At 57.5% G+C, this 57,671-nt stretch carries 51 protein-coding genes and 1 other RNA gene (2 of these 52 cut by a window edge); 32 read left to right on the forward strand and 20 right to left on the reverse strand.

Going from position 1 to position 57,671, the window contains the following annotated elements:
* Both fumC and EMQ_RS03945 read left to right on the forward strand, forming a co-directional pair.
* Positions 1–335 carry the 3' portion of a class II fumarate hydratase gene (fumC, locus tag EMQ_RS03940; protein WP_018308424.1) on the forward strand. The gene continues 1,111 nt to the left of window position 1, outside the view, so the window shows 335 of its 1,446 coding nt (coding positions 1,112–1,446); the start codon falls outside the window, past its left edge; its stop codon occupies positions 333–335.
* A 377-nt stretch (positions 336–712) separates the two neighbouring features.
* Positions 713–1,984 carry a hypothetical protein gene (locus EMQ_RS03945; RefSeq protein ID WP_010667953.1) on the forward strand — a complete coding sequence of 424 codons (1,272 nt, stop codon included), beginning with the start codon at positions 713–715 and terminating at the stop codon, positions 1,982–1,984.
* A 127-nt stretch (positions 1,985–2,111) separates the two neighbouring features.
* Here the strand turns inward: EMQ_RS03945 and EMQ_RS03950 are convergent, their stop codons facing one another.
* Positions 2,112–4,493, reverse strand: a complete 2,382-nt coding sequence (locus EMQ_RS03950; RefSeq protein WP_026200222.1) for a glucose/quinate/shikimate family membrane-bound PQQ-dependent dehydrogenase — start codon at positions 4,491–4,493, stop codon at positions 2,112–2,114.
* Between the two features lie 191 nt (positions 4,494–4,684).
* Here EMQ_RS03950 and EMQ_RS03955 point away from each other — a divergent pair, with 191 nt between their 5' ends.
* From EMQ_RS03955 to EMQ_RS03965, 3 genes are all read left to right on the forward strand, one after another.
* Positions 4,685–6,013: an MFS transporter gene (locus tag EMQ_RS03955; protein WP_048874218.1), complete on the forward strand. Its 1,329-nt coding sequence runs from the start codon at positions 4,685–4,687 to the stop codon at positions 6,011–6,013.
* 152 nt (positions 6,014–6,165) lie between these two features.
* Complete coding sequence (locus EMQ_RS03960) at positions 6,166–8,229, forward strand: AsmA family protein (protein ID WP_010667062.1); 2,064 nt, start codon at positions 6,166–6,168, stop codon at positions 8,227–8,229.
* Positions 8,230–8,319: 90 nt separating this feature from the next.
* A complete protein-coding gene (locus EMQ_RS03965; RefSeq protein ID WP_010667063.1) occupies positions 8,320–9,726 on the forward strand; it encodes a sugar porter family MFS transporter in 1,407 nt (468 codons plus the stop codon).
* A 107-nt stretch (positions 9,727–9,833) separates the two neighbouring features.
* Here EMQ_RS03965 and EMQ_RS03970 read toward each other — a convergent pair whose 3' ends face one another.
* The gene (locus tag EMQ_RS03970; RefSeq protein WP_010667064.1) at positions 9,834–10,163 is read right to left on the reverse strand and encodes a DMT family transporter; all 330 of its coding nucleotides are present in this window, start codon (positions 10,161–10,163) and stop codon (positions 9,834–9,836) included.
* 149 nt (positions 10,164–10,312) lie between these two features.
* Here EMQ_RS03970 and EMQ_RS03975 point away from each other — a divergent pair, with 149 nt between their 5' ends.
* The 7 genes from EMQ_RS03975 to EMQ_RS04005 all read left to right on the forward strand — a co-directional run bounded on the left by EMQ_RS03975 (position 10,313) and on the right by EMQ_RS04005 (position 17,919).
* Positions 10,313–11,701 carry a replication-associated recombination protein A gene (locus tag EMQ_RS03975; RefSeq protein ID WP_010667065.1) on the forward strand — a complete coding sequence of 463 codons (1,389 nt, stop codon included), beginning with the start codon at positions 10,313–10,315 and terminating at the stop codon, positions 11,699–11,701.
* Between the two features lie 13 nt (positions 11,702–11,714).
* Positions 11,715–12,689, forward strand: coding sequence for an RluA family pseudouridine synthase (locus tag EMQ_RS03980; protein WP_010667066.1), 975 nt, complete (start codon positions 11,715–11,717; stop codon positions 12,687–12,689).
* Between the two features lie 2 nt (positions 12,690–12,691).
* Positions 12,692–14,860 carry an AsmA family protein gene (locus tag EMQ_RS03985; protein WP_231368003.1) on the forward strand — a complete coding sequence of 723 codons (2,169 nt, stop codon included), beginning with the start codon at positions 12,692–12,694 and terminating at the stop codon, positions 14,858–14,860.
* The gene (locus EMQ_RS03990; protein WP_010667068.1) at positions 14,857–15,612 is read left to right on the forward strand and encodes an ATP12 family chaperone protein; all 756 of its coding nucleotides are present in this window, start codon (positions 14,857–14,859) and stop codon (positions 15,610–15,612) included. The genes EMQ_RS03985 and EMQ_RS03990 overlap by 4 nt, the downstream gene beginning before the upstream one ends.
* 241 nt (positions 15,613–15,853) lie before the next feature.
* Complete coding sequence (locus EMQ_RS03995) at positions 15,854–16,063, forward strand: MerR family transcriptional regulator (protein WP_132012003.1); 210 nt, start codon at positions 15,854–15,856, stop codon at positions 16,061–16,063.
* A gap of 13 nt (positions 16,064–16,076) precedes the next feature.
* Complete coding sequence (locus EMQ_RS04000) at positions 16,077–17,498, forward strand: glycine-rich domain-containing protein (RefSeq protein ID WP_018308422.1); 1,422 nt, start codon at positions 16,077–16,079, stop codon at positions 17,496–17,498.
* 10 nt (positions 17,499–17,508) lie between these two features.
* Positions 17,509–17,919, forward strand: coding sequence for a hypothetical protein (locus EMQ_RS04005; RefSeq protein ID WP_010665997.1), 411 nt, complete (start codon positions 17,509–17,511; stop codon positions 17,917–17,919).
* 115 nt (positions 17,920–18,034) lie between these two features.
* On the opposite strand, the gene EMQ_RS04010 is transcribed toward EMQ_RS04005, so the two are convergent.
* On the reverse strand, positions 18,035–19,330 hold the full coding sequence (locus EMQ_RS04010; protein ID WP_010665998.1) for a DEAD/DEAH box helicase: 1,296 nt from the start codon (positions 19,328–19,330) through the stop codon (positions 18,035–18,037).
* Between the two features lie 519 nt (positions 19,331–19,849).
* Here EMQ_RS04010 and EMQ_RS04015 point away from each other — a divergent pair.
* Positions 19,850–20,365 carry a hypothetical protein gene (locus EMQ_RS04015; RefSeq protein WP_132012002.1) on the forward strand — a complete coding sequence of 172 codons (516 nt, stop codon included), beginning with the start codon at positions 19,850–19,852 and terminating at the stop codon, positions 20,363–20,365.
* 68 nt (positions 20,366–20,433) lie between these two features.
* Here the strand turns inward: EMQ_RS04015 and folB are convergent, their stop codons facing one another.
* From folB to ffs, 6 genes are all read right to left on the reverse strand, one after another.
* Positions 20,434–20,832 (reverse strand): dihydroneopterin aldolase, encoded by a 399-nt coding sequence (folB, locus tag EMQ_RS04020; RefSeq protein WP_010666240.1) that lies wholly within the window; start codon positions 20,830–20,832, stop codon positions 20,434–20,436.
* 4 nt (positions 20,833–20,836) lie between these two features.
* A complete protein-coding gene (locus EMQ_RS04025) occupies positions 20,837–21,652 on the reverse strand; it encodes an SDR family oxidoreductase (protein WP_010666241.1) in 816 nt (271 codons plus the stop codon).
* A gap of 28 nt (positions 21,653–21,680) precedes the next feature.
* Positions 21,681–22,274: a recombination mediator RecR gene (gene recR, locus EMQ_RS04030; protein ID WP_010666242.1), complete on the reverse strand. Its 594-nt coding sequence runs from the start codon at positions 22,272–22,274 to the stop codon at positions 21,681–21,683.
* 24 nt (positions 22,275–22,298) lie between these two features.
* The gene (locus EMQ_RS04035) at positions 22,299–22,622 is read right to left on the reverse strand and encodes a YbaB/EbfC family nucleoid-associated protein (RefSeq protein ID WP_010666243.1); all 324 of its coding nucleotides are present in this window, start codon (positions 22,620–22,622) and stop codon (positions 22,299–22,301) included.
* A gap of 65 nt (positions 22,623–22,687) precedes the next feature.
* Positions 22,688–24,700, reverse strand: a complete 2,013-nt coding sequence (locus tag EMQ_RS04040; protein WP_026200221.1) for a DNA polymerase III subunit gamma/tau — start codon at positions 24,698–24,700, stop codon at positions 22,688–22,690.
* An 89-nt stretch (positions 24,701–24,789) separates the two neighbouring features.
* Positions 24,790–24,884: signal recognition particle sRNA small type (gene ffs / locus EMQ_RS04045), an RNA gene on the reverse strand.
* A 304-nt stretch (positions 24,885–25,188) separates the two neighbouring features.
* Between ffs and clpA the strand changes: the two genes are divergently transcribed.
* The 5 genes from clpA (at position 25,189) to EMQ_RS17125 (ending at position 32,524) form a co-directional block, all read left to right on the forward strand.
* Positions 25,189–27,546, forward strand: coding sequence for an ATP-dependent Clp protease ATP-binding subunit ClpA (clpA, locus tag EMQ_RS04050; protein ID WP_018308419.1), 2,358 nt, complete (start codon positions 25,189–25,191; stop codon positions 27,544–27,546).
* 103 nt (positions 27,547–27,649) lie between these two features.
* The gene (gene map, locus EMQ_RS04055; RefSeq protein ID WP_010669128.1) at positions 27,650–28,453 is read left to right on the forward strand and encodes a type I methionyl aminopeptidase; all 804 of its coding nucleotides are present in this window, start codon (positions 27,650–27,652) and stop codon (positions 28,451–28,453) included.
* A gap of 340 nt (positions 28,454–28,793) precedes the next feature.
* Positions 28,794–30,581 (forward strand): gamma-glutamyltransferase, encoded by a 1,788-nt coding sequence (ggt, locus tag EMQ_RS04060; protein ID WP_048874222.1) that lies wholly within the window; start codon positions 28,794–28,796, stop codon positions 30,579–30,581.
* Positions 30,582–30,729: 148 nt separating this feature from the next.
* Complete coding sequence (locus tag EMQ_RS04065; protein ID WP_026200219.1) at positions 30,730–31,971, forward strand: argininosuccinate synthase; 1,242 nt, start codon at positions 30,730–30,732, stop codon at positions 31,969–31,971.
* A 91-nt stretch (positions 31,972–32,062) separates the two neighbouring features.
* Positions 32,063–32,524 (forward strand): FKBP-type peptidyl-prolyl cis-trans isomerase, encoded by a 462-nt coding sequence (locus tag EMQ_RS17125; RefSeq protein ID WP_373278077.1) that lies wholly within the window; start codon positions 32,063–32,065, stop codon positions 32,522–32,524.
* Between the two features lie 44 nt (positions 32,525–32,568).
* Here the strand turns inward: EMQ_RS17125 and EMQ_RS17305 are convergent, their stop codons facing one another.
* The gene (locus tag EMQ_RS17305) at positions 32,569–32,700 is read right to left on the reverse strand and encodes a hypothetical protein (protein ID WP_269208700.1); all 132 of its coding nucleotides are present in this window, start codon (positions 32,698–32,700) and stop codon (positions 32,569–32,571) included.
* A gap of 221 nt (positions 32,701–32,921) precedes the next feature.
* On the opposite strand from EMQ_RS17305, the gene EMQ_RS04080 reads away from it, so the two are divergent.
* Genes EMQ_RS04080 through EMQ_RS04090 form a run of 3 tightly spaced genes read left to right on the forward strand, consistent with a single transcriptional unit; the run spans position 32,922 to position 34,958 of the window.
* On the forward strand, positions 32,922–33,404 hold the full coding sequence (locus EMQ_RS04080; protein WP_031941508.1) for a c-type cytochrome: 483 nt from the start codon (positions 32,922–32,924) through the stop codon (positions 33,402–33,404).
* A 43-nt stretch (positions 33,405–33,447) separates the two neighbouring features.
* Positions 33,448–34,443 carry a tryptophan--tRNA ligase gene (trpS, locus tag EMQ_RS04085; protein WP_010667096.1) on the forward strand — a complete coding sequence of 332 codons (996 nt, stop codon included), beginning with the start codon at positions 33,448–33,450 and terminating at the stop codon, positions 34,441–34,443.
* A 17-nt stretch (positions 34,444–34,460) separates the two neighbouring features.
* Positions 34,461–34,958, forward strand: coding sequence for a CinA family protein (locus EMQ_RS04090; RefSeq protein ID WP_010667097.1), 498 nt, complete (start codon positions 34,461–34,463; stop codon positions 34,956–34,958).
* Positions 34,959–35,064: 106 nt separating this feature from the next.
* Here the strand turns inward: EMQ_RS04090 and EMQ_RS04095 are convergent, their stop codons facing one another.
* Positions 35,065–35,877 carry a mechanosensitive ion channel family protein gene (locus tag EMQ_RS04095; protein WP_010667098.1) on the reverse strand — a complete coding sequence of 271 codons (813 nt, stop codon included), beginning with the start codon at positions 35,875–35,877 and terminating at the stop codon, positions 35,065–35,067.
* Positions 35,878–36,228: 351 nt separating this feature from the next.
* On the opposite strand from EMQ_RS04095, the gene hslV reads away from it, so the two are divergent.
* From hslV to EMQ_RS04110, 3 genes are read left to right on the forward strand one after another with little or no spacing between them, the layout of a single operon-like run.
* Positions 36,229–36,819, forward strand: coding sequence for an ATP-dependent protease subunit HslV (gene hslV / locus EMQ_RS04100; RefSeq protein ID WP_010667099.1), 591 nt, complete (start codon positions 36,229–36,231; stop codon positions 36,817–36,819).
* A gap of 2 nt (positions 36,820–36,821) precedes the next feature.
* Entirely contained in the window at positions 36,822–38,135 is a 1,314-nt protein-coding gene (hslU, locus tag EMQ_RS04105) for an ATP-dependent protease ATPase subunit HslU (protein WP_010667100.1), read from the forward strand.
* A complete protein-coding gene (locus EMQ_RS04110; protein ID WP_010667101.1) occupies positions 38,135–38,596 on the forward strand; it encodes a SufE family protein in 462 nt (153 codons plus the stop codon). The genes hslU and EMQ_RS04110 overlap by 1 nt, the downstream gene beginning before the upstream one ends.
* Positions 38,597–38,788: 192 nt before the next feature.
* On the opposite strand, the gene EMQ_RS04115 is transcribed toward EMQ_RS04110, so the two are convergent.
* Positions 38,789–40,141 carry a lipase/acyltransferase domain-containing protein gene (locus EMQ_RS04115; RefSeq protein WP_010667102.1) on the reverse strand — a complete coding sequence of 451 codons (1,353 nt, stop codon included), beginning with the start codon at positions 40,139–40,141 and terminating at the stop codon, positions 38,789–38,791.
* An 83-nt stretch (positions 40,142–40,224) separates the two neighbouring features.
* Here EMQ_RS04115 and EMQ_RS04120 point away from each other — a divergent pair, with 83 nt between their 5' ends.
* Positions 40,225–41,538 (forward strand): S8 family serine peptidase, encoded by a 1,314-nt coding sequence (locus EMQ_RS04120; protein WP_018308414.1) that lies wholly within the window; start codon positions 40,225–40,227, stop codon positions 41,536–41,538.
* Positions 41,539–41,647: 109 nt separating this feature from the next.
* On the opposite strand, the gene EMQ_RS04125 is transcribed toward EMQ_RS04120, so the two are convergent.
* From EMQ_RS04125 to speB, 5 genes are all read right to left on the reverse strand, one after another.
* Positions 41,648–43,594, reverse strand: coding sequence for a response regulator (locus tag EMQ_RS04125; RefSeq protein ID WP_010666958.1), 1,947 nt, complete (start codon positions 43,592–43,594; stop codon positions 41,648–41,650).
* Positions 43,591–45,384: an ATP-binding protein gene (locus tag EMQ_RS04130; protein ID WP_010666959.1), complete on the reverse strand. Its 1,794-nt coding sequence runs from the start codon at positions 45,382–45,384 to the stop codon at positions 43,591–43,593. Before EMQ_RS04130 ends, EMQ_RS04125 begins: the two co-directional genes overlap by 4 nt.
* A 2-nt stretch (positions 45,385–45,386) precedes the next feature.
* Positions 45,387–46,508, reverse strand: a complete 1,122-nt coding sequence (locus EMQ_RS04135) for a response regulator (RefSeq protein WP_010666960.1) — start codon at positions 46,506–46,508, stop codon at positions 45,387–45,389.
* A 278-nt stretch (positions 46,509–46,786) separates the two neighbouring features.
* Positions 46,787–48,277 (reverse strand): Ppx/GppA family phosphatase, encoded by a 1,491-nt coding sequence (locus tag EMQ_RS04140; protein ID WP_010666961.1) that lies wholly within the window; start codon positions 48,275–48,277, stop codon positions 46,787–46,789.
* A gap of 548 nt (positions 48,278–48,825) precedes the next feature.
* The gene (gene speB, locus EMQ_RS04145) at positions 48,826–49,869 is read right to left on the reverse strand and encodes an agmatinase (protein WP_010666825.1); all 1,044 of its coding nucleotides are present in this window, start codon (positions 49,867–49,869) and stop codon (positions 48,826–48,828) included.
* 289 nt (positions 49,870–50,158) lie between these two features.
* Here speB and EMQ_RS04150 point away from each other — a divergent pair, with 289 nt between their 5' ends.
* The 7 genes from EMQ_RS04150 to ureG all read left to right on the forward strand — a co-directional run bounded on the left by EMQ_RS04150 (position 50,159) and on the right by ureG (position 55,214).
* Positions 50,159–50,989 carry an urease accessory protein UreD gene (locus EMQ_RS04150; protein WP_010666823.1) on the forward strand — a complete coding sequence of 277 codons (831 nt, stop codon included), beginning with the start codon at positions 50,159–50,161 and terminating at the stop codon, positions 50,987–50,989.
* Between the two features lie 67 nt (positions 50,990–51,056).
* The gene (locus tag EMQ_RS04155) at positions 51,057–51,359 is read left to right on the forward strand and encodes an urease subunit gamma (RefSeq protein ID WP_010666822.1); all 303 of its coding nucleotides are present in this window, start codon (positions 51,057–51,059) and stop codon (positions 51,357–51,359) included.
* Entirely contained in the window at positions 51,343–51,684 is a 342-nt protein-coding gene (locus tag EMQ_RS04160) for an urease subunit beta (RefSeq protein ID WP_010666821.1), read from the forward strand. Before EMQ_RS04155 ends, EMQ_RS04160 begins: the two co-directional genes overlap by 17 nt.
* A complete protein-coding gene (gene ureC, locus EMQ_RS04165) occupies positions 51,684–53,390 on the forward strand; it encodes an urease subunit alpha (protein WP_010666820.1) in 1,707 nt (568 codons plus the stop codon). The genes EMQ_RS04160 and ureC overlap by 1 nt, the downstream gene beginning before the upstream one ends.
* Before the next feature lies 1 nt (position 53,391).
* Positions 53,392–53,901, forward strand: a complete 510-nt coding sequence (locus tag EMQ_RS04170) for an urease accessory protein UreE (RefSeq protein WP_010666819.1) — start codon at positions 53,392–53,394, stop codon at positions 53,899–53,901.
* 15 nt (positions 53,902–53,916) lie between these two features.
* Positions 53,917–54,582, forward strand: coding sequence for an urease accessory protein UreF (locus tag EMQ_RS04175; protein WP_010666818.1), 666 nt, complete (start codon positions 53,917–53,919; stop codon positions 54,580–54,582).
* Complete coding sequence (gene ureG / locus EMQ_RS04180) at positions 54,579–55,214, forward strand: urease accessory protein UreG (protein WP_010666817.1); 636 nt, start codon at positions 54,579–54,581, stop codon at positions 55,212–55,214. The genes EMQ_RS04175 and ureG overlap by 4 nt, the downstream gene beginning before the upstream one ends.
* A gap of 274 nt (positions 55,215–55,488) precedes the next feature.
* Here ureG and EMQ_RS04185 read toward each other — a convergent pair whose 3' ends face one another.
* The 3 genes from EMQ_RS04185 to EMQ_RS04195 form a co-directional block, all read right to left on the reverse strand.
* Complete coding sequence (locus tag EMQ_RS04185) at positions 55,489–55,929, reverse strand: hypothetical protein (RefSeq protein WP_132012001.1); 441 nt, start codon at positions 55,927–55,929, stop codon at positions 55,489–55,491.
* A 67-nt stretch (positions 55,930–55,996) separates the two neighbouring features.
* Complete coding sequence (locus tag EMQ_RS04190) at positions 55,997–57,106, reverse strand: hypothetical protein (RefSeq protein WP_010666900.1); 1,110 nt, start codon at positions 57,104–57,106, stop codon at positions 55,997–55,999.
* 431 nt (positions 57,107–57,537) lie between these two features.
* On the reverse strand, positions 57,538–57,671 hold the 3' end of the coding sequence (locus EMQ_RS04195) for a LysR family transcriptional regulator (RefSeq protein ID WP_018308411.1). 766 nt of this gene lie beyond the right edge of the window; only the last 134 of its 900 coding nucleotides appear in the window; its start codon lies off the right edge, out of view; its stop codon occupies positions 57,538–57,540.

Here is a 57,671-nt window from a genome sequence, read left to right on the forward strand (position 1 = left end):
TCGAACTCAATGTCATGAGACCGGTCATTGTTGCTAATGTGCTCCATGCCATTCGCATTCTGGCGGATGGATGCCACAATTTCCGTGTCTTCTCTGTTGAAGGTACCACGCTCGACAAGAAGAATCTCCAGAAATACATCGAAGACTCAGTCATGCTGGTGACGGCCCTCAGTCCTGCTGTCGGTTACGACAAGGCCGCCGCCATCGCCCACCGCGCCATGGAAAAAGGTGAGACCTTACGTGAGGCGGCGCTTGCCTCTGGTGTCGATGAAGAGACCTTCAACAAATACGTCGATCCGAAGAAGATGGTCGGCAAGGGACTGGCCGGAGCCTGAACGGCCTCCCCTCCCACACCGCAGAAACAATCTCAAAAATTAATATTTTTCCAATTCAGTCTATAAATTAATATTTATTGACTGAATTGGTGTTTGTTTTTTTAATTGATACGTATAAAATATGATATTTAGTATTTAAATTTATAAAAAATTTTTCCATATCAGATTTTTAATTCTCATTAACTCTTATATTCACTATAAAATTTCAAATTCTACGCGAATTTTAAATTTCTATATTCATACTCATTTCAAAAATTACAAATCCGTAATATCTCATTAGCAAACTAAATGTTGTATTGGTTTTACTAGATTACTGAAGGAAAAATTTCTTCGGGCAATCCAAGGGTAACAAAACAAGCAAAAGGCTGAGAGTTATCATGGTGCAAAATGCCACTGACTACTTCACGGGACAGACATCAACTGATTTTCTGGACCCGACAAACTGGGCCTCAGGCGAATTGCCGACGGATTATCATGAAATCAACATAACAGGGACAGAATCTGCTCCTGTTACGGCAGTCATTGGAAGCACTTACACCACTGAAGTTCCCAGCCTCACTATCGGCGATTACGGAACACTCAAGATCACCGCCTGCGACACCTCCTCTGCTACAGCAGCTCCTGTCTTTACAGCGACCGCCCTGCAGATTTTCGATACAGGCAGCCTTATTGTTGACACATCCTCTCCTGTTCAGCTGGGAATCAACGAGATTTCCGGAACCCTGACGATTGATGACAGCTCCAATGTCACGATCACGTCCGGTGGCCTTTCCGGCGACGGCACGGTCAATCTGAATCATTCCACGCTGGGTGCAGAAAGCGCTGGTGTCGTTCTCGACAATCTCATGACCGTCAACCTGACGGGGGGCAGCACTGTCTATACCCAGGGGAACGGAACAGGCGGTGTTATCAATTTCGACCCGTCAACGCAGAACATGGTTGTTCTGGATCAGAGCTATTCAACCGTAGACACTGTTTTCAACAATGTTTCCGAGAACTCTGAATTCGCCATCAACGGTACCAGTGGCATTGTTCCTGTGTCCGCCAGCTATTCCGCCAACAGCAACGGCAGCTATACGCTGACAATCGAGACCAGCAACGACCAGACCATCACCCTTGGCAACATCAACGTGGAAAACGGTTACACACCCGGATCTCTGACCGTGACGGAGGACAAGGCCGGTGATTATGTGATCGCCGACAGCAACCTGTCTTCCTCGATTGTCAGCGGATGGCCGCCGGGGCACGACCACAGCAGTTCCTGCGATGACAACACCGGCAGTGGTGGCAGCTGCAACAATGGTGGGACCGACCACCACCATGACGGCTGCACAATACCGACATGGTGGGATCACGGCTCCTGCTCCAACCCATCACCACTTCCCTGGAATGGTCAGGGCGACTGCTCCGGTCATACTTCTTCCTGTGATACGCACACAGACAACAACTTCTGGGACTGTGTTGCGAAGGATCATTACAGCGACTGCAAAACAGACTGGAGCAACTGGACCAACACCACCACTTCCACGGGTGGTTGCGGAAGTCAGATCGAGGATTGGCATGCTGGTAGCTGCACCGTAGCGGCTCATACATCGGACTGCACTCAGCAGACGCAATGGGCCGGCATATTCCCCCACTCCTGTGGCTGATAAAAAAGGGCGAAGAATAATCCCCGCCCCCATCTGACGCCTGCCTGAATTGAAAAAAGCGTCATGCCGCAAGGCATGGCGCTTCTTCAGGACTGGTCGTCTTTCTCAATCGGAAAGACGACCTTTTTTATTTCGCGTCAGACGCCTTGCCTTCCTCCGGCAGGGCATAAGCGATGACATAATCGCCAAGTTTCGTGCCGAACGAGCCATGTCCGCCTGCAGCCGTCACAATGAACTGACGGCCATTCTGCTCGTAGGTCATTGGTGTTGACTGCCCGCCAGCCGGCAGACGATCCTCCCAGAGCTGCTGTCCAGTCGTCATGTCGTAGGCGCGGATATAATAATCCGCCGTTGACGTCAGGAACGCCACGCCGCCTGCAGTCGCGATCGGTCCACCAAGCGACGGGATACCGACCTTGAAGCCGAACGGCAGAGGCGAACTGTCACGCGTGGTGCCGTTGCGGTGCATCCAGACAATCTTGTTCGTCTTGAGATCAATGCCTGCGACATACCCCCAGCCCGGCTGTTTGCAGGGCACGCCGAATGGCGACAGGAACGGGTTCAGCTCAACACCAAACGGTGTGCCATATTGTGGCTGAATACCGGTTTCCGTACCCGAAGGACCACCGCCCGTCGCCGGACTAGCCGGGTTACCGGGGCCGCGAGGCACCAGCTTCGAGACAAACGGAATGGCGATCGGGTTGGCGAAAGCGACCTGCCGGACAGGATCGACCGCAAGGCCACCCCACTCGAACATGCCGAGATTCCCCGGAAACACGAGCGTTCCCTGCGTGGAAGGCGGCGTAAACGGCCCCTCATAACGCAGCGATTTGAACAGGATGCGACAGACAAGCTGATCCACCATGGTGGCACCCCACATGTCCGCATCCGTCAGGTTATTCTTCGGACGGAATGTAAGTTCGGAGTAAGGCTGCGTGGGAGAAACATGATCACCCGGAGCAGCACCCTGCGGAACTTTCGTCTCTGGCGCAGGCACCACCGGCACCCCCGTGCGACGGTCCAGCACGAAGATGTTGCCGGTCTTGGCCGGAGCATAGATCGCCGGGACAACCGTGCCGTCGGCCTGATGAATATCGACAAGGCTCGGCTGGGACGGAATGTCCATGTCCCACAGATCGTGATGCACGGTCTGGTAGAACCAAGCTTTCTCGCCGGTATCGGCGTTCAGGGCCAGAAGACCGGAGGCGTAACGCTCCTGATCCGCCGAACGATGGCCACCCCATATGTCCGGCGTTGCGACGCCAGTCGGAATGTAGATCAGGTTCAGCTTCGCATCGTAGGACGAGGTGATCCACGAATTGGGAGAGTTGGCGACGTACTTATGCGTGTCGGAAGGCAGCTCGTTCGGGTTGGGATTACCCGTATCAAAGGCCCAGACCAGCTGACCCGAGCGCAGATCGAAACCACGCGTCACTCCGGACGGCTCATGCGTGGAATAATTATCCGTCACGGCCCCTGAAATGATGACAACCTTGCCGGTCACAACCGGCGGCGATGTCGGCTCATAGAAACCGAGTTCCTTCATCGGCATGCCATCGGTCAGATCAATCTCACCGTTCCTGCCAAACGCCGGGCAGCGCGCGCCGGACTTTGCGTTGATGGCAAACAGACGGCCATCATTGGTCGGCAGGAAGATGCGGCTGGCGCAGTCATCCGTCGCATCCGCCGTTTCGGCGTAGGACACGCCACGGCAGGTCATGTGCTGGAAGCTGGGATTGTATTTGAGCTGCGGATCGAAGACCCATTTCTGCTTGCCTGTCGCGGCATCCAGCGCGAACAGCTTCTGGTGGGGAGAGCAGAGATACACCGTGTCGTTGATCTTGATCGGTGTGACCTCGTCCGTGATCTCGCCCGGATCGTTTGGCCCCTTCAGATCGTGCGTACGGAAGGTCCACGCCACTTTCAGGTTTCTGACGTTCTGCGGATTCACCTGCTTCAGCGGTGAGTAGCGGTCACCGAACTGGGTGCGTCCGTAAGCACCCCAGTCAGCGTCCGCAACCTGCCCGGTATCACCCGGCACAACATCCGCTGCTGCCTGAGGCAGGCTGCCCGCGATATCCTGCGGGTCCTGAGTCAGGGCATAACCGAAAATCACGACACCGGTGACAATACCCGCAGCCAGAGGCGCACGCGCTGCCTGTGCGTTCCGTCCCAATTGACGGGTGACAAACGGCAGCAGCAGCCAGATACCCAGAGGAAGGATCAGGTCGCCGCGCGGCGCGAGCGTCCAGAAATCAAAACCGGCTTCGACCACAGCCCAGATGAGCGTGGCGAAAACGATAAGAGTATAAAGCCACAGCGCCGCAGCATTGCGCTTCCATAAAAGATAGGCGGTAAGAAGAACCGCCACACCACACGGCGCATAAAACAGTGATCCGCCCAGAGTGGCCAGCCACAGTCCGCCACCGGCAAGAACCAGCCCAAGCAGGGCGGTCACGAGTACAGTGACGACGAGTAACCCTCCGGGCCTGTCAGCACGCGTTGTCATAAATTCAGGGCCTTTTCGACGTCAATCGCACATTGCATTCATACACAAACAGATGAGATGCCCCCGGGTTGTCAACGGGAAGTTGAAAAAACCGCTACAAGTGGGATTTGTCGGAATTTTCCCCTATAAGCGCCGCCTCACCCATTCAGCGCTGCCTTTCCTGCCGCCTGTCCTCTCTCGGATTTCGGTTCATGTCCTCGTCTTCAGTCCCCTCTCCAGTGGCAACAGCATCGTCCAAAGTTCTGTCCTTTTCCCAGATTCGCATTCTGGTTCTGGCATCACTGGGCGGCGCGCTAGAGTTTTATGACTTCGTGATCTTCGCGTTTCTGGCCAAGCTCATCGCTCTCCACTTCTTTCCGGCCAGTCAGGCGGCGTGGCTGAGACAGACAGAGGCATTCGGATTGTTCGGTGCGGGCTATCTGGCGCGTCCCCTCGGCGGCATCATCATGGCGCATTTCGGCGATATTGCCGGGCGCAAAAAGGTCTTCACTTTCAGTGTGCTGCTGATGGCGCTCCCCACGCTGATGATGGGTCTTCTGCCCGGCTATGAAACGCTCGGACCGGGCGCGCCTCTGATCCTGCTGCTTCTGCGCATGGCGCAGGGCGCGGCCATCGGTGGCGAAGCGCCGGGCGGTTGGGTCTTCGTTGCCGAACATGCTCCACCGGGTCGTGTGGGGCTGGCGACGGGTCTCCTTACCGGCGGCCTGACGGGCGGAATCCTGCTCGGATCACTGGTGATTCTGGCGCTGAACACGGCGCTGGCTCCGAGTGCCGTGAACGACTGGGGCTGGCGTCTTCCTTTCATTATCGGAGGAGTTTTCGGGATTGGCGCGATGATCCTGAGGCGCTGGCTGGACGAGACACCCGTGTTTCGTGAGATGCACCAGCGCGCCGAGACCGCCTCCTCCCTGCCCGCCGCCATTCTGCTGCGGGATCACCGCTTTTCCATCCTGTGTTCAGTGCTGACGACATGGACCCTGACGGCGGCGATTGTCGTGCTGATCCTGATGATGCCGCCCCTGATGCAGTCCCTGCACCACATCCCGCCTTCGGAAACCATGCTGGCAAGCCTTGTCGCGACCCTCTGTCTCACGGTTTCGGTCGTGTCAGTGAGCGCCCTGACCGACAGCATTTCGTTGAGCGTAATGAGTCTCGTCTGCGGACCGCTGCTCGTTGCCGGCGCTTTCGCACTGTACAGTCTGCCTGCCCAGCTTCCGCATCTCCTGCCTGTCTGGGCCGGGTTGGCCGGGCTTTGTTGCGGTTTTGTAGGACTGGTGCCCGTTGGCATGCTGCGGGCCTTCCCTCCAATGGTGCGGTTTTCCGGCGTTTCCCTTGCCTACAACATTGCTTATGCGATTTTCGGTGGACTGACCCCCGCCATCATTTCCTCGCTCACGCCCTACACGCCGCTGGCTCCAGCGATTTACGTCACCATTGCCGCCATCGCGGGAAGTGCGGGACTGTGGTTGATGGACAGTCGGAATCTGCGGTGCATTCAGCCCCAGACTGCGCCTGCGTAACTGTTGTCTTATCGGTTTGAACCTTTCAGGCGAGGATCTTTCAGTTTCCTGCCTTTTCAGGACGAACCTGGACACAGAATGTGCGTTAACCTGACACAAACATTGTGTTTTGTTGTGCCCGATAGCCCTGTTCACAGCCTTGACGGACCCCCATGACCAGTCATTCCCTGTCCAGCCGTCACAGAAAACTGTTCATTGGCCTCGGTACCCCGGTCGTACTGATCCTTCTGCTTATCGCGCTCTGGTCGTGGGACTGGTTCGTGCCTCTGGTCAATCGTGAGACGACGGCGCTCCTTGGACGCAAGACAACGATTGAACATCTGCATGTCAGCGTCGGTTTCGTGCCGAAAGTGCGGGTTGATGGCGTCAGGATCGAGCAGCCTGACACTTTCAAATCTGACACCACGCCGTTTTTCACGGCAGATCACCTGCTTGTCAGAATCCGTCTGCTGGCGCTTCTGCACGGCAGAACGGAACTGCCCCGCATTGCGGTCGATACCCCCCGCGCAGACATCCAGCGACGTCAGGACGAAAGCAACAACTACACGTTCGCTTCTGACAGCAAGAAGACAGAAAACGACAGGAAAAACGGTTCGGTCACTCTTCCCGACATCGAAGAATTTGCCATCCGGGACGGCCATCTGCGTCTGCGTGACCAGAAGCTGCGGGCGGATATGACCTCACAACTGCATACGACGCCGCCGACCTCCGCCACGGATCGCGGTACGATCGTCATGGACACGACCGGGCGATATGCTGGCCAGCCTATTATCAGTCATTTCGTCGGTGGAGCGCTTCTGTCCCTGCAGAACGTCAAGACACCTTATCCCATCAATCTGGAGGTGAAAAACGGCGGCACCCGCGTGACTCTCAAGGGCACCGTGAACAATCCGCTGGCCTTTGAGGGAACGCAGCTCGTCCTGCATCTGTCCGGACCGGACATGTCCCTGCTCTATCCTCTGACGGGCGTGCCTATTCCGCAGACGCCGTCCTATGATATTCGCGGCAAGCTGGATTACGACCAGCAGCATATCGCTTTCAAAAGCTTTACCGGCCACATGGGATCCAGCGACCTGAGCGGCACCATCACGGTCGATCCGCACCAGACTGTGCCGTTTGTCGAGGCGTCGCTCCGCTCACGACGTGTGGATATTCAGGATCTTGGTGGCTTTATCGGCGCAAAGCCGGAAGAAAAGACCGCTTCCGAGAAAAAGGTTGACGCCAGGGACCCGAATGTCCTGCCGGATACACCGATCAACGTGCCAAAGCTCCGCTCCATCAACGCCCATGTCACCTATAAGGGTGAGCACATCCAGAACAAGCAGCTTCCTCTGGACGATATCGACGCCGAATTCTCGGTTCAGGACGGCGCTATTGACGTGAAGAAGCTGAACTTCGGCGTCGGCACAGGCACACTGGCCAGCAGCGCGACATTGAAGCCGGTGAATGACAAGAACTTTGCCGTCAACGCGAAGGTGGACTTCTCCCGCATTGATCTGGCGCATATCATGCGCACCGCGACAGGGACCACCGCGCAGGGTGGTGTCATCGGCGGCCGCTTCAGCCTGAATTCCACCGGCAACTCGATTGCGTCTCTCATGGCGAACGGCAATGGCGGTCTTACCCTCGTTCTTGTGAAAGGCGGCGAAATCTCGGCGCTCATTCCGGCAGCACTCGGGCTGGAGCTGGGTGACGCCGTGCTGTCGGCGCTTGGTCTGCCGTCCCACTCTCAGGTGGAGTGCTTCGTGACCGACATGCCGCTGAACAACGGTGTCGCCAGCACCCGCTCCATGCTGCTCCGCACAAACGACACCCGCACACTTGGTCGCGGCGACATCAACTTCCGCACCAATAAAATCGACTACTCTCTGACGACCCGTTCGACCGGCTTCACCATCCTGTCCTTCCCGGGTGCGTTCAACATCACAGGTCCGCTGAAGTCCCCAACCGTGCTGCCGGGTGCGGAAATTCTGGGTCGCGCCGCCGCAGCAGCCGGGCTTGGCTTCGTGTTCCCGCCGCTCGCTCTTCTGCCGACAATCCAGTTCGGCGTGGGTAAAGGTTCCCTCTGTGAGAAGGCCCTGCAGGAAGTGAACAGCAATCCAGCCTCGGGCAAGGCGCCGGGTGGGGTGGAAGAGAACGCCGCCCCCAAGGGCAGTGATAAAAAAATGAGCCCGACGGAAGTGAGGGCAGCCTGGAAGAAAAAGCTGAAACATTAAGAGTGTATTGACTTGTCAGAGGGCTCGCACGAAAGGTTATCCACAGACACTTAATAAGTCTGCTGCGTCACAAGAGGTCAGAACACCCAGATGCCTTCCTCCATTTCGACATCCGCCCAGCGGGATGCTTCGGCGCGCGTGCGCCGCACTACTTTCTTTCTCGCCTTGGCCGCCGGTCTTGCGGGCCTCATGTTCGGGCTGGACACCGGAGTGATCGCAGGCGCTCTCGGATTTATCCGCGAGGAATTCCAGACCAACGACCGCACGACGGAATGGATTGTCTCCTCCCTCATGCTGGCTGCGGCGTTCGGGTCTGTGCTGGCCGTATTCGTCGCAGACAAATGGGGCCGCAAGGGCACCCTGCTTGTGGCCGGCGGCCTGTTTTTAAGCGGAACAGCCCTTTGTTCACTGGCCACCAGCGTCAGCATGATGATTGTCGGTCGCGCCTGTCTGGGGCTGGGCGTGGGACTGGCGGCCTTTGCCGCGCCTCTCTACATCGCCGAAATCGCGTCTCAGGACCGGCGCGGCGCGATGATCTCTTCTTACCAGCTGATGATCACCATCGGGATTCTGCTGGCCTTCACCTCCGACAGCCTGCTCACGCCGGGCGGACACTGGCGTATCATGTTCGGCGTTCTCAGTGTGCCAACGGTGCTGTTCCTTCTCACCACCCTGCTCCTGCCCTACTCCCCACGCTGGCTTCTGACCAAGGGACGTCGTCAGGAAGCGCGCGACGTTCTGCTGCGTGTGAGGGAGACGGCGGAAGAAGCCGACGCGGAACTCTCACGTATCGACCGGCAACTTGGACGCGAGGAATCTGCAGGAGCCGCCCTGCTGATTTCAAACCCCAATTTCCGGCGCACTTTCGCGCTCGGGATCGCCCTGCAGGTGCTGCAGCAGTTCTCCGGCATCAACGTGCTGATGTATTATGCTCCCACCGTGCTGAATCACATGGGCTTCAATGCGTCGAGTTCCGTGTGGTGCACAACGGCCATTGGCGTGGTGAACACACTCGCGACGCTGGCCGCGGTTGCTCTTATGGACCGATGGGGAAGACGCCTTCTTCTGAGCATCAGCACGTTCTTCGCAGCCATCGCCATGCTCGGGTTCGGCACGCTGCTCTGGACCGGCGCGACCTCCATGACCGCCAGCATGATTGCAATGGGCTTTCTGTTTCTGTTCATCGCAGCCTTTGCCGTCGGTCAGGGACCGCTGCCGTGGATCATCGGCTCCGAGGTTCAGCCTCTGCGGGGACGTACATTCGCCGTGTCGTGCTCCACACTGGCAAGCTGGATCGCCAACTGGCTGATCAGCAATATCTTCCTCTCCAGCATGAGCGTGATTGGTGACTATGGCGTCTTCTGGTGCCTCGCTGGCTTCAATGCCCTGTTCTTTGTCGTAGGGCTGATGTTTGTGCCTGAAACCAAGGGCTGTTCGCTGGAAGATATTGAGGACCGCATCAACTCGGGCGTTCGCCTGCGTGATGCCGGACAGTAATCAGCAGCACGTTTGTAATATCACCGGCCTGACAGCAGAAAAAGGATAGTGGGTGCTTTTCTGAACAAGCGCCGTTCAGATTTTCCTGTTGATGATCGGAGAAACGTTCAGTGGGCGGAGTTTTTTGAAAACAGGTTGATCACCAGAACGCCTGCAAGAATCAGCCCCATTCCAATCAGGCCTGCCGCGTCCAGCTTTTGACCCTGCACAAGCCAGGCAATGAGCGTGACCAGCACCACGCCTACACCGGACCATATGGCATAGGTCGTTCCGGTGGGGATCGTCTGGAGGGCGAGCGACAGAAAATAGAAGGCCACGCCATATCCGATCAGCGTCACCAGAGAGGGTATAGGCCGACTGAATCCCTCAGCCGCCTTCAAACAGGAGGTGGCGAGCACTTCGGCACAGATCGCAATGATCAGCTGAAAATATGGCATGGACCATCCTGTTCAATGATTTGGCTCTGTAACGATCATGCCTGCTGGCGAGACACTCGACCAGCCCTGCCCGTCTCAACAGCAAACCGAGGTCGCATCACAGCGCCAGCCGCGCTATGAACGAAGGATGAACGACAGGGAGACCAGTCATGACAGCGCGGCGTGAGACCCCACCCGCATCGGGCGGTGATCTGTTCGGCGGCAGCGTCACGGAGCCCACCGGATCAGAAAGCACTCATTCGGGCCGCGGACATACCCCCACGCAGCCCCTTGCCGACAGGTTGCGCCCGACCACGCTGGACGATGTTGTCGGACAGCAGCAGCTGCTTGGCCCGACCGGTGCGCTCACGCTGATGCTGGAACGCGGCACGCTCGCCAGCCTCATTCTCTGGGGCGGTCCCGGCGTCGGCAAAACCACGATCGCCCGCCTGCTCGCCAAAGCCGCCAATCTACGTTTCGTACAGCTTTCCGCCGTCTTTTCCGGTGTCGCCGACCTGAAGAAAGCCTTTGACGAGGCCCGACGTTTTGCCGAAGCAGGACGCGGCACGCTGCTGTTCGTGGATGAGATCCATCGCTTCAATCGCGCCCAGCAGGATGGCTTCCTGCCCGTGGTGGAGAACGGCACCGTTGTGCTGGTTGGTGCGACCACGGAAAACCCCTCCTTCGCCCTGAACTCGGCGCTGCTGTCGCGCTGTCAGGTTATGGTGCTGCGTCGTCTGGACGATCCTGCATTGGAGGCCCTGCTGGTTCGGGCTGAGGAAGAGACCAAACGCACCCTGCCGCTCACCGAATCCGCCCGCGCCACCCTGCGCGCCATGGCGGATGGCGATGGTCGTTACCTGCTGAACATGGTCGAGCAGATCCTCAGCCTGAAGACGGAAAAGCCGCTCGACTCACAGGAACTGGCGCGCATTCTGGCCAAACGTGCGGTGCTGTACGACAAGGATCGGGAAGAGCACTACAACCTCATCTCCGCGCTGCATAAGTCCCTGCGCGGGTCCGATCCGGACGCGGCGCTTTACTGGTTCGCCCGGATGCTGGAGGGCGGTGAAGACCCGCGCTATATCGCCCGTCGCCTGACACGCTTCGCCGCCGAGGATGTCGGCATGGCCGATCCCTCCGCCCTACCTCTTGCCATTGCGGCATGGGAGACGTACGAGCGACTGGGCTCGCCGGAAGGAGAGCTGGCCTTGGCGCAGCTGGTCGTCCATCTGGGCACGGCTCCGAAATCGAACGCTGTCTATAAAGCCTATGGTGCGGCCCGGCGGGCGGCGAAAGCGACCGGCAGTCTGATGCCTCCGGCTCATATTCTCAATGCGCCGACCAAGCTCATGAAAGAGATCGGCTACGGAGATGGTTATCAGTACGACCATGACACGGAAGAAAGTTTCTCCGGCCAGAACTACTTCCCGGACGGCATGAAACGGCAGAATTTCTACAACCCGAAAGGGCTCGGCTTTGAACGGGAAGTGCGTCGCAGGCTGGACACATGGGCCGGAATAAGGGCAAGCCGCGCAAAACAGGGCAAGCAATCGTGAGGCGCGGAAGAGTATGAGTGTGACCCAACTGACGGTCAGTGAGGATGAAGCGGATATTCGCCTCGACCGATATTTCCGTCGCCATTACCCCCATCTGACGCAGGGTGCGTTGCAGAAGCTCTGCCGCACGGGACAGATCCGCGTGGATGGCAAGCGGGTGGAAGCCAACACGCGACTGGTGCCGGGGCAATCCGTGCGCGTGCCGCCCATCCCCATGGCCGCCAAGCCGTCCCGCGATGTTCCGAAAGCGCTGAACCCTAAACTGGCCAGTGAAATCCGGAAGATGGTGATCTACTCGGACCCACAGATCATCGTGCTGAACAAGCCGTCCGGTCTGGCGACGCAGGGCGGCCCCGGCATCACACAGCATGTGGACATGATGCTGGACGGGCTGCGTGAGGGTGATGACCCGCGTCCCCGCCTCGTCCACCGCATCGACCGCGACACGTCCGGCCTGCTGCTGCTGGCCCGCACTCCGGGTGTCGCAGCAAAACTGGCGGCGGCTTTCCGTGGACGTGACGTGAAAAAGACCTACTGGGCAGTCGTTGTCGGACGCCCCGATCCGATGTCGGGCGAAATCGACCAGCCGCTGGCCCGCCTTGGTGCTGGACCGGGATCGATCACCATCGCCGCCGACCGTAATGACGAAGATGCGCAGTCAGCCCGCACCGATTACGAGGTGCTGGACTCTGCGGCGCGCAAGTTCTCATGGCTGGGGCTTTCACCACTGACCGGACGCACGCATCAGCTGCGCGTTCATTGTGAATCGCTTGGCACGCCGATCCTTGGCGACCCAAAATATGGTGGCGACAAGGCGCATGTCGATGGTTTTGCCGACCGTCTGCATCTGCATGCCCGCAGTCTTGTGCTGCCGCATCCGGCGGGAGGATGGCTGGAAGTCAGCGCCGAACTACCGCCGCACATGAAAGAAACCTTCAGAACGCTCGGCTTTACAGCCGGCTCAACCCCGGCTCCCCGCAGGAAATGAGCATGAAATTCAAGACGAAGCTTGGCCTTGGTGTTGGCGGTATTGCTGTGCTGCTGGGCGGCACGGTGCTGGCCTCCGCGTTCATGGACGCCGACTGGATGCGGACACGCCTTGTCGAGGCTGTCGAGCACCAGACAGGCCGGACGCTTCGTATTGATTCGCTGCATGTCTGGCTTCTGCCGTATCCGTGGATCAGCGCGCAGGGTGTTGGACTGTCCAACACGCCCGGTAGTGCGAACAAAGAGATGTTCACGGCCAAAGAAGTGCGGGCGCGGCTGGCGATCTCACCCCTGTTCCATCATCGGGTCGTGCTGGATGATGTCAGCCTGTCTGATCCGCATCTGACGCTTGAACGGACACCAGACGGAACGGCCAACTGGATTCTGACGCCACCCGCCTCTTCCGGCGGCGCTGGCGATGGTGCCGCTTCAGGCGGGCACCAGCACTGGAATCTCGCTGTCGCAGCACTCCATCTGCGGGATGGAGCAGCCTCATGGAACGATGAGCGGAACCATATCACTGGCACAGCAGATCTCGATCGTGTCGACCTGACCGGTCTTGACGGCACAATGGCCAAGATCGACCTGCGTGGCCACCACGGCAACGGCATTTTCACTGTCAGCGGAACAACCGGTCCCCTGCCCCCAATTGATGGACAGCCCTGGCCGCTCAACCTGACCGCTACCCTATCAGCAGACAAACGGAAGGCCGGACAGATTCAGGTCGGCGGCGTGGTCGCTGATCCTTTGCATGATGCGGGTTACGATATCCAGATCAACGGCACGATCGATCAATTGCGTGATCTGCAAACAATTTTTCCCAATGCAGGCCTTCCGGATGTAACGTCGGTTTCCCTACAGGCAGGCGTGACTGGCAGCGGGCGTACGCCTTCCTTGCGAATGCTGCATCTGCGCACAGGACCAGCCAGCCTTGATCGTCTGATGACCGGTCTCAAAGCCAGCGCCATCACCCTTGATGCAGACGATAATGACCAGCGCGTCGCCATCTCCATGAATGGTCAGTTGGATACACAGCCGGTCACGGTGCATGGAACCCTTGGCACACTGACCCAGACCACTCAGGCGCTGCGTGCCCCTGACACCGCGCCCATGCCTGTGACGTTGTCACTCGGGGAAGGAGGTTCGTCCATCACCGTGGATGGCGTGGCGGGTGGCGGCAAGACCTCGCTCGACGTTCATGGCGCCCTCCCCACCATGACCTTTGGCCCGGGCAAACCGAGCTTTCAGGGCCTCAAGGTCGATGGTCACATGACCAGCTCCGCTCCCCTGAGTGTGCTGGAGAAAGCTGATCCGGCGTCTCTGCTCAAAACGTCCGAGGCAACGCTGGATGTCGGGGCACAGAGAATGAGCTGGCAATCCGTCGCATGGGAGGCCCTCACCGCGCATGTGGTGGTCAGCGGCCAAAAACTGACTGTCGATCCGCTGCATGGCAATGGCACGGGTAACACCAAGGGAATCGCCCAGTCCGGGCAGATTGTTTACGATGCCTCCGGCCCAGTGCCGCATCTGACCATCACTGCCGCGCCCTTTGTTCTGCCGACCCAGATGATGCAAAGCTCGACCGGCATGCCTCCTCTCGTAAACGGCTCCATGCAGGTTGTGGGCACCGTCACAGCCGATGGTTCACGGTTTGATGAGTGGGAGCAGACCGCCACGGGACATGTCGGTCTGTCGATGGTTGGCGGGCGCGTGGACGGCAAGGCTCTGGAAGCCATTCTGGGCCGCAATATCCCCATGCGGGGCACGCTCGCCCTTCGGTGCTTCGGTGCTCACATGCAACTCACTGATGGGCTGGCCACGATCGGACGATTGGGGCTGGAATCCGATCTGCTGTCTCTGACGGGTCATGGTACCGTCAAACTCACCAATGGGGCGCTTGATCTCCATCTTTCACCACGGATCGGCGTAGGAGGTGCGGCCGCTTCCTCCCCTGTCGCGGTGACCGGCACAGTGGATACACCTCAGCCACGCCTTGAACCCGGAGCAGATGGTCGTTTCGCGATTTCAATCGGTGGTGCCAATGACCCAGGCGATCAATGCCCCGATCTGCTGGCTACGGCGCGGGAGGGCACTCCCGGTCCGGCTGCTGCGCCGCCACCGGCCAACAAGGCTGGCGGCATCATGAACATGCTGAAAGGCCTCCTGCGATGAGCGAGAAGAAGAAGTTCTCGGCAGACGGTCCTGCCCCACGTAAACGCTTCTGGACGCAGGCAAGCGTAGAGCCCTCGGATAATGGCTTTGCTGTCCTGCTGGATGGGAAACCAGTGCGACTTCCGGGACGGGAGATCCTGCAAGTGCAGTCTCGCGCACTGGCTGAAGCTCTGGCCGCTGAATGGCAGGCTGCGGGCATGGATGATCCGCAAAAGCGCTTTGCAGCAGACGATCTTCCTCTGACCCGTATTGCGGGCACCATGATTGAGCGCGTCACACCTGACCGCCAGCATTCGGTCGATACGCTGGCTGGTTACGGTGAGCATGATCTACTCTGCTATCGCGCCGAGGCTGCTGATCCTCTGAGCGCCAGACAGCAAGAATTGTGGCAGCCCTGGCTCGACTGGCTGCATGAGACATATGGTGTCACACTAACCGTGACGCATGGGCTGATGCCTGTTCCGCAACCGTCAGCCTCTCTGGAAAAACTGAAGCAGGTTCTGTCAGAGCGCAGTGATGCCATTCTGGCCGCGCTTGGTGTCTGCGTTCCCGCACTTGGTAGTCTGACACTGGGACTTGCCGTGATTGATGGTCGTCTGGATACCGAGCGAGCCGTCAATATCGCCACACTGGACGAACGTGCGCAGATGGAGCGCTGGGGCGAAGATGTCGCGCATCTGGACCGTATTGCGACAATGAGCGCCGATGTGACGGATGCTGCCCGGTTTGTTTCTCTCACCGAGAACAAATGACTTCGCTGCGGGCAAAGCTGTTTCTGTAAAAGACGTTTATTTTCTTAGTGATATCGGGATGAAATCATTCCTGACTTTGTCCCGTTCAGGCCAAAACCTCTAAAAGCTGATCTGTTCATACCAGACTGCTTCCATCAAACCGCATACGAACATCTCTTTTTGATAGCGCGAACATCTTGGGACACAGCATATTCTTTCTGGGTCCGCTGGCATGTGTTTGCGTTCAAAAAGGATTTCATAAGTGAATAAAGAAAAACCAAACGAATTAAAGTTTATGAACATTAGCAATACCTGCAAGATTTATGGAATTGGCCGCACATATTGCTACAAACTTCTCGCCGAAGGTCATATCAAAGCCAAAAAACTCGGAGGAAGAACTCTAGTCTCCACTGAATCTGCCAACAAATATTTCAGCAAGCTGCCAGATTATAAATCACAGGCATCTGTCTGAGGAGGAGACACACATGGATCGTGTGATCGTTTATCCTGCTCAGGTTATCGCTGATACTGATACCCTGATTGCGCAGCGCAACACTGAACGCGCCATTGGCCAGGCTGTTGCAATGTCCATGGGCGGACCCGGCCCGTTTGCGAGCGGCCTCGCCGCAACCTGTTCCGGGTCAGACATGGTGGTTAATGTCGGCAGTGGTCAGATCAATGAGGGAGCTACAGCGGATTCATCTGCTTACGGCACTCTCGCTGCCGACAGCTCTATCATCATGCGCCAATATACGGCGGTAGCAACCAGCTTCACCCTGACGGCAGCCACGACAGCCCTGACCTATTATATCTACGCCACGGTCGGCCTGAACGATACAGGCTCGACAATGCTGCGTTATCTGGACGCTGCCGACAACACCAAAACACTCTCAGGTGAAGACGACACAGGAACCGCACAACCGACACAGCGGGCAGCGGTAGCTACAGTGACCATCTCAACCACGACGCCTCCGGCGAACGCTATCGCACTGTGGCGGATTGATCTCCCTGCGAATGCAACAAGCGTTACGCAGTCGATGATTTCTCTTGATAATGACAGTCTTTTTTATCCCAAGATCCCGGCGCTCGCCCCAAAAGATTCACCAACTTTTACCGGCACGCCGACAGCTCCCACTCCGGCCGCTGGCGATTCATCAAATCTTCTTGCAACAACAGCATTCATCACAAACTGGTCGGCAGGAAACCTTCTTCAGAGCGATATCTATTTCGGACCGACCGCCAGTGCTGGCGGCTATAATGTCCTGCAGATTTCTGTCGAATCCCGAACAAAGTTTCTGATTGTCGAACTGAGCGGTGGCGGTGGTGGTGGTGGTGGCGCCCCAACATGCTCCTCCACTCAGGGTGGAACCGGTGGCGGTGGCGGCGCGGGGGGATATTGCCGCTTCCTAGTGGACGTCTCGAAAATCCAATGGCCCGTTACCGCCACACTGGGAGCCGGTGGCCGGGGAGGACAGTCTTCCTCAACCGGCATGACCGGCAATGCAGGCGGCTCGGCGGCGTTCGGCAGCATGGTGGTTGTGACCGGTGGGTTCGGCGGCCTTGTCGCACAGGGCGGCGGTGTCGCCATCATCGGTGGCGCAGGTGCTGGTGGTTCTGTGCAGGTCACGACGGCTACCGGCATCACGGTTCTGAACAGCGCAACAGGTCAGAGCGGATTTTCGGGACACGTCTCCGGAGTCTCGGAAAATTACTTCTTCGGATACGGCGGCGCGGGCGGGGCCCGTGCGCCCTATTACGCAGGCGGGTGGGAATCAGGTTCGGGCGAGACCGGTAAACCCGGCGACCCCGGCGGCGGGGGCTCCGGCTCCTGTGTAGCCCCCAGTGGCACTTACAAAAACGGTGGTGATGGCGGCCCTTCCTGGCTGACCGTCACACAATATGGATAAGGCATTATATATGAATTATTTTTTCGAAGGCTGGGCAGGTCTTATGCTTCCCGGATGGACCGAACTGACTCTGGCCGGTTACGACCGGGTTCCTGTGAATTTCATGGCGCTCGGCGGTGGCAGTGAAACACGCCCGGAAGTCGATCTTGTCTTTCCAGCACCGCAGGCGACCTATCCTGTCTGCGCCGGGATCGGACTGTTCACATCAGACAGCGGTAATGACGGACCGATTGTTTATTGGGAATTTTCCCACTGGGACAACACGGGCAAGAATGCCTCTATCCTGCTTCCTGTTCCCGAAGTCACTCTTCTGCTTGATCGCACACAGACCTGGCAGGATGGAGCCGCCATCGGACGTACTGCTGCAGGCGGTACAGTCTTTGTCGGTCAGGACGTAACGCTGGTTGACGGTCGCTACTGATCTTACACCCATGCGGCGGGAGAACTTCCCGCCGCATGGATATTTTTCTATCCCATTTCTATTTTGGAACATTCCTGTCCAGAAAAGCGACTATCCGTAGTCCTTCCCTGCTGGATCAGACTGTTTCCTTGCTCGCTCTGGCCGCTTCCCGTGCAGCCTGTTTCTCTTCCTCGGTCCAGATCTTGCGCTCGCGCACTTTCTGCGGCTTGACCTGCTTGACCGGACCACCACCAAGCACAGGGGGACGCATGGTTGAATTCTGCGCCTCGTCCGAATGCCATTCGTGGTCAGTGTGAACGGTCAGGGCCCGCCCGATTTCCCGCTCCACATTATGCAACCAGGCACGCTGCTCGGCATCGCACAGCGTAATGGCGTAACCACTGCGTCCAGCACGACCAGTCCGGCCTATGCGATGTACGTAGCTTTCCGGCAGGCTCGGCAGATCATGGTTGAAAACATGCGTGACAGTATCAACATCGATACCGCGTGCTGCAATATCCGTTGCGACGAGAACCTGAACATCACCGGCACGAAAAGCCTCCAGCGCCCGCTCACGCTGCCCCTGCGATTTGTTGCCGTGAAGCGCCTCAGCAGTGATACCCGCCTCGGTAAGAAAAGCGCAAACTTCGTTTGCGATGTTTTTCTGTAGGGTGAAAACAACCGCTTGCCCCATATCAGGCGTCTGCTGCAATTGCGCCAGCAGAGCGGTCTTCTTGTGCGCAGCATCCATGAACATGACCGACTGCTCTATCCGGTCGACCGTCGTTGAAGGAGGCGCGATTTCCACCTTCGCCGGGTCATTCAGGAGACTGTCCACCAGAGCTGCAATGGACTTCGGCATCGTAGCCGAGAAAAGCACTGTATGCCGATCCTTCGGTAACGTCGCGACAATACGCTCGATCGGCTTGGCGAACCCCATATCCAGCATCTGATCGGCTTCATCCAGTACAACCGCCTCAAGCTCTGACAGATCGCAAAGTCCCTGCTCGATCAGATCCAGCAACCGTCCCGGCGCAGCGACAATGACATCCACACCTTCCTTGAGCGCATTGACCTGATGGAACTGGCTGACGCCGCCGAAGATCGTTGTGACCCGAAAATCCAGATGACGGCCAAAGCTCTCGAAGCCGTCAGCAATCTGGGAGACCAGTTCACGTGTCGGCGCGAGAACCAGAACGCGGGCACCGCCCTTGGGTGCCGGACGAGGCGTCTCGGCAAGCCGATGAAGCAGCGGCAGCACAAAGGAGGCCGTCTTGCCGGTTCCGGTCTGCGCCATTCCCAGAAGATCGCGGCCTTCAAGCAGCAGGGGAATGGACTGAGCCTGAATTGGGGTTGGCTTGACATAGCCTTCTTCACCCAGAGCGCGCAGCAGGGCCGGTGAGAGGGCAAGATCTTCAAAAGTGATGGACATGCAAGCGGCGCCTCCGGCGCTCAGTAAGGTTGCGCCTAATCGGGCTTCGCTAGGTCAGAAAGCGGGCTTTTACGGGGGATGGGGTGCGGCGTCAACGTAAAGAAAGAGCGTAATCGATGGTTCTTATCCACCTCATGAACAGTTACGCCTGATGCACTCAATGTGCATCTCACTGCTTTCATTGACGGCTTACATTTTTGATGCCGCTTTAAGGATTATGAACGACCGCACATTCCATAAATACATCTACCAAATCCGGATTTCAGAACCAGAAAACCCATTATCATTTTAGAAGCTCATTGAATCCCGAGACCAATATCGAACAGGTCAATTATATTGATGAAGAATTTTATATATTAAATACAAAACGATATATATGATTTAAATTTAACTTATTTGAAATTGATATAAATAAAAACAATCCCCATTAATACCCTGTATACTTTCCATATCAAAAATGATTTCCAACAGAAAATTGCCCATCCCTATGCCATCGCATACGGGCTCCACTGGAGTCATATGATGTATATTGACCTCTCAAGCGACTTAGTCTCTACCAGATTTTCGGCTGCACTTGGCCTGATCACACCGACTGCTGCAACGTCATCAATGACGAACGAGGCGATCACATCGTTCAACGCAAGTGGTGCGGCAACCATACTCGATGTGTCATCAACCTCGTCGTCGGCTGTCTACGACTATGACGGACCTATCGTTCTGATACCTGAGGGTGACCGGTATGTTCCTGACAATCCCGGTGACGTGATCGACGGACGGCCTGCTTCCAAGGTTCCTGGCGCGATAACGGTCAACGGCACTCTTGAGACCGATCTGAGTTCGTCCTCGTCAACGATCACACTTTATACAGCATCCGGCACAGCAGCCCTTAGCAGCCAGAGCACATCCTCACTAGCTATGCTGTCCGACACGAATACGGAGAATAGCGAGGAAGTACTGATAGCAAAGCTGTTTTCAACCCCAATGGATAATACCGTGAAAGATCGTACGGATCTTGGGGTTAAGGATCAGACCTGAATAAACAGGATTATCCGGATGTGCAGGAAAACTGATTTTCCCGCCTAGCGGGTACACTCATGGAATCCCTACTCCGTCGCCCAGCGCTCGATCTCAACCCCAACTGAATCAAGGTCAGAAAAGATATCGAGTTTTTCAACGCTGATACGAACAACCCTCACCCGGCGGTCCTTCATTACCTCAATAGCGATACGCTCAGCCAACGTCTCCACAAGCTGCGTGTGGGTCTCCGTCGCCAGACGACGGATCGTCAGAACAGCCGTCTCGTAGGAAACCGTCCGGCTGAGGTCGTCCACACCTTCCGTCAGGTCACGACTGTCATCCACACCAAACGAGACATTGATGCGAACACGCTGTGTCACACCCTGCTCATGTGGAAAAACGCCGATATAGGCGTCAACAATCATATCCTTGAGAAAGAGCCGTCTTACAGCCAGATCAGCAGGCCAAGGCGCCAGAATTGTCATTGCGCTACTCTTCCATCACATGCGTGGAGACCAAAGGAGAATAATACCACTGGAGATGTTGCGCCCCATCGAGCGCCAGCATCTGACCCGTCACTGAAGGCAGCACCAGAAACGCCAGCAGGGCACGCGACACTTCTTCGGGCGAAGTTCCACGCCCTAGCGGCACAGACGCACATTGCGCCTGAAACTGTTCCTGTGTCTGACGTGTGCTCGGCAGCGCAGGCCCCGGACCAATGGCGTTGACCCGGATTTTCTTTGGAGCCAGCGCCAGCGCCATGGTCTGCGTCAGCGTCCAAAGCGCCGATTTCGAAACTGTGTAGCTGACAAAATGAGGCGTCAGGGACCAAACACGCTCGTCGAGCATGTTCAGCACCATCCCTTCCCGATCAGCAGGAAGCTGCTTCGCAAACTCCTGCGTCAACACATAAGGCGCGCGCAGATTGGGCTCCATATGTGCGTCCCAGCTTTCGCGGGTGACCGTATTCCACTCATCCCTGTCGAAAGTGGAAGCGTTATTCACAAGAACCCCGATAGGCCCACCCAGTGCGGCAACGGCTTTCGCGATGAGACCTGTGACTTCTTTTTCCTCAGCAAGATCGGCACGCAGCAGGCAACATTGCCGCCCCATGGCTTCAATTTCCCGTTTCAGGGAATGAGCGTCATCCTCCCCGGAACGATAATGCACCGCCACGGAAAAACCCGCTCCCGCCAATGCCAGCGCCATGGCGCGTCCCAGCCGTTGAGCACCACCGGTAATGAATGCAATGCGGGGAATGTCCGGGGCAATCAATGTTCCGGCGAGGGAGGCTTCAGCGGTCATACCGTCTCTCATCACTCTGTCAGGCGTTTTATATCAGTCGTCTGGCGCTCACCGCCGCCGCCAGCGTGCCGTCATCCAGCACATCGAGCGCACCACCCATCGGCACACCTTGCGCCACCCGGCTGACCACCACGTCGTAAGGCGCAATCTTTTCCTGCAGCCAGTACATGGTCGTTGCTCCCTCCACGGTCGAACCAAGCGCCAGAATGACTTCCCTTATGGAGCCATCCCTCAATCGTTCGAACAGGGAACCAACGTTCAGATCTTCCGGACCAATACCCTTGAGCGCCGACAGCACACCGCCGAGCACCTGATAGACACCACGATGAGCACCGGCCCTCTCCAACGCCCACAGGTCGCTGACGGTTTCAACAACGCACACAATATCATGCGGCCGGTCGGGGTCGACACAGATCCGGCAGGGATCGGTCACGTCGAGATTACCGCAGACGGAGCAGGTCTTCACCGACATTGCGGCGCTTTCCATTGCACGCGCCAACGGAAGCATCCGGCGCTGCGGATCACGCAACAACGCCAGCGCCACCCGTCGCGCCGACCGGGGACCAAGCCCCGGCAGGCGGGCGATCAGACCAATGAGATGGTCAATATCGGCAACAGCCATCCGTTAAGACCGGACTACCGTGGCTCAGAACGGCAGCTTCAGTCCCGGCGGCAGGTTCAGGCCACCCGTGACCTTCTGCATTTCTTCAGAAGCCGTCTTATCGAGACGCGCCTTCGCATCCGCACAGGCGGCGACGATCAGGTCCTGCAGCATTTCCATCTCGGTCGGGTCTGCCAGCTTCGGGTCGATCGTGATTGCTTTCAGATCGCCCTTTCCGCTTAGCGTCACGGTCACCATGCCCGCACCGGCGCTACCCTGAATCTCGATTTTCTCAAGACTCGCCTGCATTTCTTCCATCTTCGACTGCATCTGCGAAGCCTGCTTCATCAGTCCGGCAAGATTTTTCATATTCAATCATCCCTGCATACACGATGACTGGCGGCCACGAGCGTGACCCGACCAGCATCAAACTGTCAGTCCTGTTCTTCGGGGGCGTCCAGTTCCGGGTCAAGCCCTATTGCCAGCGGCCCAGCATCCAGCGATCCGAAATCTTCGGGAGGCAACCCGTAATGGTCGTCGAGCGTGTGGTCCCGCACATCGCCCAGTTCAGCATCCGGAAACACACCAAGAATCGCCTGTACCAGCGGGTGGTTCGACGAGCGGCGGTTATGAAGCTGAATGATCTCGGCGCTCTGCTCAGCCAGCGTCGGCTCGCCCTGCGCCTCGGCGGTTCGCACCACCCACTCGCTCCCAAAGCTTGCTCGGAGCATTTCCTGCAACCGTTTTACAAGGTCCGGAGGAGCCGGGCTGTCGATACGCACCTCAACCAGCGGCGGAGAAAACGTCACCAGATGCGTGGAGTGACACAGGTGGCCGTGCAGGGTCGCCTCGCGGTTATCCTTCACAAAGGCCACCAGTTCACGCCAACTGCGTGGCGGCTGCGGGCCTGACGGAGCAGAGGCTCTCGCCAACGGGATCGGCTCGGAGCTCCCTTCTCCAACGTCGCCCCACCGTTCATTGGCGACTCTCTGACGCCTGCTTCCGCCGTCCTCGGGCGGTGACATCATGGCGCGGGGAGCATCCCGTCCGTCATCCGCCACCCGATTGACGGGGGCGACAACCGGTGCGACTTCGCCAGAGCGCAGTTTTTTCAGCAACTCTTCCGGTGGTGGCATCGTCGCAGCATGACAGAGACGGATCAGCACCATCTCTGCCGCCTCACGACGCAACGGCGCGTCATCGACTTCCGAAATTCCCTTCAGAAGCATCTGCCAGAGACGAGACAGTGTGGAGAGCGACAGGGAACCGGCGAAAGCAGCGCCTCTTGTCCGCTCCATTTCCGGCAGTTCAAGCGTATCTTCCAGACCGCGAACGGTTTTCAGACGCGTGACCGTGTGCGTCAACTCGGCCAGATCACGCAGCATCAGCCCCGGATCATTGCCCCGGTCATACATATTGTCGGAAAGCCGGATCGCTTCCGTCACATTGCCGCGCATCAGGCAATCGAACAGATCAAAGATCGCCGCACGGTCGGACAGACCCAGCATTGCCGCGACGCCAGCTTCCGTGACGCTGCCGTCGCTCGCTCCTTGCGTGCCGGCACCCTGCGCAATCGCCTGATCCAGCAGGGACAGACCATCACGCACAGAACCATCAGCGGCCCGGGCGATGAGTTTCAGCGCTTCCTGTTCAGCAGAGACATGCTCCTTTTCGACAATGCCCGTGAAAAAGGAGAGCAACTCCGACTGAGAGACACGACGAAGATCGAATCGCTGGCAACGGGACAGCACCGTGATCGGCACCTTCCGCAGTTCGGTCGTGGCAAAGATGAATGTGACCTGCGGAGGTGGCTCTTCCAGCGTTTTCAGCAGCGCATTGAAAGCGTTGCGGGACAGCATGTGCACTTCATCGATGATGAAGACTTTCATACGCCCCTGAATCGGGCGAAAATGACAGGCCTCGATAATCTCGCGGACATCATCAACACCGGTGCGGGACGCGGCGTCCATTTCCAGCACGTCGGGGTGCCGGTCAGCCAGAATGGCGACGCAGTTCGGGCACACACCGCAGGGGTCCGCTGTCGGACCACCTTTACCGTCCACACCGATGCAGTTGAGGCCACGGGCAATGATTCGGGCGGTGGTGGTCTTGCCCACTCCGCGAACGCCGGTGAGCATGAAGGCATGCGCGACGCGCCCCACCGCAAAGGCGTTTCTGAGCGTGCGGACAAGCGCGTCCTGCCCGATCAGCTGATCGAGGGTCGCGGGGCGATATTTACGTGCGAGAACGCGATAGGCCGCAGCGGGCTTCGGAGGATCTTCCGGAGAAGGTTTTGCGGGCAATGCTGCTGGCTGAGCAGCCACAGCGTCCTGAGAGGAAACACTGGCCGGGTCTAACGCTTCCGGCGCTTCGCCGAAAAAGAGTCCCATGCCCTCACTTGGTGGCAATGGCAGATCGTCGTCTGCCTCTCTATCACTGTCAGGCATGGTTCCAGCCAATCCGCTTTCAGCCCGCGCAGGCTTGCAGCCGGGCTTAACAGCCTCTCTAGCGGATCTGATTTCCTGTTCAAAGGAAGGTGAGAGACCTGCAACAACCCGAGCAAAACTTACTGCGGCTGCTTCCTTCCGGATCTGACCGGGTTGGCAAGGCGCCCGTCCGTCACAGATCTCCCGTCAAATTGAATAACACACGCCCCTGCCCCACGCAAAGCCATTCAGACACAAATTTTATTGCATCCATTCACACCTCTCTGCACTCTCCTCTTCCTAACAGCTTATAAACCTCATTGTTTCAGGATCAGGAGATAAGCGTTTTCCTCGGATTTCTCTCGAGCAAGTGACAGGGTCATGAAATTTTTTCCGCAGAGGCCCGTCTTATGGCTGGCATTTCTTTCGGAACAGCCCAAATATGGTGACAGGGTCACGTTCAGGCAGCGTGGCCTTATACGCCAGACGGCGAAAGGAGTGTCTTGATCATGCTGTCACGCAATCTCGAACAGACGTTGCACCGGGCACTGACGCTGGCGGGTGAGCGGCATCATGAATACGCAACGCTTGAGCATCTTCTGATAGCTCTGATTGATGATCCGGATGCGGTAACCGTTTTCCGGGCCTGTGGCGTTGATCTGGATAAACTCCGGGGGGATCTGACCGAGTTTCTCGACAAGGATCTGGCAGGTCTGACTGCCGAACGCACGACGGAGCCGAAGCCGACCGCAGCATTTCAGCGTGTCATTCAGCGTGCCGCCATTCATGTGCAGTCTACCGGTCGCGACGAAGTCACGGGAGCCAATGTGCTGGTTGCCCTCTTTGCCGAGCGCGAGAGCCATGCTGTCTACTTCCTGCAATTGCAGGACATGACGCGCCTTGACGCGGTCAACTTCATCTCGCACGGAATCGCCAAGGCGCCGGATCGCTCAGTACGACGGAGCTCGAATGGGGCACCGACAGGCTCGGCTGAAAAAGACGAGACCGGCGGCGAAGAAAAAGGCCGGGGTTCCGCGTCCAAGACGGGCGAAGCTCTGGCAACCTACTGCGTCGACCTCAACAAGAAGGCAGCCGAGGGCAAGATCGATTCCCTGATCGGCCGTGAGTCGGAAGTCGAGCGCACCATTCAGATTCTATGCCGCCGCACAAAGAACAACCCGCTCTATGTGGGTGATCCGGGTGTGGGCAAGACGGCCATCGCCGAAGGTCTGGCCAAGCGAATCGTGGAAGGAGACGTTCCCGAAGTTCTGCTGAACGCCACCATCTATTCGCTCGACATGGGCACCCTGCTTGCAGGCACGCGCTACCGTGGCGACTTCGAGGAGCGTCTCAAGGCAGTCGTGCATGACCTTGAGCAGAATCCCGGCGGGATCCTGTTCATTGATGAAATCCACACTGTCATCGGTGCGGGTGCGACTTCCGGCGGTGCGATGGATGCTTCCAACCTGCTCAAGCCTGCGCTGGCTGCCGGAACGCTGCGTTGTATCGGCTCGACGACCTACAAGGAATTCCGTCAGCACTTCGAGAAAGACCGCGCCCTCGTCCGTCGCTTCCAGAAGATCGACGTCGAGGAACCGAACCTCGATGACGCCGTGAAAATCCTTCGTGGCCTGAAGACGAACTACGAGAAACACCACAAGGTCCGCTACACGGATGACGCCATCCGTGCGGCCGTGGAACTGTCGGTCAAATATATCCACGACCGGAAGCTGCCGGACAAAGCCATCGACATCATTGACGAGGCCGGTGCGTCCCGGATGCTTCTGCCTGAAAGCAAGCGTCGGAAGACCATCACGCTCAAGGACGTGGAAGACACGATCGCCAAGATCGCCCGTATCCCCGCCAAGACCGTCTCCGCTGACGACAAGGAAGTGCTGCGGGCTCTGGAGCGTGACCTGAAGAACATGGTGTTCGGTCAGGACAAGGCCATCCAGACACTGTCGGACGCCATCAAGCTGGCGCGTGCTGGCCTGCGTGAACCCGAGAAGCCGATCGGCAACTATCTGTTCTCCGGCCCGACCGGCGTCGGCAAGACCGAAGTCGCTCGCCAGCTGGCCAGCACTCTCGGTATTGAGCTGATCCGGTTCGACATGTCCGAATACATGGAGCGCCACTCCGTCTCCCGACTGCTTGGCGCGCCTCCGGGCTATGTCGGTTTTGATCAGGGTGGTCTGCTGACGGACGCTGTGGATCAGCATCCGCACGCTGTTCTGCTTCTCGATGAAATCGAGAAGGCGCATCCGGACCTCTATAACGTGCTTCTGCAGGTTATGGATCACGGACAGCTGACTGACCACAACGGCAAGACTGTCGATTTCCGCAACGTCATTCTCATCATGACGACCAATGCTGGTGCGGCTGATCTGAGCAAGGAGGCCATCGGTTTCGGGCGCGACACCCGTGAAGGCGAAGATCAGGAAGCGATCAAGCGTCTGTTCACGCCGGAATTCCGTAACCGTCTTGATGCGATCATCCCGTTCGGCAATCTCCAGCCGGAAACGGTCGGTCGTGTGGTCGAAAAGTTCGTGCTTCAGCTCGAAGCGCAGCTTGCGGATCGGAACGTCACGATCGAGATGTCGTCCGCCGCCAAGGAGTGGCTGGCGGAACGCGGCTACGATCGCCTGTATGGCGCACGCCCTCTGGGCCGGGTCATTCAGGACTCGATCAAGAAGCCTCTGTCCGAAGAGCTGCTTTTCGGACGGCTGACAAAAGGTGGCGCGGTCAAGATCTCCGTCAAGGATGGCGAACTTTCGTTCGAATATCTCGAGAACGCCACGTCTTCCCCGGCTGCCGAGGCTCCGGAAGAAGGCGAGGAAAAGCAGGATACGAACGGCCTCTCATCCTGAATACAAGAGTGGTCCTGTTCTCAAGAGCAGGACCACCTTCCCTTGCACCGATGTGCCATAAGCGGCATTGTCCGCCCACAACAGGCTAAGAACGAGGGAGAGGATGGAGGGTAAATCAGCACGCAACGGTATTGTCCTGCACACTGAGGCAGACTTTCAGGGTCTGCGCGCCGCAGGAAAACTGGCTGCCGAAACGCTGGATATGATCACCGAGCATGTGCGTCCTGGTGTGACGACAGGTGAACTCGACACCATCATCCACGAATTCACACTCAAGAATAACGCGACACCGGCGACACTCGGCTATCGCGGCTATCCGAAATCCTCCTGCATCTCGATCAACCATGTCGTATGTCACGGCATTCCGGGCGATCGTAAACTGCTGGACGGAGACATTCTGAACATCGACGTCACCTGTATTCTTGATGGGTGGTACGGTGACACCAGCCGCATGTATATTGCAGGCAAAGCCCCCAAGAAGGCCGAAAAGCTGATTGATGTAACCTATGACTGCATGATGGCCGGCATCGAACAGGTGCGACCGGGCGCAACTCTGGGTGACATCGGCCATGCAATCCAGGTTCTCGCTGAAAAGCATCGCTATTCGGTTGTTGAGGATTTCTGTGGTCACGGTATCGGCCGCACGTTCCACAGCGCCCCGAATGTTCTCCACTATGGTGAACCGGGGACTGGTCTGGAACTGAAGGCGGGCATGGTTTTCACCATTGAGCCGATGATCAATATCGGCAAGCCGGAAGTGAAAATCCTTGAAGATGGCTGGACAGCCGTCACCCGTGATCGCTCCCTGACAGCGCAGTTCGAGCATATGCTGGGTGTCACGGAAAACGGGTATGAGATTTTTACACTCTCTCCCAAAGGCTATAAGCGGCCGCCCTACGGCGCGTGATCGGCTTTTCAGAAGCTGAAACTGTCAGCTGATATAAAGAATTTCTGGCGGTTGTCTTTGTTGGAAGCAAAACAATCGTCAGAAGCCTTTACGCATAGCGACGGCCAATAAAACAGATGCAACCACTGTTTTTCAAAAAGCAGCTCCCAAAGCCTGCTTGAAAACGCTTCACCAGAAACCCTTCATGATTTAAAAGAGCGTGCTTCAGACGACTTTTGAAAGTCTTCTGACCTCTCCTCATTTTTCATTGAAGCAGGATCGTGCCGTGTTGCCTTCCGCCGTAGTCCGTATCCTCTCACGGAAGAAATACGCGCAGCCTTTCGTCTTCACGACAGGTCTCATCGCCTGTCTCAGTTTCTCCACCAATGGCTGGGCGCAGGCCTCTGCCCTCCCCGCTGGTGTGCCTGATCCACTGGCCTATACAGCATCCGTGCAATCACCTGCGTCCGACAAGCCCGTGCTGGGCCGCCATGGAATGGTGGTCTCCGCGCAGCATCTCGCGTCCGACGTTGGTGCAAAAATACTGACGCAGGGCGGAAACGCCGCCGATGCCGCAGTGGCCGTGGGTTACGCGCTCGCCGTGGTTTACCCGGCCGCAGGCAATATTGGTGGTGGCGGCTTCATGGTTCTGAAACCACGTCAGGGACAGGCAGTTTTCATCGATTTCCGTGAAAAAGCGCCACTCGCATCCACGCCGAACATGTTTCAGGATGCTAATGGACAGGTTATTCCCGGCCTCTCGACGGCTGGGTGGAAAGCTGTGGCCGTTCCGGGAACCGTGGCTGGTCTCGAATATGTAAGGCAACGCTGGGGCCATCTCTCCCGCGCCAAACTCATGGAACCCGCCATTCGTCTGGCACGGGAGGGCTTTGTTCTGGAGGAAGGCGACGTCGCCCTGCTTCGTCCCTTTGAAAAGGAATTCCGCGCTGATCCTGTTGTCAGCAGGATCTTTCTGCGACCGGACGGTCAGTCCTTCCGTCCCGGCGATCGTCTCGTGCAGACCGATCTCGCCAACTCCCTTTCAGAAATCGCCCGTCACGGTGAGAATATCTTTTACAAAGGCAGCATCGCCCGTCGGGTAGTCGACGCCAGCAAGCGCAATGGCGGCATTCTGGAAATGGCAGATTTCGGTCGTTACAAACCTCGCGTTATGCCGCCGCTGACCTGCTCTTATCGCGGCTATCACATCGACACGGCACCCCCGCCGAGCGGCGGTGGTATCGCTCTGTGTGAAATGCTGACGATCCTATCCGGTTATGATCTCGGCGCAGAAGGACTGCACAGCACCCCAGCGCTCCGCCAGCAGATCGAAGCCATGCGTCACGCCTATTCAGACCGGCGCGATCTGGGTGATCCGGCTTTTGTCGCCAATCCCGTCGATCATCTTCTGGACCCGGCCTATGCCGTGCAGATCCGTGGGGGCCTGCCGCAGTCCGGTGCCGTAAAATCAGAGACCCTGACAGCAGGTTCTCCTGTTCCTGCCACGTCCACAGCGCCCTCCTCGCCTTCTGTCGACAGGGAAAAACACGAAACCACGCAATTCTCGGTCATGGATTCTTCCGGACTGGCTGTTTCCACCACTTACACACTCAACGGATGGTTTGGAGCACGGGTCATCGCGCCGGGAACGGGTTTTTTCCTGAACGACGAGATGGATGATTTCTCCGCCAAACCCGGTGCGCCTAACATGTTCGGCATTGTCGGCAGTCAGGCGAACGCCATTCAGCCCGGCAAAACCCCCCTCTCTTCCATGACGCCAACCATCGTTTCCAAGGACGGAAAGACGGTCATGGTCATCGGCAGCCCCGGCGGTTCGCGCATCCCCACCATCGTGCTGTCTGTCATTACCGGCGTGATCGACTATCACCTGAACATCCAGCAGGCCATTGATCTGCCGCGCTTTCATGAACAGTGGGAACCTTCAACCATTGAAGTCGAAAAGGGCGCGGTCGATACCGCTGTCGCAAAGGCTCTGAACGAACAGGGGTATGTTTTTCGTGATCATGCGGCATGGGGCATGCCGGAAGGTATTGTCACGGGCGCTCTCGCTGCCAACCGCAACGAACAGACGCTCCTGTCCGGGGGTGCGGACCATCGTCATCCGGGAGGTGCTGCGGTCGGCGAGTGAAAACATTCGCCCCGAATTAAGGTAGCTCTCCTCGCCTTGGGACTAGTGCAACGTCGGCGCGGATGCTACTGACGCCCCAAAGAGAGCGGTGAACAAGGGTTTGCCGCTTTTCCATTCCGACCACCGCAGAAACCCGGAGAGAATGCGCATGGCCCCGGCCGAAGGCACCCGACAGATCAAGAAGGTCGTTCTGGCCTATTCAGGCGGCCTCGATACTTCAGTCATCCTGCGGTGGCTCCAGACCACTTACGGCTGCGAAGTCGTAACCTTCACGGCCGACCTCGGTCAGGGTGAAGAGCTGGAACCGGCCCGCAAGAAGGCCGAAATGTTCGGCGTGAAGGAAATCTTCGTCGAGGATCTGCGCGAGACCTTCGTGAAGGACTTCGTGTTCCCGATGTTCCGGGCGAATGCGCTGTATGAAGGCCAGTATCTTCTCGGCACTTCCATCGCCCGTCCGCTGATCGCCCAGCGTCAGATCGAGATTGCCGAGCAGGTCGGTGCTGACGCCGTGGCGCATGGCGCAACCGGCAAGGGTAACGATCAGGTCCGCTTCGAGTTGGCCTATTATGCGCTGAAGCCCGACATCACCGTGATTGCGCCGTGGCGTGAGTGGGATCTGACATCCCGCACCCGTCTGCTGGCGTTCGCGGAAGAGCATCAGATTCCCGTGACCCGCGACAAGCGTGGCGAAGCCCCGTTCTCGGTGGATGCAAACCTTCTGCACTCCTCTTCCGAAGGCAAGATCCTCGAAGATCCCGCCGTCGGGCCGGAAGAGATTGTCTTCCAGCGCACCATCTCGCCGGAAGCCGCTCCGGATGTCGCGACCGAAATCACCATCGATTTCGTTTCGGGTGACCCGGTTGCGATCAATGGCGTGGCCATGTCTCCGGCCACCCTGCTGACCAAGCTGAACGAACTCGGCAAGGCCAACGGTATCGGTCGTCTGGATCTGGTCGAAAACCGTTTTGTCGGCATGAAGTCACGCGGCATCTATGAGACGCCGGGCGGCACAATCCTGCTGACGGCTCACCGCAGCATCGAATCCATCACGCTCGACCGCGAGGCCATGCACCTCAAGGACAGCCTGATGCCGAAATATGCCGAGATCATCTATAACGGCTTCTGGTTCTCGCCGGAGCGCCGCATGTTGCAGGCTCTGATCGACACGTCCCAGCATTCCGTAACGGGTCGCGTGCGTCTGAAACTCTACAAGGGCAACGTGATCTGCGTGGGCCGTGAAAGCCCGAACAGCCTGTATGACACCCGCGTCGTCACCTTTGAGGATGACGAGGGCGCTTACAACCAGCAGGATGCTCAGGGCTTCATCAAGCTCAATGCCCTGCGCCTGCGTCTGGGTGGTCAGATCGGTCGACGAGGGGGCGCGCTCTAAGGCGCGTCTCTGCGATCTGAATGACAATCCTGACACTAGTTTCGAGGGAATAGCTGTGCGTTCTTCACTGACTTCAATCCGTCTCCGTACCCTGCTTCTGGGCGGACTGCTCTGCCTGCCGATCGTGGGATGCAGTCATGAGGATCAGGAACTGACGCCTGAGCAGATCATGCAGAAGGAGATTTCCCAGCCGGGCGTAAAGGTTCTTCCGGACGGACTGGCTTACAAGGTTCTGGCATCCGGGCCGAAAGATGGTCCTTCCCCCGTCAAGGGCGACAGCATGATGCTGATCTATGAAGGCCGCCTGCCGGACGGATCGATCTTCGACAGCTCCGACCAGCACGGTCAGGGCGCTTATATGCGCATGCCTCTGGACGGTCTGGTGCAGGGATGGATGGAAGCGCTTCCCATGATGCATGTGGGTGATACCTGGATGCTCTATGTCCCGGCCAAGCTGGGCTACGGCAAGCGTGAGATGGGTATCATCCCTTCAAACAGCCCGCTGATCTTCAAGATCCAGCTGCTTGGCGTCGAACACGGCGGACAGCAGTAAACCGAAAGGCCGGGTCTCTGACCCGGCCTTTCTCGTTCTGGCACTCAGCTCTTTTTGCTGGCGGATTTCTTTCCGGATTTCTTCTCAGGAAACATTGCCTTGCAGGCTGGGCTGAGCTTATCGCGTTTAGATTGCAGGCAGGCCGCGATCTTTTTCTCATTGGGGATCGAAAGCATGCAGAACTTCAGGGCATCCCCCTTGCAGGCTGCTGTCTGCTCTTCCCGCGTTGCAGCAAATACGGTTGTCGGCGAGACCGCTGACACCAGAAGTCCGCAAGTCGCCACGAAAAAAAGGTGCCTGTAGGATGTAATAGGATTCACTCAGAATTCCTTTCATGCTCCAGAGTGGCGCAGCATGTCCCCTGAAACCAGAACCTCCGGATATTCAAGCAAGTTTCATGCGTTTGTTCTTCCATACCATCTCTGCACGAAAAAAGCTGGTTTTCCTTCTGGCGCTTCTCGTGCTTCCCGGCGGATGCTCCCGGCACAAAAGCCCCCGCTATCTGTATGGTTCCAACTGCGGCATCTGCCATCACGGTGGAGAAGGCATGGCTGGCTCTGTACCGCCCCTGAGCGGAAGAATTGACCGCATCGCAGCGACCCCCGAAGGGCGTGTCTATCTGGCTTCTGTTCTCATGAACGGGGTCAGTGGTCCGATCAGGGCCGCAGGCGTGCCTTACAGGGCAGAAATGCCGCTCTTCCGGTATCTTTCAGATGAGGAAGCAGCCACCATCCTGTCATGGCTCTCACAGCAGGGTGAGACAAAACCGGCTCCCACAATCACACGGGAAGACATCGCCGCAGCCCGGGCGCACCGGATTTCGGCGGGAGACGTTGCAGATATGCGGGCGAAACTCGACCTGAAACATCCTCTGCCGTAAGACAGGGGCAGACTGTCGCGACCTAGGGATCTGAGCAGCAAGAATGACACGTGTATTTTCCGGCATCCAGCCGACCGGTATTCCTCACCTCGGCAACTATCTCGGTGCGATCCAGAACTGGGTTGCGTTGCAGGCAGACCATGAATGCATCTTCTGCCTGGTTGATCTTCATGCACTGACAGTCTGGCAAAACCCTGCTGATCTGATCGTGCAGACCCGTCAGCAAACCGCCGTGCTGCTCGCCTCCGGGATCGACGCCGAAAAACACATCCTGTTCAACCAGTCCGCTGTCAGCGCCCATACCCGGCTGGGATGGATCTTCAACTGTGTGGCCCGTCTTGGCTGGCTCAACCGGATGACCCAGTTCAAGGACAAGGCAGGCAAGGACCGGGAGAACCATTCCGCCGGTCTGTATGTCTATCCCAACCTGATGGCCGCCGACATTCTGGCCTACAAGGCCGTGAAGGTTCCCGTGGGCGATGACCAGCGCCAGCACCTCGAACTGGCCAACGACATCGTCAAGAAGTTCAATCACGACTACGAAATCGATTTCTTTCAGGAGATCGAAGCTCTCATTCCGCCGCAGGCCGCGCGCGTGATGAGCCTGCGGGATGGCTCCAAAAAAATGTCCAAATCCGATCCATCGGCACAGAGCCGTATCGATCTGACAGACGACGCGGATACGATTGCCCTCAAGATCCGCCGCGCCAAAACCGATCCGGAGCCCCTGCCCTCCTCCATCGAAGGACTGGTGGACCGGCCCGAAGCCCGCAATCTTGTCGGCCTGTATGCAGCCTTGAGCAATCTGACGCCGGAGCAGGTTCTTTCCCAGCATGGCGGCGAAGGCTTCGGTCCTTTCAAGAAAGCGCTGGCCGATGTCATGATCGCCCGTATTGAACCGATTGCGAAAGAGACCACCCGTCTGCTCGAAGATACCGACCATCTCGATCATGTGCTCCGCACCGGAGCCGCACGGGCTGCGGCCATCGCCAATCCGATCGTGGATGAGGTGGAGCGGATTGTCGGTCTGCTGAAATAACATCCGGAGCAACAGCCATGACAGCCATCCTGCCTGCTGAAGTGCTTGAAAAGTCCGCCACGGTTCTTGAGCAACTGAAAGCGGCAGGGTTGATGGTCGTCACGGCCGAAAGCTGCACCGGCGGTCTGGTGGCGGGAGCGCTTACGGCTCACGCTGGTTCATCTGCGGCGGTAGCCGGTGGATTTGTGACCTACTCGAATGCGATGAAGCAGGCGGCGCTCGGCGTGCCGGAGGACATGCTCGCTCAGAGGGGTGCCGTCAGCGAACAGGTGGCGCGGTCAATGGCAGAAGGTGCTCTTGCCCATGCACCGGGAGCAGACATTGCCGTCTCCCTGACAGGCGTCGCCGGGCCGGATGGCGGCAGTGAGGCGAAGCCGGTCGGGCTTGTCTGGTTCGGCCTGAAACGCGCTGGCAAGCCGCCCCTTACGCAGAAGCAGATCTTTGGTGGAAACCGAACGGAAGTCCGTGCGCAGGCCGTTCTGCACGCCTTGCAAATGATACAGGACAGTCTCTGAATTTTCTGTCTGGCGTCTCGCGCACCAACGACTGCCCTTCCAAACAAACAGGCCGCCCGAAGAGTTTCGGACGGCCTGACTTTGTTATTGAAGACTGATCAGGATCTCACGCGCTGGCGCGTGCGCTGATCCCCAGATGGTAGCCTTCCTTGTTGAGGATCTTGATCGCTGCCTCGGCATATTTCGCGGTCAGAGCCGATGCGTTGCCGGGAGTGCAGTGAAAACTCAGGGAAACGGCGATATTCGCCGATTGCGGCAGGAAGGACACGGAGGGCGCCGGTGTGGCCAGAACCTGTTCGTCACCCTGCAACAGGCTGAGCAGAAGAGCACGCGCCTTGTCGAGATCATCGCGGTAATCGATCAGCAGGCCAACCGTCGCCACGACACTCTCGGCCTGCGAACTGTTGATCACGACATTGTTCGAAAGTGCACCGTTGGGCACGTAGATGAATTCATTGTTCGCATCCCGCATGACGGTGCGGAACATTTCGATTGAAACCACAGTGCCCGAGCTGCCACCGGCCGTGATGGAATCTCCGACCTCAAAGGGACGGAACAGCAGGATCAGAACGCCGCCTGCGAAATTGGCGAGACTGCCCTGAAGCGCCATGCCGACAGCCAGTCCAGCCGCACCGAGCACGGCGACAAACGAGGTCGTGGCAATACCGACCATCGACGCCACGCTGATGAGCAGAAGCGCTTTCAGCAGAAGCCCGACCACACTGAGAAGAAAGCCCCGGAGCGTCGGCTCGACATGACTGGCGGCCATCATCCGTCCCATGGCGCGGGTCACCATGTTGATGACGGTCCAGCCGACCAGAAGCACGACGAGAGCAAGAACAAACTGCCCGACATAGCCCAGTATGACCGGCATCAAGTTGTTGACCTGCGTCCAGAGCGAAGTAACCTGCTTTTCCATCAGTATCCTCAATCGTTTGATAGAGCTTTGTCCGGTGCTTACCGTCTAAATGTGAGTGGATCATGACAGGCCCTTGCGCACAGGGCACTGCTGGAATGTCATCAGATCACCCTCCCCACATGCGGAGCGGCAACAGATATTATCGTCACTGACCTGTTCAGGAGAAAATCCATCTCCTTTTATGGCCATAGCAGCATCCCTCATCCACTACAGACGCCATCACAAACGCTCGGGGTCCCAAACAGGGCGTCCTTTCTGTCCTCGTCCCATTTCCATCGTTCACCACTCTCCCCCTTATTCCGAGCCCTTTCCCTCTTGAGATTGCCTCCGGAAGGACTATCTCTGTGAGCCATGAACACACATCAGTCTTCTCCCCACGATCCTGTCGGCTGGCATGGCACCACCATCATCTGCGTACGCCGGGATGGAGAGGTCGCCATGGCCGGAGATGGTCAGGTTTCCCTCGGCTCCACGGTGGTCAAGGGCAATGCCCGCAAGGTTCGACGCATCGGCTCGAACCAGCAGGTACTCGCCGGTTTCGCCGGAGCGACCGCCGATGCGTTCACGCTTCTGGAGCGACTGGAAGCCAAGCTGGACCGTTTCCCCAACCAGCTTGAGCGCGCCTGCGTGGAACTGGCGAAAGACTGGCGCACAGACCGCTATCTGCGTCGTCTGGAAGCCATGCTGATTGTCGCGGACCGGCAGGGTTCGTACACGGTGACGGGCAATGGCGATGTGCTTTCGCCCGAGGACGGCATCATCGCCATAGGATCAGGCGGCAATTACGCCCTGTCCGCAGCGCGTGCGTTGCTGCCGATAGAAGGACTGACGGCCAGAGAGGTTGCACAGCGGGCGATGAAGATTGCCGGCGACATCTGCGTCTACACCAACCATTCCGTGACGATTGAAACCCTGCACTCAGATGATGAGAAGGCGGCGTAATCATGACCATCAATCATTTTTCCCCCGCCGAGACCGTCACTGAACTCGACCGCTACATCATCGGCCAGAATGACGCGAAGCGCGCTGTCGCCATTGCCCTGCGCAACCGCTGGCGTCGGGCACAGCTTCCCGAGGGTCTGCGCGAGGAAGTTGTTCCCAAGAACATTCTGATGATCGGCCCGACCGGCTGCGGCAAGACCGAGATCGCCCGCCGTCTGGCCAAGCTGGCGCAGGCTCCCTTCATCAAGATCGAGGCGACCAAATTCACAGAGGTCGGCTATGTCGGCCGCGATGTGGAAAGCATCATCCGCGACCTCGTGGAAAACGCCATCGTCATGCTGCGTGAACAGCGCCGCAAGGATGTGCGCCCGCGCGCCGAGGAAGCCGCCGAAGAGCGTCTGGTCACCATTCTTGCTGGCGAAGCCTCCTCTGCCGACACACGCTCGCATTTCCGCAAGCTCCTGCGCAGCGGCACGCTGGACGACAAGGAAATCGAGATCGCCATCACCCCCGATCCGACAACCCAGAGCGGCGGCGATGTCCCCGGCATGATGCCCGGCGGTCCGATGAATTTCGGCGACATGATGAAGAACATCATGGGCCGTGCGCCACAGACCCGTCGCCTCACCGTTGCCGCTGCCCGCGAACAGATCGTGCGTGAGGAAGCCGACAAGCTGCTGGACAATGACGCGCTCAACCGCGACGCGGTGCAGCATGTGCAGGATAACGGCATCGTCTTCCTCGACGAGATCGACAAGGTCTGCGCACGCTCGTCCGAAGGTTTCCGGGGTGCAGATGTGTCGCGTGAAGGCGTGCAGCGAGATCTGCTGCCGCTGATCGAGGGCACGACCGTCTCGACGAAATATGGTTTTGTGAAAACGGACCATATCCTCTTCATCGCGTCCGGTGCGTTCCATCTGGCCAAGCCGTCCGATCTGCTGCCGGAGCTTCAGGGCCGTCTCCCCATTCGTGTCGAACTCCAGCCGCTGAACCGTGACGACCTCCGTCGCATCCTGACCGAACCGGAACATTCGCTATGCAAGCAGTATGTTTCCCTGATCGGCACGGAAGGCGTGACTCTCACCTTCACGGATGGTGCAGTCGATGCTCTGGCCGAACTGGCCGCCGACGTGAATGAGCGTGTCGAGAATATCGGCGCCCGTCGTCTTGCTACGGTCATGGAGAAACTGCTAGAGGATGTGTCTTTCACAGCCTCTGAGCATCAGGGCGAAACCATCACGATTGATGCGGACCTCGTTCGTGAGCGTGTGGCTCCCCTTGCCCAGCAGGGCGACCTCAGCCGGTTCATCCTCTGATGCTGGGCGAGGCTTTTGTCCGTCCGGAGGACGATACCGCTGTGGACGCCATCGAAGCGATTGGCGACGAACTGGCGCTCTTTGATGACTGGATGGACCGCTACCAGTACATCATCGAACTTGGGCGCAAGCTGCCTCCCTTCCCCAAGGAATGGACAGATGACGCGCATCGCGTTCCCGGCTGTCAGAGTCAGGTCTGGCTTGAAGCTCAGATGGATGACGGGACAATGTACTTTGCAGGCGCATCAGACGCCGCCATCGTGATGGGGCTCGTAGCCCTGCTGCTGCGGGTCTATTCCGGCCGGACGCCTGAGGAAATTCTGGAGACAGAACCGTCCTTCCTGAGTGATCTGGGACTGGTGCAGGCTCTTTCCACCAACCGGGGAAACGGCGTGGAAGCGATGGCGCGGGCCATTCGCTCGGCAGCTGCTCAGGAAAACGATCGCTCATCCGAGGAGTGACTGTTTTCCTGTCTTGCTCTTCCGGAAAAATATAACCACTGAAAGAGCATTGGGATCTTCACATAACGGAAGACTGTTTACGCCTTCATCCTGTTATATTCGCGGGCGGAGCCCAAGGAAAACGGGCGCAGACCTTTCAGACTGACACCCGGAACTGACACCCGGAAGATCGTCAAAACCGATGGGAACCGTTCAGCTGACCACAAGCACCGAACGGGGTCCCCCCACCTTCTGGCCATCCTTGTCGAAAAGCTGAAACAATAGCACGGCGCGTTTTTCAGGCGCCGTGAATTCCAGCGGAATGCTGCGCACCGGACCGCCGTCATAATCCAGCCGCACCTGCTCTGGCGCATCCTTTTGAGTCTTATCAAAAACACGGATCAATTCGACGACGAGATGGATGCTGCTCACTGTTTCGGTGGCCACAACAGCAACAATGAAACGCTCACCGGGAGAGACAGACTCCTTGACTGGCTGGAGCGAGAAGGTAACGGCCTCGGCGCTATTCACCGCAAAAAGTCGTCCACCTGGCAGGTCTGGACGCAGCACGGCCCGCAGCATGGCCATTGCCTCGCTGTCGAAGCAGACATCAAGATGCGCGGCGGCGACGTAGCGAACGGGCAGACCCGGTGGCGCAGCGCTCCAGAGCGGCACCGTGCCGTCGCCGGAGTTCTCCTCGTCCACTGCTGTGATCCCTTTCGGCAGATCGTAGTTGGCGACGACTGTCTTCTGGGCATTGCCGGCAATAGCGAGATACGGGCACGGTGACCGGAAGCCTGGCCCGATAAACGGAAGCGCGCCTGCAAACGCTTCTGCTGCTGCGACGGCGCCGGGAACCAGCTTCAGCTTCTCATAAACAGCCTTATCGAACAGATTTAGAATATTGAACCCCGTATCCGGGTCGGGCGCCAGCAGTACTGGCACGCCGGGACGCGGCAACAGTTGGTAGGCTGAAGGAAAAGCCGGGTTCGCCAGCGCGGCGCGGCACTGCTTGGCCGAAAGGAATATTTCGGGACGAAGGCCCAGCACATTTTGCATCGCCACCGGCGCACCGAGATGCGGTGTCGCGAGCAGCGCAAGAAGCCGGAGGTTGAGTCCCGCGGGAATACCTATCTTCTCCAGAGCATAGCGAGCCAGCAATCCGCCCATTGAATGCGCGACGATTGCCACCCGCTTGCCTTTCAAGTCCGGCTGGGAGAGACGCGTGTGCAACGTCTTCGCGCTCTCCCGGATGTCTTGTCGCCAGTCATAGGGAAATGGAACGAGACTGCCACGCTTCTCGCTATAACCCATCTGTTCCAGCGATTTGAGAGCCTGCCCGTAGCCTGAAAAGTGGTAAATAGTCTGTCCAAACAGCTTGAGCGGAACACTGCGCAGGACATCCGTCGCCCGGATCGTCGTGCTTGTCGCCAGAATATTCACCAGCCGATCCGGATAGGATTTGAACAGGACCTGATCAGGCGTTCCAGGCCAGATCGTCTCTTCACCATCGACGAGAACGCTGCCGCAAATTCCGGGCACGAAGACAATCGTATCAATCGGCATCGCACATTCGTCCTGTAAATTTATTATTTATTATGATATTAGTTATTCTATAATAAAATAAATTAGCCAGCAATGGTGGTATTATGGATGATGCCGAATATGTGATCTTTGAGAGTTCACCGCCTCCCGTTAATTGGGCGCTCAATGGTTTTCGGCTTGGGTCTGCGCCGATCGCTTCTGACATTGCCGAAACTCTGCAGACCGTCACTTCCGTTGATGACGATTCCGGGTTTCGTCGCAAAAACGCGCGGCCCGATCTCACCAAAAAACTACGGGACAGATCCGCACCTGCGAAGATCCACATCCTTAATAGCCCGGAAGCAGCGGCTATAGCCCGCGTTGGCGGTCAGGATGTGATGCGTGTGCCCTTTATGCCGATTCGGCTCATTCCGCAGTTCGATCAGCAGGCAAGTTCCCAGGACGGAAGTGCGTGGGGCATTGAAGCCATGCAGGCCCATCACCTGCCGAATGACCAGCAGGGACAAGGCGTAACCGTCGCCATCCTCGATACCGGGATCGACAAGAACCATCCAGCATTCAAGGGTCTGATCACAGAGGAAAACTACAAGGACTTTACCGGTAACGGTTTGACCGACAACGTGGGGCACGGAACACATTGCGCAGGCATCATTTTCGGTCGACCGGTAAACGGTCAGCGGATCGGCATCGCTCCGGGTGTCAGCAGGATACTCGTTGGCAAGATTGCCGACAATAATTTCGTGACAACGACAAAGGAACTGCGTGAAGCACTGACGTGGGCAGTTAGTGAAGGTGCCGACATCATTTCACTTTCGGTAGGACTGGACTTTCTTGGGCATAAGAAAGCATTGGAAGATCGCGGCTTTTCCGAACGGGTAGCAATGGCGCAGGCTTTAAACGACTACAGGGATTATACCCGCTTTTTCGATGCGCTGATGCGGACAGTCGTAACGCCGGGTGTGGCAGAAAAATCCGCCCTGGTGATCGCAGCCTGCGGGAATGATAGCGATCCATCAGACAGAAGGAGGGTGCCCGCCACGCTGCCTGCAGTAGCGGACAGCGTCATTGCCGTATCAGCTCTCTGTCGGGCAGGGGACGGCAGTTTTTCGGTTGCGCCATTCTGTAACGCACAGGCCAATATTTGTGGGCCAGGTGTCGGCATCCTTTCGGCTGCACCGAAAAGAGAACTGACGACAATGAGCGGCACAAGTCAGGCAGCGCCGCATGTAGCAGGGGTCGCCGCACTCTGGTGGCAGCATCTGTCACTCAAAAAAGGTCAGCCACCCACTCCATCCGAAGTTCGCGACGAACTCTTCAGTAACGCAAACAGCACTCTTATAACGGGTGAAAGTGGGTCCGATAACATCGGTCGAGGCCTCGCACTCGCTCCACCGCCCTATCTGCCTGCTGAGCCTTAGCTGCCTTCAGGCTCAAATGGATCTCCTGCTTGTTCCAATAACTCGAAAACAGCATCTCTCCTTGCTGATTCAAGACTGGCATCCCCCCCTGTATTTCATCCCTACTTCCCTACTTCGCAGGAATAAGATCCTCTACCCCGGACAACAGGGCCTCGCGTGTAAAAGGCTTGGCCAGCACGCGGGCATCGGGGGGCAGGATGGCGCGATCAGCAAACCCTGTGACGAAAATCACCGCCAGATCAGGACGCAGGACCGCAATCCGACGCGCGCATTCATCGCCGTTCATCTCGGGCATCAGAAGATCCATGACGACCAGGCCAATATCCGGGCGGGAACGAACCAGATCGAGTGCTTTCGCCCCACTGTGGCATTCCAGGACCCTGAAACCCGCTTTTGCAAGAAAGCCGACTGTCACAGCCGCCACGGCAGGATCATCGTCCACCACAAGGATACTACGCTGATTGTTGTGACTGTGATGCGTTTCCGTTGGTCCAGGCTGTGTAGCTCCCTGACTGCCGTCCTTGCTGATTGCCGGCAGCCAGAGTTCAATGGAGGTTCCGACACCGGGATTGCTGGAAACCCTGACATCGCCGCCATTACGCTGCACGAAGCCGTACACCATCGGCAGTCCGTGCCCGATCCCTGAGCCGACTGATTTTGTCGTGAAAAACGGCTCAAAAATACGGGCCTGTGTTTCCGGTGTCATGCCGACACCACGATCGGCCACAGAAACAACAACGTAATGCCCCGGAGGCAGGGGCCGCCCGGATCGTCCGACCACCATGTTTTCCCGCTGATCTTCCAGACTCAACCTCATGGCTTCAGCAGAAATGATGATCTCGCCACCTTTCGGCTGGGCATCGCGGGCATTGAGGCACAGATTGACCAGAGCGACTTCCAGCAACGACGGATCGGTGGACGCCTGCGGCAGATTTTCATCGGGAAGTCTGAGCCTGACTGGAACAGCGCGAGAACCACCGCCGCCAACACTCTGCGCCAGCAAACCCTGCATCTGTCCCAGCAGTTTCGGCACATCGACGGGACGACGGGCAAGGTCACGCGGGCGGCTGAAATCGAGCAGTTTCTGCGTCAGCACTGCTCCCCGGCGCGCCGCATCCATCGCATTGGTGAAAAGGCGGCTGATATTGGGGTCGGTTGGAGGCTGCATATCCTGAACAAGTTCAAGAGAGCCCAGGATGGCGGTCAGAAGATTGTTGAAATCATGGGCAATGCCGCCGGCCAGTGTGCCGATGGCCTGCATCTTGTCAGCCTGACGCGCCCGTTTTTCCATTTCGATCAGATCAGTGACATTCTGGTCGATCAGCACCGAGACGGGATGAACGGCAGATGTCTCCGACGGCAAAGCCAGTTCAACCCGTGAAATCCGATGCCAGCTTTCACGACCATCGGGACCGACCCGTCGTACGCCCGGAAATTCATCAACTGTCCTGAGATTATCGGCGCTTCTTGTTTCAACAGGCACATCGCCCAGCAGAGCGGTCTCCGCCTGTCCGATGCACTCCTTCAATGGCCGCCCAAAGGCCTCCGCCGCCAGCGCATTCAGCCGCGTGATACGCCCTGCCGTATCGGTAATCGCAAGCCCCAGTGGGAGATTGTCGAACAGGCTCCTCAGCAGGGCGCGTTCCGTATTCAGTTCACAGCGTGTGCGATATCCGGCAGCCGCTTCCCGCACCATGGCCAGCAGGCTGCCTGCCTCCCACGGTTTTGCGGCGTAAAAGGAAATCGCACCGCGATTGAGCGCGGAAACCACCGTATCGAGGTCCGCATAACCGGTAAGGAGAATTGTCCCCGCATCCGAGATTTTACGGGCTTCGGTGAGGAACACGTCACCGGTCATGTCGCGCATGCGCTGGTCAGAAATGATGACTGAAATATCTGGATGATTGCCAAGAAGACTCAAAGCTTCCTGTGCGCAGGAAGCCTGAATGATCACAAATTCGTCATCCAGTAGATCAGTGAGAGCAATCAGGATTTCAGGCTCGTCATCAACGATCAGAATCTTATCCTGATGAATACCTCCAAGTATCGTGTTCATGGCAACTGTTCCACAAGAAAAGCCGTTCCTTCTGCTGTCTCCGGGGGCAGACAAGGGATTGCTACAGTGAAACAGGCCCCACCCATGGAAGATTTGGAAACCTCAATCGTTCCTCCATGAGCCTGCACGATGCCGTATGCCGTGGCAAGGCCAAGGCCGGTTCCTTCACCGACAGGCTTTGTTGTGAAGAAAGGTTCAAAAACGCGTTCCCGCATGAAAGGGGAAATACCTGGTCCATTATCGCATATGGAAATCAGATAATGGCCTGCCGTCCCATTCTCTGCGTCGCCAAGATCAGTGCTGATACTGATCTGGGGAATTCTCTGGTCGCCTTCCGGCAGGGAAAGCAGGGCATCGGCTGCATTACTGATGATGTTCATGACGACCTGATGCACCAGCGCGACCTGACACCGGAGAACGGGTGGTGCATTGAATACGAGATCCACCTTGATATTTTCAGAGAGTTTTGGAGACAGCAGTGCGAGCACGGTGGTGATCGCTTCCGGAAGATTCACGTCTTCAAAAGCGCCCTGATCCAGTCTGGAAAAACGTCTCAGACTGGAGACCAGATCCCGCATGCGTCCAAGCCCGATTGAAGTCGCCCCGAGGCGATCCTGCCCTTTCTCCAGCAGCGCCCGGACACTTGCTACATCTCCTTTATCCAGCGCCGACAAGGCCCCTTCCAGAGTACGGGAAACCGTCGTTTCATGCGCAATCACAAAAGCGAGGGGATTATTGAATTCATGTGCAATACCGGCAACCAGTTCACCGAGAGACGCCATCTTTGCTGACTGCACAAGCCGCGTCTGCGCCTCAATGAGCTTACGGTTGGCCGCACCGAGTTCGTCGTTGGCCTGTTCCAGCGCATCCGCCAGAACCGTCTTGGCCCGTGCGCCCTCCATGGCAGCATCCCGTGCAGCGCGTTCAGCCTCGCTTCGCCGCCTCTCGTCGAGAATAGCCTTGCGATAGAGCAGGCTGCGGACATGAAGAAGCAGGATCTCGACACTGACTGAAGACCCGACGCAGTCATCAACTCCAGCTTGATAGGCTGCAACGACGTCAGCTTCTTCATCTCTTCCAAATCCAAGCAGACGCGGTGGCGTCAGCGTGGTGACGAACGATGTATAGCGCTGCCTGTCGAGCAGACGGCAGAAAGCCAGTCCATCGAACGCACGGGACGACAGGTCCACAACCACACAATCAACGGCGGGCAGCCAGAAATCAGGCGCCCCAGAAAGAGCGGAAGGATCAAGCAGGATCGTGTCCACACCTTCCCCTTTAAGAAGATCCACAACGGGCGGCGTGGTCTCTCCCTGATCGGACTGTGCAGGCCAGTATCGCAGGCAGCCATCGCCCATCGTGGCGATGGCCACGGTTGGGCGCCTGAACCGCTCCTGCATCATGGCCTGAGCGGTAATTTTCAGGCCACGCAACAGCGTTTCGATCCGCAAGGCGAGAAAGGCTGGGGTCACATTACGAGAAACACAAACATCAATACCAGCCCTGAAGGCTTCGCACATCATGGCTTCATTATCAGTCAGCATGATGATGGGCAGCGAGCGTGTGAGCCTGTTGAGACGAAGCTGGCGTGTCATCTTGCATCCCGTCATACCGGGCAAGGAAAATTCAGTAATCAGAATGGCCGGAGGCCGCTGATCGAGACTGTCAAGCGCCGCCTCTGCGTCTGCGACAACATTGACCTCATAGCCGTGCCCGGTCAGTCCTGCGGAAAACCGGTCCGTTGTCTCAGACTGTCCAACCAGAAGAACGAGGGGCTTGTGATTGCTCATACCTATGCACCGGACACTGCCTGTTGCGCGCTGAGACCATCCAGCAACGTCACGAGATGGCTGACATTCGCGTATGTATCCGCAGCCCCGATCCTGACTGCGGTAAAAGAACTGCGGGCAAACGGGCACAATGCGGGCAATTCCACAAAGGCGCGCCCCCCTGCCCGCTTCAGAAGGGAAAGACCAGCAACCCCTGAGGAGTGAAGCCCTCCCAGCATAACCGCGACCATCTCTTTTGCCGCCACTTCAGCCGCCGAGGCGAGCAGCACATCAAAACCGTTTTCTCCCGATGGGGTCAGAGGCGCAGCCCACGGACCATCTGGCAGTCCGGCAAGAATGACGCCTTTGTCGTCTGAAGCCACCACCCGTGGCAGGGCGGAAGCCGCCACAACATTCAACGACCCGGCCTTCAGAGGCTGCCCGGTAGCGAGGTCCGCCAGCTTCGCACCGTTTTCAAGCGTTTCATCCAGCCAGCGCACAAACTCTGGCAGCAGAGATGGCGCAAGCGCTGTCACCAGAACAACCGGTATGGAAGCAGCGAGATCGCAGTCCTGATAGACACGCAGAGCCGATCCAAGAGCTCCTGTCCCCGCCATCAGAAAAAGAGCCCGAACCGGAAAGGCTGAAGCATCCGTCTGCACTTCCGGCGCATCCTGACATGACTGCAGTTCCTTCACCTGACGCGCAAGGCTCACAACCCGGGCAACGGTCTCTGACGAGGAAAGTGCTGCTTCTGTCCTCATGACAATATCAAGAGCACCGGAGCGAAGACATTCAAACGCCCGATCAAAATCCTCTTCCCCAGCATCAGCCATGATGATGATCGGAACCGGGCGCCTGACCATGATGGATCGCGTGACCTGCAATCCATTCATCCCGGCAAGGGCTGACCGGAGTAGGATCACATCCGGAGACGAAGTCTCAAGCGTGGTGAAAACATCCTCAGCATCTTCCGCCTCGAGGCAGTCGGAACAGTCTGGGCTGGCGGCAAACACACGACGGACAAGCGCACGGATTTCGGGATCATTGTCGGCCACCAGTACACGCACCGGCAGTCCCTCGGGAGTAGCCTGACGTATAACCGCTGTCGGCTGTGAAAAGACCTGATCCGCTGTCGTCACCATTCGACTCCCGTGAAGGCGCGCTATTGCATGCCTGCAACTCCATCTCACCGCGACACAAAAAACGGGCCCTGAAACAGTCTGTTCTGGGCAGAAAGCGGACCATGCCTGCACACGACATAAACAGAGCGTGAAGCATACCGCTTTTCATCGCACCTGACTGATCGCAAGTGCGTGTACTATCTGGCCCTTTTCAGGCACAACCCAATCCGGACAAGAGCGCCATATTGCGTGGCGTCAGGTCGTTAACGGGAGTAGACAATATCTGCCACAGCGGCTTTTCAGACAGAAGGCACTTCATCCACACGGGATTCGAGACCCATGATTTGCCCCAGTCGGGTCAGGCGGCGACGCACGGAGTCTCCACGCACAGCCACACGCGCCGATGTGAGATACAGGCACAGACCGTCCTTTTCCCGCTCCAGCCTTGTGCCGCTGAGCAGCGTTTCGGTGCCGCCACATAGGGAATAGGCCAGTCTCAGCGAAAGCCCGAGCGTAAAACCCCATGTGAAGGTATCAGCATCGAGCAAGGCGCGGGCCGGAGCCAGCCAGCCGGCATCGACCTCACCTTCGTACCGCACGGCGAGGGCAAGCGCGAGCGCAGCCCTTGCCTGATGATCGATCCCCCCGCTCTGCATCCACAGAATACGCAGAAACGTCTGTTCAGCCCGATATTCCGGGTGGTCGTGACTGCCAACGTCAGACAGCCAGCAAGCCACTTTTCTCAACCGTTTCTGACGCTCTGATTCCTCGGGGAAAATCACGGAGATCCAGTCGAACAGCGCCTCAGGCAGGGTGGTGCTACGGCCAAAACGCTCACACATCTGCCGCGCCATGGCTTCAAGCGGGTCTTCCTGCTGAAGGCCCGGCGCAACGTTCAGCACATACCAGCCTTCCCGCAGACCATCGACGCAGAACACGATGCGATCGGGAGAAACCCGCTTGACCAGACGACGCAGAACGGTTGCCGCGAAAGGAACATCATCCAGTCGCTTTCTCGGCGCTCCCGGCAGGCGCTCGAGAACTTTCCGGTTGCTCTGGATCAGCCAGCCCGTCATCTCGCGCGCCATCTGGGGCGTCAACGTATAATAATGAAGGATATTCAGCGGGTAGCTGGTACGGGCCATCTGCAAACGCGCAAGAGCACGGAAAGCGCCACCGACAAGATAGAGCGTCCGGCCTTTCATGCTCTCCAGCCACTCGACTCCGGCAAGCTCCGCATCGGCTATGGCTTTGGCCGCAGCCAGATCACCATTGGCCCGATCGCTAAGACGAATAACGCCCAGCGGCAGGGTGTTGGCGTCATGACGCCCTTCCGAATCAATCCTGATCAGTTCCAGCGATCCACCGCCGATGTCAGCCACAAGACCGTTTGCTTCCGGGATGCCACACAGAACACCGAGCGCCGCGTGGTCAGCCTCTTCTATCCCCGACAGGATGCGGATGGGCACATCCGGCATGATCTCCCGAAGAGAAGCGACAAATTCGGGACCATTCGCAGCGTCACGCACGGCGGCAGTCGCCAGAATCTCGAAGGGATCGGCATTCATGCCGCGGGCGATGGCGTGAAAACGGCGCAGTACATCCACGGCGAGCGCTACACCTTCTTCATTCAGCCGTCCCGTATGGGTCAGGCCCCGTCCAAGACGAAGGACGGCTTTTTCATTGAAGATGGAGACCGGATTTCGTGAAATCCCGTCAAAGACGACCATGCGGACGGAATTGGAGCCAAGGTCGACAACGGCGGAACGCGCCGGAATGTCAGCCTGCATGCATGGTTCTCCCCTGAAACGGCAAAGGGATCAGTTCCATGAACAGTCTCCCGAACGCACCGCGCCGCGCAGTGTCTGTCAAACGATACCCAACGCCCTATAACCGATGAAAGCCGTGAAACCCAACAGAGAACCTTTCCCACCCGAGGTTTCAAAGCTCAGGAACAAGTTAAAACACTGATATTTATTAATATTTTTTTCGATTTATGCTTTCTCCAGAGGAGACAAACCCCTTAAATCTTCCGGGAAAAGCCTTGGCTGAAACTTTTCTTAACAAAGCTGGCAAACTGGAATGCTGTCGGAAACTGAAGGACAGGAACCATCATTCCGTCCGGCACCATCATTTTGACGGTCAAGTCTGGCTGTTACGAACGCGCCCGGACCGCGTGATCACTCAACGACCGGCATTTTCTGCTGACTGTATAAGGTCGGTCGGCTTGCCCAGTCCGACCACCGGAACATGACGCCATCTCTACAAAAACAAAGCGCCGATATTTCCGATAAATATCCCCCTGCGACACAAGCCGTAGGGGGGATTTCTCTCCGCATTAGCGGGCGGCGATTTTTCCCGCGATCAGGCTGAAGATCTCGAACAGAATCTGGGCCCCAGCCTGCGCCGTGTTGGTGGTCGCATCATATTGCGGCGCGACTTCAACAACATCGCCACCAACAATATCGAGACCGTCGAGACCGCGCAGCAGTTCCAGCGCCTCGCGGGTGGTCAGACCACCTATTTCTGGCGTGCCAGTGCCGGGTGCGAAAGCGGGGTCGAGGCAGTCCACGTCAAAGCTGACATAGACAGGACCGGTCCCGACGACCTTGCGCACGGTTTCCAGAATGGCGTCGGTTCCCAGCTTCGGCACTTCTTCGCCATGAATGACGGTCATGCCAGAATCCTTCGAGAACTCCCAGAGATACTCGGAGGAGCCGCGAATGCCGATCTGCACGCAGCGTTCCGGGTCCAGAACACCGTCCAGAACAGCGAGACGGAACGGACCGCCGTGATGGAACTTGGCGCCCTCATACTCGCCGCTAGTGTCGCAATGCGCATCGAAATGCACCATGCCGACGGGTTGCTTCGCCCCGACCGCCTTGAGGATCGAGTAGCTGATGGAATGGTCGCCGCCAACAGACAGCGGAATCACACCGGCATTCACCAGACGACCATAAAATTCCTGAATATCCTCATGGGATTTTTCAAGACTGAACCGGCTGCGAAAACCGACATCGCCAATATCGGCCGCCTTGCACATGCTGGAAGGCACACGCTTCAGAACATGCTCGTAAGGACCGATCCGCTCGATGTCACGTACGGCGCGGGGCCCGAAGCGCGAACCGGAACGGTTCGTTACACCCAGATCCATCGGCACGCCGACAACAGCCACATCCAGACCGCCAAAGTCGTCAGATGACGCGGCATCCGGACGATAGGGCAACGACAGGAAGGTCTGCACACCAGAATAGGGCTTGCTGCGCCGATCGCCATCAGAAAACTGCGTCGCGGCAACAGCCTGGAATTCCGGGTCGAACATGTCACTGCCCGAAGCAGCGCCATATTTCTTACGCAGGGCTTCCAGTTTTGTCGTGTCCATTGGTCTCTTCTCTCCCTGCACCATGATCCTGCAGTAGACTGGAACACATTCGTAACGGGAAAACCATTGGATCGAAACGAAGTTCAGTTTGATCAATCATGAAGCAAGACGCTCAGGACTGTATATCCGGGTCTAATATGCTCCGGATTTTCCACATCCATCCGCCCCCCTACGCATTTTCCCCCATTGCGACATTGGCAGAAGGCGTATTTCTGTGCTGCATGGAGGTCATGCACCATTACACCGCTGAACCGTTCTCTGCTCCAGCGTCCATCATGACCGGCATGAAATGAGTCACCCTGTTCTTCTTGAACGGGCCGTCGGCGCTTATGGGCTGGATGTCCGCCTCTCCGGAGACGCCACACGGGTTGCCGGACTGAAACAGCAGGGCTGTTGCCGCATCCTGATGCCGCGTCGACCAATGGGCACACCGGAAGCCGTGCTGGTCAATGTCTCCGGCGGCATTGCGGCAGGAGACCAGATCACCGGAGAGATTGTCTGTCGCACAGGAAGTTGCCTGACCGTTACGACACAGGCGGCGGAACGGATTTACAAGGCGCGCGAGCAGGATGCCCCCGCCCGCATCGAAGCGCGCTGCCGGGTCGAAGCCGGAGCGCGTCTTGACTGGCTGCCACTGGAGACGATCTTTTTCGACCGGAGCGCGACATCTCGCCTTCTGGAAATCGAAATGGCCGGAGACGCGATCTTTCTTGGCTGCGAGACACGGGTTTTCGGACGTTCCGGCTCTGACGAAACGGTCGAGCATATCCGCCTACGGGACCGCCTGCGGGTCAAACGGGGCGATGAACTGCTCTGGGTAGAGTCGCTGATTGCGGAAGGGCCACTAGCGAGGCTTCTGGAACAGAAAGCCGTCGCCTCCGGACGGACGGTGATGCTGACATTGTGGCTGGTCGCGCCGGACGCAGAGACATGGCTGCTCCCCATCCGGGAAGCGCTCGACACGCAGGAGAAAGATGTGGAAGCCGCGGCCTCCGCTTGGAATGGCATGCTGGCGGTTCGTGCGCTTGGAACCAGCAGCCTCGCCATCTCACGGCTCTCCCGGCGTCTGCTGTCCATTCTTCGGGAAGGGCGAGGCGATCCGGTGACGTGGCGCACATGATGAGGCAGGATCGCATGAAAGAATGCTGGCGGACGCGCTGTAGGCTGGACAAAGGAGCACTCGGGTCATGAAACTGACGCCTCGGGAAAAAGACAAACTGCTGGTGGCCATGGCGGCCATCGTCGCCCGAAAGCGGCTGAAGCGTGGGGTCAAGCTGAATTACCCGGAAGCGATCGCGCTGATCACGGATTTCGTGGTCGAAGGCGCACGCGATGGCGCGAGCGTGGCCGATCTGATGGAACGCGGCGCGCATGTCATCACCCGCGATCAGGTGATGCAGGGCGTGGCCGAGATGATCCACGATGTTCAGGTCGAAGCGACCTTTCCCGATGGCACAAAACTGGTGACGGTTCATGACCCGATACGCTGATCCCCTCCCCCCCGGCGCCGTCCCCGGCGAGATCCTGCCCAAAGCAGGCGACATCAAACTGAACGAGGGCGCGAAGCGCGTCACGTTGCTGGTCACGAACACGGGTGATCGTCCGATTCAGGTCGGCAGCCACTATCATTTTGCTGAAACAAATCCGGCGCTGAAGTTCGACCGCGACAAGGCGCTCGGCTGGCGTCTGGACGTGCCGTCCGGTGGCGCACTGCGTTTCGAGCCGGGACAGGAACGCGAAGTCACACTCGTACCATTCCGGGGCGCACGACGCGCGATTGGTTTCCGGGGCGACGTCATGGGGGAGATCGACTGATGGCAAGACTGAGCCGCTTTGACTACGCCATGACGTATGGGCCGACGACGGGCGACCGTCTGCGACTGGCCGACACGGCGCTGGTGGTCGAGATTGAAAAAGACTTCACCATCTACGGTGAGGAAGTGAAATTCGGTGGTGGCAAGACCATCCGCGACGGCATGGGTCAGTCCCAGCGCACGAACGCCGAAGGGGCTGTGGATACCGTCATCACCAATGCGGTGATCCTCGATCACTGGGGCATCGTGAAGGCCGATGTCGGGCTTGTTGGCGGGCGCATCCACGCCATCGGCAAGGCGGGCAATCCGGACGTGCAGCCCGGCGTGGACATCATCGTCGGTCCCGGCACGGAAGTCATTGCCGGTGAAGGCAAGATCCTGACGGCGGGCGGTATCGACAGTCACATCCATTACATCTGTCCGCAGCAGATTGAGGAGGCGCTGTCGTCCGGCATCACCACCATGCTCGGTGGCGGTACTGGTCCCGCAACCGGCACGGCGGCGACCACCTGCACGCCCGGTCCGTGGCACATGGCGCGGATGCTTCAGGCGGCGGAAGGGCTTCCCGTCAATCTGGCCTTCGCGGGCAAGGGCAACGCCTCCCGCCCCGAGGCGCTGGAAGAAATGGTGCGTGCCGGGGCAAGCTGCCTGAAGCTGCATGAGGACTGGGGCTCTACTCCTGCCGCGATCGACTGTTGCCTGTCGGTCGCCGACCGCATGGACGTGCAGGTGATGATCCACACCGACACGCTCAATGAAAGTGGTTTTGTCGAAGACACCATCGCCGCCTTCAAGGGGCGCACGATCCATGCCTTCCACACCGAGGGCGCGGGCGGTGGTCATGCCCCCGACATCATCCGCGTGGCGGGGCTGCCGAACGTCCTCCCCTCCTCCACCAATCCGACGCGGCCTTACACGATCAACACGCTGGACGAGCATCTCGACATGCTCATGGTGTGCCATCACCTGAATCCGAGCCTGCCGGAAGATATCGCCTTCGCGGAAAGCCGCATCCGTAGGGAAACCATTGCTGCCGAAGACATCTTTCACGACATGGGCGTGTTGTCGATGATGTCCTCGGATAGTCAGGCGATGGGTCGTGTGGGGGAAGTTTCCATCCGCACATGGCAGACGGCGCACAAGATGAAGCTCCAGCGCGGCGCGTTGCCGGGCGATGGCGATGCGGACAACAACCGCGCTAAACGCTACATCGCGAAATACACGATCAATCCGGCCATCTCGCATGGTCTGGCGCATGAGGTCGGTTCGGTCGAAGTCGGCAAACTGGCTGATCTCGTCCTGTGGGATCCGGCTTTCTTTGGCGTGAAACCTGATCTTGTCGTCAAGGGTGGTGCTATCGTCTACGCAATGATGGGTGACCCGAATGCCTCCATTCCCACCCCGCAGCCGGTGCATGGACGGATGATGTTCGGTGGGTTCGGCGGTTCTCTTGCTGCGACCTGCATGACCTTTGTGTCTCAGGCTGCGCTGGAAGATGACATCGGCCATAAGCTCGGTCTCAGACGACATCTGTCGGCTGTGTCGAACACCCGTGGCGGCATCGGCAAGCGGAGCATGATCCACAACGACGCAACCCCGGTGATCGAGGTTGATCCTGAAACCTATGAAGTGCGTGCCGACGGTGTGCTTCTGACATGTGAACCTGCGGAGATCCTTCCCATGGCCCAGCGTTATTTTCTGTTCTGACATGAGATGTTCTGAAATCCTGCCAGCAGGAAGCTGGGACCGTTCGCGTGAGTGCGATGTCTTTTCCGCTGATTACGAAGGCCGTCATCGCCGTCGTATGATGCTTGATCTGCGTTCGGGCGAGCGGATGCTGCTCGATCTGGAGCATGCCCGCCTGCTCCGCGCAGGCGATGGACTGCTGCTGGAAGACGGTCGTGTCGTGAGGGTCGAAGCACAGGAGGAAGACCTGCTGGAAGTGACCGGTCATGATACGCTGCATCTGCTGCGTATGGCGTGGCATCTGGGCAACCGGCACCTGCCTGCCATGATCGAGGAAAAGCGTATTCTCATCCGCAATGATCATGTGATTGCCGACATGGTGCGCGGTTTGGGTGGTCACATCCACACCGTGCGCGCACCGTTTGATCCAGAAACAGGCGCCTATTCCTCCGGACACGGGCATTCCCACAGTCACGGAGAGACGCACGCGCAAGGTCATGAGCATGGCGACGGGCATCATCACCATCACTGATCCCCTGCGAGACGCATGATGGACGCCCTGCAACTCACCAGACTTCTCTCGTGGCTGTCACCGGCTTTTCCAACCGGCGGATTTGCTTACAGCCATGGTCTGGAATGGGCCATTGAGTGCGGCGATGTCACGGATGTGCCGTCTCTCGTCGAGTGGATCGGCAGCCTTCTGGCTCATGGCAGTCTGCACACCGACATGATCCTGCTGCGGGCGGCTTGGCGAGCGGACACGCTGGATGAAATGCGTGTCGTGGCTCAGGAAGGATGTGCTCTGGCGTCCTCGCGTGAGCGGTTTGAAGAAACCGTCAAACAGGGAAATGCTTTTTTACGGGCTGTGAAAATCTGGGACTGTCTTCCTCCCGCCGTCACGACGTTGACCGCCCAATGGCCCCTGCCGGTGATGTATGGCGTTGCACTGAAAGCCGCAGGATTTGACGAGGACGTGGCGGCTTTAGGGTGTGCACACGTCGCGGTTTCCGCCCTTGTCTCGGCGGCTGTGCGCCTGATCCCGCTTGGTCAGACAGACGGATTGCGGGCTCTTGCGGCGCTGGAAAAGCGCATGGCGGCGGCTGTTGCCACAACAAAATCCCTTACGCTGGAAGATGCTGGCGGACTCTGCTTCCGTTCCGATCTTGCCGCGATGCATCATGAAACTCAGGAAACGAGGTTGTTCAGAACATGACAGAGAAACATCACGGACCCTTGCGCGTCGGTATCGGCGGTCCTGTCGGCACAGGCAAGACGGCGCTCATGGATGCGCTCTGCCGCCGCTTTCGCGATGAGTTCGATATCGCGGCGCTGACCAATGACATCTACACGCGCGAAGACGCGGAGTTTCTCACGCGCGCTGGGTCGCTGCCGCCGGAGCGTATCATGGGGATCGAGACGGGTGGTTGCCCGCACACGGCTATTCGTGAGGACGCCAGCATCAATCTTTCCGGTATTGACGAACTGAACGACAAGTTTCCAAATTTGGATATCGTGCTTGTCGAAAGTGGCGGCGACAATCTGGCCGCAACCTTCAGCCCAGAACTGGCAGACCTGACGATCTATGTGATCGACGTCTCAGCCGGGGACAAAATCCCCCGCAAAGGCGGCCCCGGCATCACGAAAAGCGATCTTCTGGTCATCAACAAGATTGATCTCGCCCCTTATGTCGGGGCGGACCTCTCTGTCATGGATCGGGACAGTAAGCGCATGCGTGGTGAAAGACCTTTTGTTTTCACGAATATTCGCAAGGGCGATGGGGTTGAAGAGATCGCCCGGTTCATTTGCGATAAAGGAGGCCTGTCTTCATCCAAAAAGAAATCATAACGAACATTCGGAAGATACCGGGAGTGCCGCATATAGCGGCACTATTACGCATACGGATGTGTTGGATTTTCTAGGCTTTGCCCCAGACTCATCAAAGGGACATAGTCCCTTTGACCCTTATTTGTTAAAAAAGTCAGATGAGGGGGGTTTGACCCCTTGCGGTTACGAGATGATGTCCTGTGCTGCCTTATGTTCGCAAAATACCTTGTGCGCCTTAGAAGAGAGACACTCAGAAACTTTTTAGCATGAATCAGGGTTCGTTTAAAAAGCTTCTTTAAGGGGCCACTCGCATCTGATCGTCTTTCAAACGAGTCTGCGTTGACAGAGGCATTGTCATTGTCGGACAGACCTTCTGTACTTCCTGCCGTTTGATCGCAGCCTGTTTTTTTGTCTGTTTCTCGATGGCTGCATCGGAAACTTCATCGCCGAGAGGTTTCCCCTCTGGTGATAAAGTTACGCCATTCATAATTCCAATTCCCTGAATGGGATCGAATTTTACAAAAAAACCATCATCCGCAGTATCTTTACCACTCGACACAGCATCTGACTGTTTCTGCCGCAGCAAGGTAATCTGATCGGAAACACGCACATCTTCTGCGAAGAGGTGACGGCAATCCATTGCCTCATAGGCCGGAGCTGCTACCGCAAAATCTCTCCCGACACAGGAAAGAATTATAAAAGTCCCAAGCTGGACTGTTCGTTTCAAGGTCATCATACCACTCTCCCCCAGTTTCTGCGTTCGTCAGCACGTCTGCTCAATCATGCCATCCTCTCATTCGACCTCAGTACTGGAACTGCATGCCCAGAAGAAAAGCATTTGAGGTGCGGGTATTGGCAGGATGGTAACGCACATAATCGAACGTGAAACGAAGGTTATGACCATCCATCACGTAGTTGGCTCCAGCATCAAACTGGGTGGTTTTCGGATGCCCCGGACCATAAAGATCTCTTTTGAAACGGAACTGTTGGTAACGGACCAATGGCTGAAGACGACCCCACCCCAGTTTGTAGGGAATCAGATACGCCGTGCTGGCAAGAAAAGCAGTGCCATTATTGACGCCGCCGACATTTCCATATTCCGGCGCCCGCTGACCATATCCCGCAGCGATATCCTTCACGCCATCAGTATAATACTGGTAATACGCGCCTTCCAGAGTATAGACACCTGACTCAGCGTTCTTTCCGATCTTCTTTTCAAAAAGACCGTCAATATTCCAGGCTTTGTAATCACCCTTCTGCTCAGCGCTACCGACACCATCGACTTCATACTGTCCGGCCAGACCGATTGCGAGAATATCAGCCTTACCGTAGTAGGTGCTGGCGGTGTAATAGGCCGGAGATGGCTCTGGATCGAGAAAATTGTATTCCATACGACCAGCAAACATAGGATGTTCACCGTAGTTCGATCCACCATGTACCCAGTTATGCCCTCGATAAATACCAAGAGTATAACGGAACCGGTCTTTCAGGGTTTTCCCCCAGACCGTAACACCGTCATCACGGCCCGACCAGGCCCCTGGATACTGGGAAACAATCGGGTAGGCATATGTGCTCAGGAAGTAAGGACCATCAAGGTTGGAACGGTCACTTCCCGGCAGCATACGACCAAACCAGACATTGAATTCTTTCCACGGCTCCACCTGAAGGATACCATCGAGCACGTTCCAGTTGCCATCTCTCAGCCGTTCAAGATTGAGGGTCGTCTTGACGTATTTATGGAACTGCGCACCCATGTAAATACGCAGATCGCTTGCGCTCGCGGCACTGGAATTACTTGGTGTCGCTCCGGGGTCCTGGGTAAGATACTGCGCTCTCACACCAACACCGAATGTAAAGTACTGGTTTTTTCCGAAATTGACTGTCATGGCAGCCTGTGACTGTTCAGGCGCCATCACTCCCAACGCTGCAAAAGCTGACAAAATGCTTCCACAACGTAGCAATTTCTTTTTTCGGTCCGAAGAAAACCGTGACACTCGCGCAATCATGAACACCCCCTCTTATGGCCACAGCCATCACCCGGCGACCTGATTACGTTACGGCAACGTATCGTATGAGCGGAATGCGTAAAATTACCTATATGTAAGACCACCGCAAACCGGAGAAACAGTCGGGAAACACTTCACAGACAATCACGGCAGAACAACACCCTGATTATAAAAAGATATTTTTATAATCAGGGTGTTCAAAAGGATTTTTTATAGACAAAATACCGATTGAAAGTTTCGAAGGATTTTTGAGAACCATAATCTCAACAAGAACAATCAACTACGAAAATTCGAAATATCGTTCTTCCTGAAACAGTTTTCAAATTCAGAATCAATCCTTACCCATCAGAAACAATAAAGACACTTTTCTCCTGGGATATTCTCTCCCTCAACCAGAGAGCTGCTGGACCGTGCACCTTTTTCTTATGCCATACGATCGACAAGGGAACCTCGTGATGACCGGCATCAAACA

The sequence above is a fragment of the Acetobacter aceti NBRC 14818 genome (genome assembly GCF_000193495.2).
Classification (GTDB): Bacteria; Pseudomonadota; Alphaproteobacteria; order Acetobacterales; family Acetobacteraceae; genus Acetobacter; species Acetobacter aceti.

What these genes read in the sequence shown, in the direction of transcription:
- EMQ_RS03945 (WP_010667953.1), top strand. Translation starts at nt 713, where the DNA reads ATGGTGCAAAATGCCACTGACTACTTCACGGGACAGACATCAACTGAT.
- EMQ_RS03950 (WP_026200222.1), bottom strand. Translation starts at nt 4,493, where the DNA reads ATGACAACGCGTGCTGACAGGCCCGGAGGGTTACTCGTCGTCACTGTA.
- EMQ_RS03955 (WP_048874218.1), top strand. Translation starts at nt 4,685, where the DNA reads ATGTCCTCGTCTTCAGTCCCCTCTCCAGTGGCAACAGCATCGTCCAAA.
- EMQ_RS03960 (WP_010667062.1), top strand. Translation starts at nt 6,166, where the DNA reads ATGACCAGTCATTCCCTGTCCAGCCGTCACAGAAAACTGTTCATTGGC.
- EMQ_RS03965 (WP_010667063.1), top strand. Translation starts at nt 8,320, where the DNA reads ATGCCTTCCTCCATTTCGACATCCGCCCAGCGGGATGCTTCGGCGCGC.
- EMQ_RS03970 (WP_010667064.1), bottom strand. Translation starts at nt 10,163, where the DNA reads ATGCCATATTTTCAGCTGATCATTGCGATCTGTGCCGAAGTGCTCGCC.
- EMQ_RS03975 (WP_010667065.1), top strand. Translation starts at nt 10,313, where the DNA reads ATGACAGCGCGGCGTGAGACCCCACCCGCATCGGGCGGTGATCTGTTC.
- EMQ_RS03980 (WP_010667066.1), top strand. Translation starts at nt 11,715, where the DNA reads ATGAGTGTGACCCAACTGACGGTCAGTGAGGATGAAGCGGATATTCGC.
- EMQ_RS03985 (WP_231368003.1), top strand. Translation starts at nt 12,692, where the DNA reads ATGAAATTCAAGACGAAGCTTGGCCTTGGTGTTGGCGGTATTGCTGTG.
- EMQ_RS03990 (WP_010667068.1), top strand. Translation starts at nt 14,857, where the DNA reads ATGAGCGAGAAGAAGAAGTTCTCGGCAGACGGTCCTGCCCCACGTAAA.
- EMQ_RS04000 (WP_018308422.1), top strand. Translation starts at nt 16,077, where the DNA reads ATGGATCGTGTGATCGTTTATCCTGCTCAGGTTATCGCTGATACTGAT.
- EMQ_RS04005 (WP_010665997.1), top strand. Translation starts at nt 17,509, where the DNA reads ATGAATTATTTTTTCGAAGGCTGGGCAGGTCTTATGCTTCCCGGATGG.
- EMQ_RS04010 (WP_010665998.1), bottom strand. Translation starts at nt 19,330, where the DNA reads ATGTCCATCACTTTTGAAGATCTTGCCCTCTCACCGGCCCTGCTGCGC.
- EMQ_RS04015 (WP_132012002.1), top strand. Translation starts at nt 19,850, where the DNA reads ATGATGTATATTGACCTCTCAAGCGACTTAGTCTCTACCAGATTTTCG.
- folB (WP_010666240.1), bottom strand. Translation starts at nt 20,832, where the DNA reads ATGACAATTCTGGCGCCTTGGCCTGCTGATCTGGCTGTAAGACGGCTC.
- EMQ_RS04025 (WP_010666241.1), bottom strand. Translation starts at nt 21,652, where the DNA reads ATGACCGCTGAAGCCTCCCTCGCCGGAACATTGATTGCCCCGGACATT.
- recR (WP_010666242.1), bottom strand. Translation starts at nt 22,274, where the DNA reads ATGGCTGTTGCCGATATTGACCATCTCATTGGTCTGATCGCCCGCCTG.
- EMQ_RS04035 (WP_010666243.1), bottom strand. Translation starts at nt 22,622, where the DNA reads ATGAAAAATCTTGCCGGACTGATGAAGCAGGCTTCGCAGATGCAGTCG.
- EMQ_RS04040 (WP_026200221.1), bottom strand. Translation starts at nt 24,700, where the DNA reads ATGCCTGACAGTGATAGAGAGGCAGACGACGATCTGCCATTGCCACCA.
- clpA (WP_018308419.1), top strand. Translation starts at nt 25,189, where the DNA reads ATGCTGTCACGCAATCTCGAACAGACGTTGCACCGGGCACTGACGCTG.
- map (WP_010669128.1), top strand. Translation starts at nt 27,650, where the DNA reads ATGGAGGGTAAATCAGCACGCAACGGTATTGTCCTGCACACTGAGGCA.
- EMQ_RS04065 (WP_026200219.1), top strand. Translation starts at nt 30,730, where the DNA reads ATGGCCCCGGCCGAAGGCACCCGACAGATCAAGAAGGTCGTTCTGGCC.
- EMQ_RS17305 (WP_269208700.1), bottom strand. Translation starts at nt 32,700, where the DNA reads ATGCTTTCGATCCCCAATGAGAAAAAGATCGCGGCCTGCCTGCAATCT.
- EMQ_RS04080 (WP_031941508.1), top strand. Translation starts at nt 32,922, where the DNA reads ATGCGTTTGTTCTTCCATACCATCTCTGCACGAAAAAAGCTGGTTTTC.
- trpS (WP_010667096.1), top strand. Translation starts at nt 33,448, where the DNA reads ATGACACGTGTATTTTCCGGCATCCAGCCGACCGGTATTCCTCACCTC.
- EMQ_RS04090 (WP_010667097.1), top strand. Translation starts at nt 34,461, where the DNA reads ATGACAGCCATCCTGCCTGCTGAAGTGCTTGAAAAGTCCGCCACGGTT.
- EMQ_RS04095 (WP_010667098.1), bottom strand. Translation starts at nt 35,877, where the DNA reads ATGGAAAAGCAGGTTACTTCGCTCTGGACGCAGGTCAACAACTTGATG.
- hslV (WP_010667099.1), top strand. Translation starts at nt 36,229, where the DNA reads ATGAACACACATCAGTCTTCTCCCCACGATCCTGTCGGCTGGCATGGC.
- hslU (WP_010667100.1), top strand. Translation starts at nt 36,822, where the DNA reads ATGACCATCAATCATTTTTCCCCCGCCGAGACCGTCACTGAACTCGAC.
- EMQ_RS04110 (WP_010667101.1), top strand. Translation starts at nt 38,135, where the DNA reads ATGCTGGGCGAGGCTTTTGTCCGTCCGGAGGACGATACCGCTGTGGAC.
- EMQ_RS04115 (WP_010667102.1), bottom strand. Translation starts at nt 40,141, where the DNA reads ATGCCGATTGATACGATTGTCTTCGTGCCCGGAATTTGCGGCAGCGTT.
- EMQ_RS04120 (WP_018308414.1), top strand. Translation starts at nt 40,225, where the DNA reads ATGGATGATGCCGAATATGTGATCTTTGAGAGTTCACCGCCTCCCGTT.
- EMQ_RS04125 (WP_010666958.1), bottom strand. Translation starts at nt 43,594, where the DNA reads ATGAACACGATACTTGGAGGTATTCATCAGGATAAGATTCTGATCGTT.
- EMQ_RS04130 (WP_010666959.1), bottom strand. Translation starts at nt 45,384, where the DNA reads ATGAGCAATCACAAGCCCCTCGTTCTTCTGGTTGGACAGTCTGAGACA.
- EMQ_RS04135 (WP_010666960.1), bottom strand. Translation starts at nt 46,508, where the DNA reads ATGGTGACGACAGCGGATCAGGTCTTTTCACAGCCGACAGCGGTTATA.
- EMQ_RS04140 (WP_010666961.1), bottom strand. Translation starts at nt 48,277, where the DNA reads ATGCAGGCTGACATTCCGGCGCGTTCCGCCGTTGTCGACCTTGGCTCC.
- speB (WP_010666825.1), bottom strand. Translation starts at nt 49,869, where the DNA reads ATGGACACGACAAAACTGGAAGCCCTGCGTAAGAAATATGGCGCTGCT.
- EMQ_RS04150 (WP_010666823.1), top strand. Translation starts at nt 50,159, where the DNA reads ATGAGTCACCCTGTTCTTCTTGAACGGGCCGTCGGCGCTTATGGGCTG.
- EMQ_RS04155 (WP_010666822.1), top strand. Translation starts at nt 51,057, where the DNA reads ATGAAACTGACGCCTCGGGAAAAAGACAAACTGCTGGTGGCCATGGCG.
- EMQ_RS04160 (WP_010666821.1), top strand. Translation starts at nt 51,343, where the DNA reads ATGACCCGATACGCTGATCCCCTCCCCCCCGGCGCCGTCCCCGGCGAG.
- ureC (WP_010666820.1), top strand. Translation starts at nt 51,684, where the DNA reads ATGGCAAGACTGAGCCGCTTTGACTACGCCATGACGTATGGGCCGACG.
- EMQ_RS04170 (WP_010666819.1), top strand. Translation starts at nt 53,392, where the DNA reads ATGAGATGTTCTGAAATCCTGCCAGCAGGAAGCTGGGACCGTTCGCGT.
- EMQ_RS04175 (WP_010666818.1), top strand. Translation starts at nt 53,917, where the DNA reads ATGATGGACGCCCTGCAACTCACCAGACTTCTCTCGTGGCTGTCACCG.
- ureG (WP_010666817.1), top strand. Translation starts at nt 54,579, where the DNA reads ATGACAGAGAAACATCACGGACCCTTGCGCGTCGGTATCGGCGGTCCT.
- EMQ_RS04185 (WP_132012001.1), bottom strand. Translation starts at nt 55,929, where the DNA reads ATGATGACCTTGAAACGAACAGTCCAGCTTGGGACTTTTATAATTCTT.
- EMQ_RS04190 (WP_010666900.1), bottom strand. Translation starts at nt 57,106, where the DNA reads ATGGCGCCTGAACAGTCACAGGCTGCCATGACAGTCAATTTCGGAAAA.